Annotated in this window: 48 protein-coding genes; 19 read left to right on the top strand and 29 right to left on the bottom strand. The window is 72.5% G+C overall.

All coding sequences use genetic code 11. The features are described from left to right. Positions 1 to 1077 (top strand): diacylglycerol/lipid kinase family protein (locus EDM22_RS11245; protein WP_245989333.1); only part of this gene is annotated, 1077 nt, incomplete at its 5' end. After that, positions 1074 to 2783, top strand: coding sequence for a long-chain-fatty-acid--CoA ligase (locus tag EDM22_RS11240; RefSeq protein WP_122937139.1), 1710 nt, complete (start codon positions 1074 to 1076; stop codon positions 2781 to 2783). The genes EDM22_RS11245 and EDM22_RS11240, both read left to right, overlap by 4 nt. A gap of 447 nt (positions 2784 to 3230) precedes the next feature. Here the strand turns inward: EDM22_RS11240 and EDM22_RS11235 are convergent, their stop codons facing one another. The 5 genes from EDM22_RS11235 to EDM22_RS11215 form a co-directional block, all read right to left on the bottom strand. After that, entirely contained in the window at positions 3231 to 4424 is a 1194-nt protein-coding gene (locus EDM22_RS11235) for a UDP-N-acetylmuramate dehydrogenase (protein WP_122937138.1), read from the bottom strand. 1 nt (position 4425) lies between these two features. Next, positions 4426 to 4857: a MaoC family dehydratase gene (locus EDM22_RS11230; protein ID WP_122937137.1), complete on the bottom strand. Its 432-nt coding sequence runs from the start codon at positions 4855 to 4857 to the stop codon at positions 4426 to 4428. Beyond that, positions 4857 to 5303 (bottom strand): FAS1-like dehydratase domain-containing protein, encoded by a 447-nt coding sequence (locus EDM22_RS11225; protein WP_122937136.1) that lies wholly within the window; start codon positions 5301 to 5303, stop codon positions 4857 to 4859. Before EDM22_RS11225 ends, EDM22_RS11230 begins: the two co-directional genes overlap by 1 nt. A 113-nt stretch (positions 5304 to 5416) precedes the next feature. After that, entirely contained in the window at positions 5417 to 6049 is a 633-nt protein-coding gene (locus tag EDM22_RS11220; RefSeq protein ID WP_122937135.1) for a DUF937 domain-containing protein, read from the bottom strand. Between the two features lie 133 nt (positions 6050 to 6182). Then, positions 6183 to 6557, bottom strand: coding sequence for a hypothetical protein (locus EDM22_RS11215; protein WP_122937134.1), 375 nt, complete (start codon positions 6555 to 6557; stop codon positions 6183 to 6185). Positions 6558 to 6657: 100 nt separating this feature from the next. Between EDM22_RS11215 and EDM22_RS11210 the strand changes: the two genes are divergently transcribed. Continuing rightward, positions 6658 to 7584, top strand: a complete 927-nt coding sequence (locus tag EDM22_RS11210; protein ID WP_122937133.1) for an alpha/beta fold hydrolase — start codon at positions 6658 to 6660, stop codon at positions 7582 to 7584. Beyond that, positions 7577 to 8164: a TetR-like C-terminal domain-containing protein gene (locus EDM22_RS11205; RefSeq protein ID WP_122937132.1), complete on the top strand. Its 588-nt coding sequence runs from the start codon at positions 7577 to 7579 to the stop codon at positions 8162 to 8164. The genes EDM22_RS11210 and EDM22_RS11205 overlap by 8 nt, the downstream gene beginning before the upstream one ends. A 120-nt stretch (positions 8165 to 8284) precedes the next feature. On the opposite strand, the gene EDM22_RS11200 is transcribed toward EDM22_RS11205, so the two are convergent. The 9 genes from EDM22_RS11200 to gabT all read right to left on the bottom strand — a co-directional run bounded on the left by EDM22_RS11200 (position 8285) and on the right by gabT (position 21031). Next, positions 8285 to 9922, bottom strand: a complete 1638-nt coding sequence (locus tag EDM22_RS11200) for an amidohydrolase (RefSeq protein ID WP_245989332.1) — start codon at positions 9920 to 9922, stop codon at positions 8285 to 8287. Continuing rightward, on the bottom strand, positions 9919 to 11454 hold the full coding sequence (locus EDM22_RS11195; RefSeq protein WP_122937131.1) for an APC family permease: 1536 nt from the start codon (positions 11452 to 11454) through the stop codon (positions 9919 to 9921). The genes EDM22_RS11200 and EDM22_RS11195 overlap by 4 nt, the downstream gene beginning before the upstream one ends. Positions 11455 to 11637: 183 nt before the next feature. Further along, the gene (locus EDM22_RS11190) at positions 11638 to 12663 is read right to left on the bottom strand and encodes a LacI family DNA-binding transcriptional regulator (RefSeq protein WP_122937130.1); all 1026 of its coding nucleotides are present in this window, start codon (positions 12661 to 12663) and stop codon (positions 11638 to 11640) included. A 150-nt stretch (positions 12664 to 12813) separates the two neighbouring features. Then, the gene (locus tag EDM22_RS11185) at positions 12814 to 14361 is read right to left on the bottom strand and encodes an APC family permease (protein ID WP_122937129.1); all 1548 of its coding nucleotides are present in this window, start codon (positions 14359 to 14361) and stop codon (positions 12814 to 12816) included. Beyond that, complete coding sequence (locus EDM22_RS11180; RefSeq protein WP_122937128.1) at positions 14358 to 15245, bottom strand: universal stress protein; 888 nt, start codon at positions 15243 to 15245, stop codon at positions 14358 to 14360. Before EDM22_RS11180 ends, EDM22_RS11185 begins: the two co-directional genes overlap by 4 nt. Next, entirely contained in the window at positions 15242 to 16624 is a 1383-nt protein-coding gene (locus EDM22_RS11175) for a flavin monoamine oxidase family protein (protein ID WP_122937127.1), read from the bottom strand. Before EDM22_RS11175 ends, EDM22_RS11180 begins: the two co-directional genes overlap by 4 nt. A gap of 199 nt (positions 16625 to 16823) precedes the next feature. Further along, on the bottom strand, positions 16824 to 18293 hold the full coding sequence (locus tag EDM22_RS11170; RefSeq protein WP_122937126.1) for an NAD-dependent succinate-semialdehyde dehydrogenase: 1470 nt from the start codon (positions 18291 to 18293) through the stop codon (positions 16824 to 16826). Between the two features lie 39 nt (positions 18294 to 18332). After that, the gene (locus EDM22_RS11165; RefSeq protein WP_245989331.1) at positions 18333 to 19676 is read right to left on the bottom strand and encodes a Glu/Leu/Phe/Val family dehydrogenase; all 1344 of its coding nucleotides are present in this window, start codon (positions 19674 to 19676) and stop codon (positions 18333 to 18335) included. Beyond that, positions 19673 to 21031 (bottom strand): 4-aminobutyrate--2-oxoglutarate transaminase, encoded by a 1359-nt coding sequence (gene gabT / locus EDM22_RS11160; RefSeq protein WP_122937125.1) that lies wholly within the window; start codon positions 21029 to 21031, stop codon positions 19673 to 19675. Before gabT ends, EDM22_RS11165 begins: the two co-directional genes overlap by 4 nt. 336 nt (positions 21032 to 21367) lie before the next feature. Between gabT and EDM22_RS11155 the strand changes: the two genes are divergently transcribed. From EDM22_RS11155 to EDM22_RS11145, 3 genes are all read left to right on the top strand, one after another. Then, on the top strand, positions 21368 to 22921 hold the full coding sequence (locus EDM22_RS11155; protein WP_122937124.1) for a PucR family transcriptional regulator: 1554 nt from the start codon (positions 21368 to 21370) through the stop codon (positions 22919 to 22921). A 225-nt stretch (positions 22922 to 23146) separates the two neighbouring features. Further along, on the top strand, positions 23147 to 23335 hold the full coding sequence (locus EDM22_RS11150) for a DUF1918 domain-containing protein (RefSeq protein WP_122937123.1): 189 nt from the start codon (positions 23147 to 23149) through the stop codon (positions 23333 to 23335). A gap of 95 nt (positions 23336 to 23430) precedes the next feature. Continuing rightward, on the top strand, positions 23431 to 24204 hold the full coding sequence (locus EDM22_RS11145; RefSeq protein ID WP_122937148.1) for an SGNH/GDSL hydrolase family protein: 774 nt from the start codon (positions 23431 to 23433) through the stop codon (positions 24202 to 24204). A gap of 61 nt (positions 24205 to 24265) precedes the next feature. On the opposite strand, the gene EDM22_RS11140 is transcribed toward EDM22_RS11145, so the two are convergent. The 4 genes from EDM22_RS11140 to EDM22_RS11125 all read right to left on the bottom strand — a co-directional run bounded on the left by EDM22_RS11140 (position 24266) and on the right by EDM22_RS11125 (position 28123). Further along, positions 24266 to 24862 (bottom strand): dihydrofolate reductase family protein, encoded by a 597-nt coding sequence (locus EDM22_RS11140; protein ID WP_122937122.1) that lies wholly within the window; start codon positions 24860 to 24862, stop codon positions 24266 to 24268. Positions 24863 to 24893: 31 nt separating this feature from the next. Then, a complete protein-coding gene (locus tag EDM22_RS11135) occupies positions 24894 to 25388 on the bottom strand; it encodes an FBP domain-containing protein (protein WP_342768521.1) in 495 nt (164 codons plus the stop codon). 47 nt (positions 25389 to 25435) lie between these two features. Then, the gene (locus EDM22_RS11130; protein WP_212591940.1) at positions 25436 to 26854 is read right to left on the bottom strand and encodes an aminotransferase class V-fold PLP-dependent enzyme; all 1419 of its coding nucleotides are present in this window, start codon (positions 26852 to 26854) and stop codon (positions 25436 to 25438) included. A 162-nt stretch (positions 26855 to 27016) separates the two neighbouring features. Then, positions 27017 to 28123: a fatty acid desaturase family protein gene (locus EDM22_RS11125; RefSeq protein ID WP_122937121.1), complete on the bottom strand. Its 1107-nt coding sequence runs from the start codon at positions 28121 to 28123 to the stop codon at positions 27017 to 27019. Between the two features lie 395 nt (positions 28124 to 28518). Between EDM22_RS11125 and EDM22_RS11120 the strand changes: the two genes are divergently transcribed. After that, positions 28519 to 30138, top strand: coding sequence for a stealth family protein (locus EDM22_RS11120; RefSeq protein ID WP_245989334.1), 1620 nt, complete (start codon positions 28519 to 28521; stop codon positions 30136 to 30138). Here the strand turns inward: EDM22_RS11120 and EDM22_RS11115 are convergent, their stop codons facing one another. Further along, on the bottom strand, positions 30139 to 30366 hold the full coding sequence (locus EDM22_RS11115) for a hypothetical protein (RefSeq protein WP_122937120.1): 228 nt from the start codon (positions 30364 to 30366) through the stop codon (positions 30139 to 30141). Beyond that, entirely contained in the window at positions 30363 to 30692 is a 330-nt protein-coding gene (locus tag EDM22_RS11110) for a DUF7882 family protein (protein ID WP_122937119.1), read from the bottom strand. The genes EDM22_RS11115 and EDM22_RS11110 overlap by 4 nt, the downstream gene beginning before the upstream one ends. Positions 30693 to 30960: 268 nt before the next feature. On the opposite strand from EDM22_RS11110, the gene EDM22_RS11105 reads away from it, so the two are divergent. Further along, positions 30961 to 31299, top strand: coding sequence for a hypothetical protein (locus EDM22_RS11105; protein ID WP_122937118.1), 339 nt, complete (start codon positions 30961 to 30963; stop codon positions 31297 to 31299). A gap of 181 nt (positions 31300 to 31480) precedes the next feature. Here the strand turns inward: EDM22_RS11105 and EDM22_RS11100 are convergent, their stop codons facing one another. Continuing rightward, the gene (locus EDM22_RS11100) at positions 31481 to 32425 is read right to left on the bottom strand and encodes a phosphodiesterase (RefSeq protein WP_122937117.1); all 945 of its coding nucleotides are present in this window, start codon (positions 32423 to 32425) and stop codon (positions 31481 to 31483) included. Between the two features lie 186 nt (positions 32426 to 32611). After that, positions 32612 to 33202 (bottom strand): hypothetical protein, encoded by a 591-nt coding sequence (locus EDM22_RS19850; RefSeq protein WP_122937116.1) that lies wholly within the window; start codon positions 33200 to 33202, stop codon positions 32612 to 32614. A gap of 241 nt (positions 33203 to 33443) precedes the next feature. On the opposite strand from EDM22_RS19850, the gene EDM22_RS11090 reads away from it, so the two are divergent. The 3 genes from EDM22_RS11090 (at position 33444) to EDM22_RS11080 (ending at position 35272) form a co-directional block, all read left to right on the top strand. Then, a complete protein-coding gene (locus EDM22_RS11090; protein WP_122937115.1) occupies positions 33444 to 33653 on the top strand; it encodes a three-helix bundle dimerization domain-containing protein in 210 nt (69 codons plus the stop codon). A gap of 96 nt (positions 33654 to 33749) precedes the next feature. Then, complete coding sequence (locus EDM22_RS11085) at positions 33750 to 34346, top strand: GIY-YIG nuclease family protein (RefSeq protein ID WP_245989330.1); 597 nt, start codon at positions 33750 to 33752, stop codon at positions 34344 to 34346. A 116-nt stretch (positions 34347 to 34462) separates the two neighbouring features. Beyond that, positions 34463 to 35272 carry a hypothetical protein gene (locus EDM22_RS11080; RefSeq protein WP_122937114.1) on the top strand — a complete coding sequence of 270 codons (810 nt, stop codon included), beginning with the start codon at positions 34463 to 34465 and terminating at the stop codon, positions 35270 to 35272. Between the two features lie 17 nt (positions 35273 to 35289). Here the strand turns inward: EDM22_RS11080 and EDM22_RS11075 are convergent, their stop codons facing one another. Further along, positions 35290 to 37104 (bottom strand): DEAD/DEAH box helicase, encoded by a 1815-nt coding sequence (locus tag EDM22_RS11075; RefSeq protein WP_122937113.1) that lies wholly within the window; start codon positions 37102 to 37104, stop codon positions 35290 to 35292. A gap of 148 nt (positions 37105 to 37252) precedes the next feature. Between EDM22_RS11075 and EDM22_RS11070 the strand changes: the two genes are divergently transcribed. Then, positions 37253 to 37540: a Fe-S cluster assembly protein HesB gene (locus EDM22_RS11070; RefSeq protein WP_122937112.1), complete on the top strand. Its 288-nt coding sequence runs from the start codon at positions 37253 to 37255 to the stop codon at positions 37538 to 37540. A 408-nt stretch (positions 37541 to 37948) separates the two neighbouring features. Here EDM22_RS11070 and ppsA read toward each other — a convergent pair whose 3' ends face one another. Both ppsA and EDM22_RS11060 read right to left on the bottom strand, forming a co-directional pair. After that, positions 37949 to 40378: a phosphoenolpyruvate synthase gene (gene ppsA / locus EDM22_RS11065; protein ID WP_122937111.1), complete on the bottom strand. Its 2430-nt coding sequence runs from the start codon at positions 40376 to 40378 to the stop codon at positions 37949 to 37951. 204 nt (positions 40379 to 40582) lie between these two features. Beyond that, positions 40583 to 41521 carry an aldo/keto reductase gene (locus EDM22_RS11060; protein ID WP_122937110.1) on the bottom strand — a complete coding sequence of 313 codons (939 nt, stop codon included), beginning with the start codon at positions 41519 to 41521 and terminating at the stop codon, positions 40583 to 40585. Between the two features lie 106 nt (positions 41522 to 41627). Between EDM22_RS11060 and EDM22_RS11055 the strand changes: the two genes are divergently transcribed. Further along, on the top strand, positions 41628 to 41837 hold the full coding sequence (locus EDM22_RS11055; protein WP_122937109.1) for an SCO4848 family membrane protein: 210 nt from the start codon (positions 41628 to 41630) through the stop codon (positions 41835 to 41837). Between the two features lie 53 nt (positions 41838 to 41890). Further along, positions 41891 to 42214 (top strand): Dabb family protein, encoded by a 324-nt coding sequence (locus EDM22_RS11050; protein WP_170964096.1) that lies wholly within the window; start codon positions 41891 to 41893, stop codon positions 42212 to 42214. Positions 42215 to 42256: 42 nt separating this feature from the next. Here the strand turns inward: EDM22_RS11050 and EDM22_RS11045 are convergent, their stop codons facing one another. After that, positions 42257 to 43270 carry a zinc-dependent alcohol dehydrogenase gene (locus tag EDM22_RS11045; RefSeq protein ID WP_170964095.1) on the bottom strand — a complete coding sequence of 338 codons (1014 nt, stop codon included), beginning with the start codon at positions 43268 to 43270 and terminating at the stop codon, positions 42257 to 42259. 5 nt (positions 43271 to 43275) lie between these two features. Beyond that, positions 43276 to 44160: an SMP-30/gluconolactonase/LRE family protein gene (locus EDM22_RS11040; protein WP_122937108.1), complete on the bottom strand. Its 885-nt coding sequence runs from the start codon at positions 44158 to 44160 to the stop codon at positions 43276 to 43278. 47 nt (positions 44161 to 44207) lie between these two features. Between EDM22_RS11040 and EDM22_RS11035 the strand changes: the two genes are divergently transcribed. Continuing rightward, the gene (locus EDM22_RS11035) at positions 44208 to 45923 is read left to right on the top strand and encodes an IlvD/Edd family dehydratase (protein ID WP_122937107.1); all 1716 of its coding nucleotides are present in this window, start codon (positions 44208 to 44210) and stop codon (positions 45921 to 45923) included. A 46-nt stretch (positions 45924 to 45969) separates the two neighbouring features. Here EDM22_RS11035 and msuE read toward each other — a convergent pair whose 3' ends face one another. Both msuE and EDM22_RS11025 read right to left on the bottom strand, forming a co-directional pair. Next, complete coding sequence (msuE, locus tag EDM22_RS11030; RefSeq protein WP_122937106.1) at positions 45970 to 46563, bottom strand: FMN reductase; 594 nt, start codon at positions 46561 to 46563, stop codon at positions 45970 to 45972. 119 nt (positions 46564 to 46682) lie between these two features. After that, the gene (locus EDM22_RS11025) at positions 46683 to 48017 is read right to left on the bottom strand and encodes a M20/M25/M40 family metallo-hydrolase (protein ID WP_122937105.1); all 1335 of its coding nucleotides are present in this window, start codon (positions 48015 to 48017) and stop codon (positions 46683 to 46685) included. Positions 48018 to 48207: 190 nt separating this feature from the next. On the opposite strand from EDM22_RS11025, the gene EDM22_RS11020 reads away from it, so the two are divergent. From EDM22_RS11020 to EDM22_RS11010, 3 genes are all read left to right on the top strand, one after another. Then, positions 48208 to 49398: an LLM class flavin-dependent oxidoreductase gene (locus EDM22_RS11020; RefSeq protein WP_122937141.1), complete on the top strand. Its 1191-nt coding sequence runs from the start codon at positions 48208 to 48210 to the stop codon at positions 49396 to 49398. After that, positions 49395 to 50765: an NtaA/DmoA family FMN-dependent monooxygenase gene (locus tag EDM22_RS11015; protein ID WP_122937104.1), complete on the top strand. Its 1371-nt coding sequence runs from the start codon at positions 49395 to 49397 to the stop codon at positions 50763 to 50765. The genes EDM22_RS11020 and EDM22_RS11015 overlap by 4 nt, the downstream gene beginning before the upstream one ends. Further along, on the top strand, positions 50755 to 51261 hold a 507-nt coding region (locus EDM22_RS11010; RefSeq protein WP_245989329.1), incomplete at its 3' end, for an LLM class flavin-dependent oxidoreductase. The genes EDM22_RS11015 and EDM22_RS11010, both read left to right, overlap by 11 nt.

Here is a 51261-nt window from a genome sequence, read left to right as displayed (position 1 = left end):
GGCGCGGTCGTGGCGCGCCCCCGGCCGGGCCCGCCCCCGCCGCCCGCGCCGCCCGGCGTGGATCGCGCGCTGCCAGCGTCGCCCGACGGCGAGGGCGTGTTCGTCGTCGTGAATCGCTCGTCGGGCACGAGCGTCGTGCGCTCCGATCCCGCCGCGGTGCTCGCCGAACGGCTTCCGCTCGCGGAGCTGCACGAGCTCGCCGAGGGTGAGGACCCCGGTGCCGTCGTGCGGGCCGCGCTCGACCGCGAGGATCCGCCCCGCATCGTCGGCGCGTGCGGCGGTGACGGATCCGTCGCGGCCGTCGCCCATGAGGCCCGGCGCGCGGGCGTGCCGATGCTCGTCGTGCCCGGCGGCACGTTCAACCACTTCGCACGCACGGCGGGCGCGGCATCCGTCGACCTGGCGATCGATGCGCTGCAACGCGGCGAGGGCGTGCGGGCGGATGTCGCGGAGCTCGCCTTCGGCCGGCAGGCGCCGATCACCGTGCTCAACACCGCCTCCGTCGGCGTCTACCCGGACTTCGTGGCCGTCCGGGAGCAGCTCGAGGAGCGGGTGACCAACAAGTGGCTCGCCGCGACCCTCGCCGCCTCCCGCGTGCTGCGCCGTTCCGACCCCGTGACCGTCGTGCTCGACGGGCGGCGCGCCACGGTCTGGACGCTGTTCGTCGGCGTCGGCCGCAACGACCCGGGAACGCCCGCGCCGCTGCAGCGGCAGAGCATCGACGACGGCGTGCTCGACGTGCGCGTGCTGCACGCCGGATCGCGCAGCCGCGTGGCCGCCTCGCTCGCGTTCGGCCGGCGCACCGCCGGGGTGTTCCGCGCCCTCCGGCTCCTGCCCGAACGCGTCGAGTCGTTCACCGCGCACGAGCTCGACGTGCTCGTGCGACCGCGCGGCGGACAGCCCCCGGGGTTCGCGCACGACGGCGAGGTCGCGCTCGACGCGCCCGCCGAGGCATCCGCCGACCTCGCGAGCCCCGGCTACCGCACCACCATCCGCATCGTGCCGGGGGCGCTCGACGTCTACCGCCCGGCCACCGCACCCGCGACGACGGCGTCGCAGACGAGGGGGAACCCGTGAATCCGTATGAGCACCGGCCCTGGCTCGCCCACTACGCCGAGGGCGTGCCGGCCGACATCGACGAGCCGACGCAGACGCTCGTCGACCTGATCGACGACTCGGTGCGCCGCTTCGCGAAGCGCCCCGCGCTCGAGTTCTTCGGCGCCGAGACGAGCTATCGCGGCCTCGGCGAGCAGATCGCGCGAGCTGCGGAGGGGCTGCGGAAGCTCGGGGTGCGGGCGGGCGACCGGGTCGCGCTCATCCTGCCGAACTGCCCGCAGCACGTGGCGGCGTTCTACGCGGTGCTGCGGCTCGGAGCGATCGTCGTCGAGCACAACCCGCTGTACACCCCGCCCGAGCTGCGCCACCAGTTCGAGGACCACGGCGCGACGGTGGCGATCACGTGGGACGCCGTGGCCGACACCATCGCCGACTTCCCCCGCGACATCCGCCCGAAGCACATCGTCGCCGTCGACCTGACCCGGGCACTGCCGTTGCTGAAGCGCCTCGCGCTGCGCCTGCCGATCCCGAAGGCACGGGAGTCGCGCGCGGCGCTCACGACCCCGCCCCGCGCCCGCGGCGTGCTCGACTGGGAGCGTGTCGCCGGCGGACGGGCGCTGTCGAAGCGGCATCCGCGTCCCACGCTCGACGACACCGCGCTGCTGCAGTACACGAGCGGCACCACCGGCATCCCGAAGGGCGCCATCCTGAGCCACCGCAACCTGCGCGCGAACGCCATGCAGGGGCAGGCCTGGGTGCCCGGGCTGCGCGAGGGCGACGAGGTGTTCTACGGCGTGCTGCCGCTCTTCCACGCGTACGGGATGACGCTCTGCCTCACCTTCGCGATGAGCATGGGGGCGCGGCTCGTGCTGTTCCCCAAGTTCGACGTCGAACTCGTGCTGGCCGCCGCCAAGCACACGCCGCCGACGTTCCTGCCCGCAGTGCCGCCGATCTACGACGCCCTCTCGCGGGCGGCCGAGCGGCGCGGCGCCGTCGGCCTGCTGTCGCAGGTCCGCTTCGCGATCTCCGGGGCGATGAGCCTGCCGGTCGCGACGGTCGACCGGTGGGAGTCGACGACGGGCGGCCTGCTCGTCGAGGGCTACGGCATGACGGAGTCCTCACCGGTGGCCGTCGGCAACCCGATGGGACCGACCCGGCGACCGGGGACGGTGGGCGTGCCGTTCCCGAGCACGGAGATCCGCGTTGTCGACCCCGCGAATCCCGACGAGGACCGGCCGGCCGGCGAGGAGGGCGAGCTGCTCATCCGCGGGCCGCAGGTATTCCAGGGCTACTGGCACCGGCCCTCCGAGACCACCGACACGCTGCTGCCGGGCGGCTGGCTGCGCACGGGCGACATCGTGCGCGTCTCCGACGACGGCTTCGTCACGATCGTCGACCGGGTGAAGGAGCTCATCATCACGGGCGGCTTCAACGTGTCGCCCTCGGAGGTCGAGGGCGTGCTGTTGCGGCATCCCGACGTTCGCGGCGCCGCCGTCGTCGGCCTCCCGCGTTCGTCGGGCGGCGAGGATGTCGCGGCCGCCGTCGAGCTGCGCGAGGGCGCCGCGTTCGACGCGGCCGCGCTGCGCGAGTTCTGCCGCAAGAGCCTCACGCCCTACAAGGTGCCCAAGCAGGTCGTGCAGGTCGACGAGCTGCCGCGCTCGCTCATCGGCAAGGTGCTGCGGCGCCAGGTGCGCGACCAGCTGCTCGCGGAACGCGCGGCCGGCTGAGCAGGGGGGCCGCCCGCGCGCCCCCGCTGCTTCGCGTCCGCGAGCTCCCGCTCCTTCCCGCCCGCCCATCTCGCTCCCGCCTCGCGCCCCCGCCGTGCTTCCGCCGCGGGAGTGAGTTTCCGTGCTGGAGTGCCACGCACGGTCTACTCCAAGCACGCATACCTCACTCCTACGCGAAGTGGTCGGCGCCGGCGCGACGAGAGTGCAGCAGCGGAATGCGCAGTGACCTCGCGGTCGCTCGAGGTCCCTCCATCCCGCGGGAGTGAAGTTTCCGTGCTGGAGTGCCGAGCGCGGCGTACTCCAGCACGCAAACCTCACTCCCGCGCGAGGTGGTCGGCGCGGGAGGGGCGCAGCGCGGCGCGGGAGGGGGCGGGAGCGCGGCGCGGGAGGGGCGGGGAGCGGCGCGGAAGGGGCGGGGAGCGGCCCCGAAGGGGCGGGCGTCCCGCGCTACAGCTCGATGCCCACGAGCACGGGCTCGGGGTGCAGCACGATGCCGAACTCGGACTGCACGCGACTGCGGACGAATCGGGCGAGCTGGGCGATCTCCTCGGCGGTCGCGCCGCCGCGGTTCGTGAGCGCGAGCGTGTGCTTCGTGGAGATGCCGGCGCGCGAGCCGGGCAGCGCGAATCCGCGGCGCACCCCCGAGTGCTCGATGAGCCACGCGGCCGAGAGCTTCACGAGCGGCTCGGCGGGCGCAGCATCCGTCGACGACTGCGCCTGCTCGAGCGAGGCCTGGTGCGCGAGGAACGCGTCGAGCGGCGACTCGCTCGCGAGCGTCGCGAGGGGCGTGACCTCGTCGGGCTCGTCGGGCTCGACGTACCAGCGCGGCGCATCGGCCGGCAGGGTGCGCGCGACCCGCTCGGTGACGATCGGGTTCGTGAAGAACGATCCGGCGCTCACCGAGTCGGGGTCGGCGGGGTCGAGCACCATGCCCTTGCCCGCCCGCAGGGCGAGCACGGCCTCGCGCACCGCGGCCACCGGCACGCGGTCGCCGAGCTGCACGCCGAGGGCGTCGGCGAGCTGGCGGTAGGCGATGGGCGTGCCGAGCGCCTCGCCGAGCACGGCGCGCTCGGCCGCGGTGTCGTGCAGCACGAGGTCGACCGAGACCACGACGCCGCGGAGGCCCTGCTTCAGCACCGAGGTGCGGTAGCCGAGCTCGAGTTCCTCGGCGGTCATGACGTGCGGCTCGTCGTCGCCCTCGGCGAGGAACTCGATGCCGACGAGCGCGGCCGCGAGCTCCTGCCCGTAGGCGCCGATGTTCTGCACGGGCGACGCGCCCACCGAGCCGGGGATGCCCGAAAGCGCCTCGAGTCCCGCGTAGCCGTGCTCGACGGTCCACGCGACGAGGTCGTCCCAGTTCTCGCCGGCCTGCACGCGCAGCCGGACGACGGCGTCGGCCGCATCGGCCGGCGCCGGCAGCACCTCGATGCCCTTCGTCGCCACCCGGATCACGGTGCCGTCGAACCCCTCCTCGCCGACGAGCAGGTTCGATCCGCCGCCGACGACCATCCAGCGCCCGCCCTCGTGCTGCGCCTCGGTGACGAGTTCGACGAGGTCGCGCTGGGTGGTGGCCGTGACGAGGTGCGCGATGGGTCCGCCGACCTGCAGCGTGGTGAGGTCCGAGAAGCGTGCGTCGGTCATGTCAGCGGAGCACCACGCGCACCTGCGCCTTGCCGAGCACCGTCGCGCCCTCGAACGAGACCGTCAGGTCGATGCGGGCGGCGCCGGCCTCGGCGTCGAGCTGGCCGACCTTGGCCGACACGGTGAGCTCGGCGCCCGACTCGGGGTCGACCACGACCGGCCGCGTGAACCGCACCTGGTAGTCCACGACGCGGGCGGGGTCGCCGGCCCAGTCGACGACGGGCTGCACCGCGAGGCCCATGGTGAGCATGCCGTGCGCGAGCACGCCCGGCAGGCCGACGGATGCCGCGACGTCGTCGCGGTAGTGGATGGGGTTGAAGTCGCCCGACGCACCGGCGTAGCGCACGAGCGAGTCGCGGGTGAGCGCGAACGTGCGCTCGGCGACGACGTCGCCGACGGCGAGCGCGTCGAAGTCTGGGGTGGCGGCGGGCATCACTCGTCTCCTCGCACGACGAGGGTGGAGATCGCCGTGACGACGTGCTCCCCCGTGGCATCCGCGATCGCGGACTCGGCGGTGACCATCGAGTGCGCCCCGAGGGTCTTCACGCTCGACACCGTGAGGGTGGCGACGAGCTCGTCGCCGGCGACGATGGGCCGCGAGAAGGTGAAGCGCTGGTCGCCGTGCACGACCCGCGTGAAGTCGATGCCGGCGTCGGGCTCGGCGAGCAGCTGCGCGAGCGTGGACTCCTGGACGACGACGGCGAAGGTGGGCGGCGCGACGACGTCGGCGTGGCCCGCGGCGCGCGCGGCGTCGACGTCGTGGTTGATGGGGTTGGTCGCGAACACGGCGCGAGCGAACTCGCGCACCTTCTCACGGCCGACGAGGTAGGGCGGGGTGGGCGGGAAGACGCGACCCTGCAGCTCCGGATTCACTGGCACCGTGCAAGTCTACGCAGGGGCACGCGCGGGCTCGGGGCCGGTCGGCGCTGCTCCGGGGCAGCGGGCGCTCGCAGGGGCGGGTGCCGTGGCATCCGCCCCGTCGCACCCGGAGGTCAGCGCTTGCCGCCGCCCAGGAGTCCGCCGAGCAGGTCGCCGAGGCCGCCGCCCGAACCGCCGTTGCCACCGCTGCCGCTGCCGCCGAGGAGCCCGCCCAACAGGTCGCCGATGCCGCCGCCCGCGGCGCCGCTGCCGCCACCGCCCAGCAGTCCCCCGAGCAGGTCGCCGATGCCGCCGCCCGAGCCCTCCGAGCCGCTCGAGGCATCGGCCTGCGGCGCGGACTTCGCCTGCCCCTTCGCGAACTGGCCCGCGAGGAAGCTCAGCACGATCGGCGCGAGGATCGGCAGCAGCTTCGCGATGAGGCCCGTGTCGGCCTTGCCCTGCGAGCCGAGGGTCTGCACGACCCGGTCGGTGTTGGCGCCGAAGACGTTGTGCACGATCTTGTCGCCGTCGTCGGCGTCGACCTCGTCGAGGTTCACGCCGCCCGCGAAGAGCGACGGCGGATGCTGCTGCACGGCCCGCTCGAGGGATGCGGCGCCGGCCGGGTCCTGCGCGTTGGCGCCCATGCCGCCGAGGAGCGCCGGCAGCGCCTCGTCGACCGCCTGCCGGGCGGTGGCCTCGTCGACGCCGAGCCTGCCGGCGAGGTCCGAGATCGGGATGTTGGCGATGATGTCGTCGTACGCGGCCATGCGGCTCCCCCTTCGCGTGCCCGCCGTCGGGCACCCGGTCTCACGCTAACGGGCGGCGGGCGGCGCCGGAAGGCGCATCGAGGGGCTTCCCAGCGGACCTGGCGGACGGGCGGGGCGCGGGCGCGGCGGCGGGTCAGCCCAGGAAGATCGCCACGAGCAGCACGAGGTAGATGAGCACGAAGATCGTGGGCGCAACGAACTTCACGACCTGCATCCAGAACGCGGATGCCGCGACGCGGCGCCCGAGCGCCGTGACCGGCGGCAGCGCCCGCAGGTCTTCGACCACGGCGAGCCCCTCGTCGGCGGCGCTGATCTGCGCGACGGCGCCGAGCACGCCCGAGGCGAGCAGGATGCCGGCGGCGGCGAGCTTCGTGGCGAGCGCCGCCTGTCCGAGGCCGAGCATGAGGAACCAGACCGTGAGCGCCAGCAGGAACGTGGGTGCGAGCTGCGCCGCGATGATGTGCCAGCGGCTCGCGCGCCAGGCGGCGATGAGGTCGTGCTCGGTCATGTGCGCCTCCCGGTGCGTGCTGGGGCCACGCTATCGCGCGGCTGCGACATCCGTCAGCCGGGTCTTGCACAATCTGGCTAATGCTATTAGCCTGTGGGCTATGGACATCAACTCAGCCGCCACGGTGCAGCACCTCGCCCGCCCGGACGGCAGCATCTCGTACACCGTCGTGGGCGAGGGCCCGCTCGTCGTCGCCGTGCCCGGCATGGGCGACCTGCGCGGCTCGCTGCGCGAACTCGTCGGCCCGCTCGTGGCGGCCGGCTACCGCATCGCCGTCACCGACCTGCGTGGCCACGGCGACTCGACCACCGGCTTCTCCGAGCACGGCGACGAGGCCACCGCAGGCGACCTGCTCGCCCTCGTGCGCGAACTCGGCGGCGGCCCGGCCGTGCTCATCGGCAACTCCATGGGCGCCGGCGCGGGCGTCATCGCCGCCGCCGAGGCACCCCGCGAGGTCGCCGGGCTGGTCGGGCTCGGGCCGTTCCTGCGCAACCCGCCCGCGCCCGCCGCGATGCGCGCCGTGATGCCGCTGCTCTACCGCGTCGTGCTCGCACGGCCGTGGGGCGCGCGCTTCTGGCGCGGGTACTACGCCTCGCTCAATCGCGGGCGCCGCGCGCCGTGGCTCGACGAGCACCTCGCCGCGCTGTACGCCTCGTTCCGCGACCCCGCCCGGCTGCGCCAGTTCCGCCGGCTCACGGTCGTGCTCACGCACGAGCCCGCCGAGCGCCGCATCGACGACGTCGAGGCGCCCATGCTCCAGGTGTACGGCGCCCTCGACCCCGACTACGACGTGGCGGTCGAATCCGGGTGGGCACGCGAGCACGGCGCGCAGGTGCTCGTCGTCGACGACGCGGGCCACTACCCGCACGCCCAGCGCCCCGACGTCACGGTGCCCGCCGTGCTCGAGTTCCTCGCCGGGCTGCGCGACCCCGCGGCATCCGGCGGGTGGCGGATGCCGCAGCAGCACGCCCAGGGCTCGGCGGCGAAGGGCTCGGCCGCCGACGGAGCGGGGCACGCCGGTGCCTAGGGCGGGGCTCAGCCGCGACGCGGTGGTCGACGCCGCGCTCGCCGTCGCCGACGCGGCCGGACCCTCCGGGTTCGACACCCTCACCCTCGCTGCGGTCGCCGCACGCACGGGCGTCGCGGTGCCGAGCCTCTACAAGCACGTCGGGGGCCTCGACGACCTGCGCCGGGGCGTGGCCCTCGTGTCGGTGCGCGCGCTCACGCGACGGATCGCGGGCGAGGCGATGGGGCGCTCGGGGCCCGACGCGGTGCGGGCCGTGGCCCGCGGCATCCGCTCGTACGCCACCGAGCACCCCGCGCTGTACGCCGCCGCGCAGCACGCCGCCGACCCGCAGGACCCCGCCGACGCCGAGCTCGGTGCCGCCGGGGCGGAGGCGGTCGCCGCGATCGCGACCGTGCTGCGCGGGTTCGGGGTGCCCGAAGAACGCACCGTCGACGCGGTGCGCATGCTCCGCGCGTGCGTGCACGGCTTCATCGCGCTCGAGCAGGGCGGCGGGTTCGGCCTGCCCGACTCGCTCGACGAGAGCTTCGAGGTGGTCGTCGCGACCGCGGTCCTGGGGATCGAGCGGCTCGCCACGGCCTGAGACGCGCGGCAGCCTGAGACGCGCGACGGCCTGAGACGCGCGACGGCCTGAGACGCGGGCGCGACGCCCTCGGGCCGAGCCGGGGCGCGACGCCGCCGACCGGCGCCGCGCCCTCGACGGTCAGCCCCGCGGCGCCAGCACGTCGGCCGGGTCCACGACGACTGCGCCGTCGACCACCGTCAGCAGCACCGGCGACGTCGCGAACGCGTCGGGATCGGTCGTGAGCGGGTCGTCGGCGAACACGGTGAGGTCGGCGGGCATGCCCACCTCGATCGTGCCGCCCTGCTCGCCGACCGACCGCCACCACTCGCTCGTGTGGCCCTCGAGGGCCGCGGCCCGGGAGAGGGCCTGCGACGGTTGCACCGGCTCGAGGTCGGGACGCCCCGCGGGGCGGCGCAGCGTCGCGGACGCGAGCGTGGCGCGCGGGTCGTACGGGGCGATCGGCCAGTCGGAGCCGAGCGCGACGATCACGCCGCGCGCCCGCAGGTCGCCGATGCGCCAGGCGCGATCCGCCCGCTCGTCGCCGAGGCGCTGCGACCAGTTGTCGGTGTGGTCGGCGCGGCTGTAGAGGGTGCAGTGGGTCGGCTGCATGCTCGCGGCCACTCCCGCACGCACCATGAGCTCGAGCACGTGATCGGGCAGCGTCTCGATGTGCTCGATGCGGTGCACCGTGCCGTTGGGCGCCTGCGCGGCGAGGGTCTCGGCGACGAAGCCGATGCCCCGGTCGCCGATCGCGTGGGTGGTCGTCGGGATGCCGCGGCCGTGGAAGAACGCGACCGCCTCGGCGTACTGCGCCTCGTCGAGCCAGAGCGACTCGGTCGACTCCCCGCGGGTGTCGGGCTCGTAGAGCCACGCGGTGCCGTTGTCGATCGTGCCGTCGATCATGAGCTTGATGCCCGTGACGTGCCAGCGGCGGCCGGCCCGGCCCTGCAGCGCCGCGAAGCGCTCGAGGTCGCCTTCGGCGAACCCGGGCATGACCCACGGCGAGATGCGCAGCCGGATCGGCAGCTCGCCCCGCCGCTCGAGCTCCTCGAGGAGCTCGAAGGAGTCGGGCGCCGAGAGATCGAGCATCTGGCCCGAGGTGATCCCGACCTCGGCCATGCCGCGGAACACAGCCCCGAGCGCCTCGACGCGCTCCTCGAAGGTCTGCTCGGGCAGGTGCGGCCAGACGAGGGACTGGGCGCTGATCTCGAGGAGCAGGCCGGTGGGACGTCCGTCGGGGTCGACCGCCACCGACGAGGCATCGGCGAAGGTCTCGTCGCCGGTGACACCCGCGATGCCGATCGCCTCGCGGGAGGCGAGCGCCGAGTGACCGTCGAACATGGTCACATAGGCCGGTCGCCCGTCGCCGATGCCGTCGAAGAGCGCGAACGACGGCTCGGCCGCGCCGAAGACGATGGGGTCGAGGCCCCAACCGAAGATCCAGGGCTCGTCGGTCTCGCCGACCCACGCTGCGAGCGCCGCACGTACGGCGTCCCACTCGCGGATGCCGGAGAGGTCGACGCCGCGGGTCATCTGCAGGCCCATGATGGGGTGGATGTGGGCATCCACGATGCCCGCCGTGACCGTGCCGCCCGCGACGTCGACGACTCGGTCGGCGGCATCCGCCCACGCATCGGCCGCGTCGGCGGCGCCCACCGCGACGATGACGCCGTCGCGCATCGCGATGAAGCCGGGCTCGGCGGGCACGCGGCCGGCGAGCACGTCGGGGGTGATGACCGCGCCCGCGCGGACGACGAGTTCGGTGCGCTCGCTCACGCGGCCACCTCCTCGCTGCCGGAGCCGCCGCCGATCCGCGCGTACACGTCGGGGCGGGTGCGCCGCCACACCAGGGCGAGCACGACGCCGACGGCGAACGTGACCGGGGTGATGCCGATCAGGATCGCGTTGATCACGGGGCCCGCTGCGGTGAGCAGGTCGTAGGAGGCGCACAGGATGCAGAGCACGCCCGTCTGCAGCAGGCCGGCGACGATCGCCGCGGGCAGTACGTACCACCGGCGTTCCAGGTGCCGGTGCTTCACGAAGTAGACGACCACGGCGAGGCACGTGAGGATCTGGAGCACGATGATGCCGATCACGCCGGGGCTGTTCACCCACAACAGGAGCTGCAGGTAGGGGTCGAGTCCGAGCACCGCGAAGATGCCGACGACGACCACGGCGAGCACGGTCTGCAGCACGCCGGATGCCACGGGCGATCCGGTCTTCGGGTCGGTGCGGTGCAGGGCCTTCGGGAGCACGCCGTCACGGGCGAGCGAGAAGGTGTAGCGGTTGATCGCGTTGTGGAACGCGAGCTGCGAGGCGTACACGCTCGTGATGATCAGCAGGTACATGACGAGCTCCGCCCAGGCGCCGAGGTAGTGGCCCGCCTCGGCGAACACGAGCCCCGCCGTGTTCTCGGCCGCGGCCTGCACCGCATCGGATTCGCCGAGGCCGATGATGAGCGCCCAGACGATGAATCCGTAGAAGACCGCCATGAAGATCACGGAGATGTAGGTCGCCCGCGGGATCGTGCGGTCGGCGTCGCGCGCCTCCTCGCGGTACAGGGCCGTCGACTCGAAGCCCATGAAGGCGGCGAAGCCGACGCCGAGGATCGCGAACATGCCGGGGTTGAGGAGGTTGGCCGGGTCGAACGAGCCGAACGTGATGCCCGCGGCCCCGCCCTGGGCGAGGATGACGACCGCGAGCACGACGAGGATCAGCGCCTCGAGCGTGAGCAGCACGCCGAGCACCTTGGCGCCGACGTCGATGCCGCGCCAGGCGACGAGGAACACCGCGGCGATGCCCACGAACGCGATCGCCCACCACGGCACGTCGATGCCGAACTCGTTCGCGAGCAGGGCCTGCCCTTGTGCGCCCATGAGGCCGTAGAGGCCGATCTGCAGCGCGTTGTAGGAGACGAGGGCGACGAGCGAGGACCCGAGGCCGACGGCCTTGCCGAGGGCCGCGGTGATGTAGGTGTAGAACCCGCCGAGCGAGCGCACGTGGCGGGTGAGCGCCATGAACGCGATCGCGAAGATGCCCAGGATGATGCCGGCGACCGTGTAGGCCAGCGGAGCCGAGACGCCGCCGACGAGGATGGCCAGCGGTGCGACGCCGGCGATGATCGTGAGCGGGGCCGCCGCCGAGATCACCATGAAGACGATGCCGCCGGTGCCGAGCGCGTTGCGGCGCAGGCCCGCCGGGGCCGGCGCGCGTCCGGGCTGCACGCCTCCCGGCTGCCCGCCGCCGGGCTGCGCGCCTCCGGGCTCAGCACTCACGGGTTCGTTCGGCTCCCTGTCGATGAGGGTCATTGCTCGGCTCCTTTGCTCGAGACGTCACGGTCGATCCGGACGGCTCGGGGGTTGCGGTCAGGAGCCATGGTCGGCGCGGGACGTTTCGAGCGCGTCACGAGAATCGATCGATTTCGTGAAGTTAATCGATTGTGCACCATGGATTCCGCTTGCACAACCGATTATGCACCGCGAATTCCGCAGTCATTCCTCCGTTTCAGTTCGGATCCCGGCCGTCGATGCGCGCACGACGAGCGAGATCGGCACCTCGACCGCCGATCCGCGACGTTCGACGCGCCCCTCGAGGGCATCGGCGAGCAGGTCCATCGTCTGCCGCCCCATCTGCCGCGCCCCCAGGTCGAGCGAGGTGACCGGCGGATCGGTGACGGCGAGGGCGTCGCTGTCGACGTAGCTGGCCACGAGCACGTCGCGACCCACGACCAGCCCGGCCGCCCGGATCGCCTCGACCGCGATGAGCGCCATGCCCTCGGGCGCGGAGACGATCGAGTCGGGCCGGTCGTCGCGCGCCAGCAGCTCCTGGAAGGAACTGCGCACGCGGTCCATCGTGGTGTCGAACCAGCCCAGCACGCGCTGCTCCGAGACCCCCTTCTCGGCGCACCAGGCGGCATACCCCTCGGCCATCTCGCGACCCCACGCCATCGAGGGATCGGGGAGCATGCACGCCGGGCGCCGGGCCCCCCGCTCCCACAGGTGGTCGAGCAGCATGCGCATCCCGGCGACGTGATCGCCGTACGCCGTCGCCCACGGCGCGGGGAGGCCCGCCGGCACGTGCTCCCCGCTCACCACCGGACGGCGGCCCGTGAGGAGCCGCTCCACCACGGGGTCCCCGTCGACGGGATCCACCACGATGAAGCCGTCGAGTTGCTCGGTGATCGCCGACCGGCCCCGGAACGCCGTGGGCATGAGCGTGACGAGCAGGTCGGACTCCGCCGCCCGCTCGACGGCCCCGAAGGCGACATCCATGTAGTAGCGGAAGCTCAGGGTGTGATCGGGCACGTACAGCCCCACCGCGCCCGAGCGGGCGGTGCGGAGGTTTCGCGCAGTGACGTTCACGACGTAGCCGAGGTCGCGCGCGGCGTCCTCGATGCGCTGCCGGGTCTCGGCCGAGAACCGGCCCTTGCCGCGAAGGGAGAGCGAGGCGGTGGCCCGTGAGACCCCCGCCGCGTCCGCGACGTCCTGCAGGGTGACGGCGGGGGTCGGTGAGTCCACGCCGTCAGTCTAGACAGCGGCCCGCGTGCGCCCGCCGCGCTGCATCCGCCCGCACTTCCGCACGCCGCCGGCCCCGCGGCATCCGCCCGAATGCGAAACCGCCCCGCTCGTGTCGAAGCGGGGCGGTTCCGGCCTGTGCGGCGGGCGCGACTACTCGGCGGACGCGCGCGAGAGCATCTCGCCGCGGAAGAACGCCGGCCGCCTGATCGCCTGCCAGATCATGATCGCCACGCCCGTGAGCAGCACGACCATGCCGAGCACGAACACGAGGCCCAGCCCGAAGACGTGCGACCCGCTGCCGTACTCGGGGTCCATGCTGTCGATGAGCGTCGTGAAGAACAGCACGCCGAGGATCACGCCGCCGACGAGCGGCGACAGCAGGGTGAACACGAAGTTCCGCACCGAACGGAACCACACCCTGCGGAAGAACCACACGGCCGCGAACGCCGTGATGCCGTAGTAGAAGCAGATCATCATGCCGAGCGCGGTGATGGTGTCCCAGAGCACGTTCTCGCTCACGAAGCGCATGACCGCGTAGAAGACGGATGCCACGACGGCCGACACGATCGTCGCGTACCCGGGCGTGAAGAACCGTGGGCTGACCCGCGCGAACTGCTCGGGCAGCGCGCCGTAGTGGCCCATCGCGAGCAGCGTGCGCGCGGGCGACACGAACGTGGACTGCAGCGAGGACGCCGAGCTCGTGAGCACCGCGATCGACACGAGCACCGCGAGCGGCCCGAGGATGGGGCCGGCGAGGTGGAAGAACACGTTGTCCTGGATGTCGGGGTTGCCCAGCCCGAACTCGCCGCCGCCCACGCCCGCGTAGGCGATGAGCGAGACCGCGATGAGCAGGTAGAGCACCACGATGACGACGACCGTGATCGTGGCAGCCCGGCCGGGGGTCTTCTCGGAGCCGCGGGTCTCCTCGTTCATCGTGAGCGTGACGTCCCAGCCCCAGAAGATGAAGATCGACAGCGACAGGCCGGCGGCGAACGACGAGAACGACTCGACCGCGAAGGGGTTGAACCACGAGAGGTCGATCGCGGTGGCGTCGAAGGCGTTGCCGTTCGCGACCTCGACGAGCGCGGCGATCGAGAAGAGCAGCAGCACGGCGACCTGGAAGCCCACGAGCCAGTACTGCAGCTTCTGCGTCGTCTTCATGTCGCGGTACGAGATCAGCGTCGCGCCGAGCATGAACAGGAGGCACACGACGACGTTCACGAACGGGTTCGCGGCGATGTCGGCGATCTCGGGATTCCCCGCGAGCTGCGAGATGAGCAGGAACAGGAAGTCGACGGCGATGCCGGCGAGGTTCGAGAGCACGAGGATCGTCGCCGCGACGAGCCCCCAGCCCGCCATCCACCCGATCCACGGGCCGAACGCGCGCGTGGCCCACGTGAACGACGTGCCCGAGTCGGGCATGCGCTTGTTGAGCTCGCGGTAGCCGAACGCGACGAGCAGCATCGGGATGAACCCGACGAGGATGATCGCCGGCACCTGCACGCCGACCGCCGAGACGGTCGGGCCGAGCGCCGCGGTGAGCGTGTACGCCGGGGCGATGCACGAGATGCCGATGACGATCGCGCCGATGAGGCCGACCGAACCCGCCGAGAGGCCCTTGCGCGACAGGCCGCCCTCGGGCGCGTCGACGGCCGCAGTCGCCTCGGTCAGCGGTGCGTTGGACTGGGGTCGTGTCATTTCGAAGCCGTTCCGTGGGTGGTGCGGGGCACCACGATCATGGGCACCGGGAGCTCGCGCAGCATCTTCGCCGCGGTCGAGCCGAGGAACAGGCGCCTCGGGGCCGCGAGGCGGCTCGAGCCGACGAGCACGAGCTCGCCCCGGTGCCAGTCGAGGGCCTGCACGGCGTCCTCGATGGTCGAGCCGGTCGCGGTCTCGACGGATGCCTCGACGCCCTCGGGCAGCGCCCGGTGCGCCTCCGCGAGCACGGACTCCGCGTGGGTCGCGCTCGTGAGCTCGGCGAGGTGCTCGTCGAGGCCCGCGGGCAGGTCGATGGGCACGAGCGACACGAGGCGCAGCGGCGCGTGCGTCACACGAGCGAGCAGCGTGGCCGCCTCGAGCTGCACGTCGGCGCCGGGCCGGGTGCCGACGCACGCGGTGATGCGCGTCACGCCCTGGCTCGCCGGGATCTCGCGGGAGCCCGCGGGAGCGAGCGCGACGGGCACGTCGGAGGAGTGCAGGAGCTCGTTCGCGACCGAGCCCACGCGCGGACGGCGGGGCAGGCCTCCCCCGGCGGCGCCCACCACGATGAGCTGCGAGTCGAACTCGTGCGCGGCGTCGATGAGCCCCTCGGCGTAGGACTCCGCGTACCGGATGTGCAGCTTCGATGCGACATCCGCGCCGAGGTGGGTGGATGCCTCGGTGAGCCACTCGCGCGACTGCTCGCGCAGGTACCGGATGTACCCGGAGTCGACCGGCACGCGGCTGTTGTGCGCCTCGGAGGGCAGCACCATGACGACCTCGAGGGCGCCCTCGGCCGCGGTCGCGATGCGGTTCGCGAGCGCGAGCGCATCGGCGCCGGCCTCGTTGGCGGTGTAGCCGACGACGATCCGGAGCTCGCTCATCGTGCGCCCGCCCGCGCGCCCTCCAGGATCTGCGCGGCGACCTCCCGGCCCATGCGCACGGCGCCGTCGACGTGCTGGTAGCCCTTGCCCGCCATGTCGCTGCACGCGAAGTGGATCGGCCCGACGGGCGTGCGCAGGTCGGCGCCGTAGCGGGCGAGGCCGCCCATGTCGAAGCTCGCGGCGTAAGCGCCGCGCGTCCACTCCTCGGAGCCCCAGTCGCTCTCGTAGTAGACGACCGGGTGCTTGGCCTGCTCGCCGTAGTAGTGCGACATCGACTCGAGGATGCGCGCCTTGCGCTCCTCCGCCGGGAGCTGGAAGACGCCGTCGGCGGCCTCGTCGGCGACGAAGCCCACGAGGGTGCCCCGCGGGTCGTCGAAGTTGGTGTTGTCGTAGGCCTCGTGCACGAGCTCGTAGGGGCTGAACGCCGTGCCCGAGAGTCCGAGGTCGCGCCAGAAGGGGGTCTCGTACACGGCGTGCACCTTGATGACGAGGCCCATCGAGAGGTGCTGGTGCAGCTGGTGCTGGCGGCGCGGCAGCGGCGGCTCGTACGAGATGCGGCTGAAGAGCACGGGCGGCATCGCGAGGATCACCTCGGACGCGTGCACCTCGAGCTCCTCGGTGACGGCGACGACGCCCTCGGCCGGCTGCTCCGGGTTCCAGCGCAGGGTGCGCACGGGCTGGCCGAGGCGCACGACCTCGTCGCCCAGCCGCTCGGCGAGGCGCAGCGGCACCTGTTGGAGGCCGCCGACGACGCGCCGGTCGAGGATGAAGTCGGCGTCGACGAGGTTCGAGAACGATCCGGCGGATGCCGCCATGAGCAGCGCCTGCAGCGCCGAGAACGCGTGGGCGGGCTTGGTGAGCATGGCGCCCGCGATGAACATGCCGATGTTCTCGCGCGCCTCCTCGTCGTCGGTCTGGGTCTCGAGCCAGCGGGCGAACGAGGTCTCGTCGAGGTCCTTCGCGTCGGGGTGCTCCCACGGACGCTCGGGGTCGATCTCGGCGACGAGCGCGTCGAGCTTCTCGATGAGGGTGACGATCTCCTGCTCCGTCGCGGGCGGCACGGGGAAGATCTCGCCCTCGAAGGTGCGGCGGGTGCCGTCGGGGGCGAGGTAGACGTTCACGCCCTCGCGGTAGCGCGGGTAGGTCTCGAGGCCGAGCTCGTCGAGGGTCTCGATGAGCGCGTCCTGGTCGGGCGAGACCCACTGGCCGCCGATCTCGAGCATGGCGCCGTCGATCTCGTCGGTCCAGAGGCGGCCGCCGACGCGGTCGCGGGCCTCGAGCACGACGACCGTGCGGCCGGCCTTCACGAGTTCGGTCGCGGCGGTCAGGCCGGCTGCGCCGGCGCCGACGATGACGACGTCCGTGTCGATGCGTTGCATGGTTCTGCTTCCTTCGTGTCCGGGCGCGCGGATGTCGCCAGTCGAGCCGGCCGGGGCCGTTTCGAGATGATGTCGCCGGTCGAGCCGGCCGGGGCCGCTTCGAGATGATGTCGCCGGTCGAGTAGGCCGCAGGCCGTATCGAGACCAGTGGTGACGGGGTCTCGATACGCGGCCTCGCCGCTACTCGACCGGCGGCGCGTCAACTCAGGGGAATGAGCGTGTACTTGGTGTCGAGGAACTCGTGGATGCCCTCGAAGCCGCCCTCGCGGCCGATGCCCGACTGCTTGACCCCGCCGAAGGGCGCGGCCGCGTTCGAGACGAGGCCCGTGTTGAGGCCCATCATGCCGGTGTCGAGGCGGTCGATCATGCGGTGGCCGCGGGCGAGGTCCTGCGTGAACACGTAGGAGATGAGGCCGTACTCGGTGGCGTTCGCGAGTCGCACCGCCTCGTCCTCGTCGGCGAACGTCGTGATGCCGAGCACCGGGCCGAAGATCTCCTCGCGCAGCAGGCGCGCGTCGGCGCCGACGTCGCCGAGCACGGTCGGGGCGTAGAACGAGCCCGCGCCGTCGATCGGCGCACCGCCCGCGAGCACCTTCGCGCCCTTGGCGACGGCGTCCTTGACGAGCTCGTCGGTCGAGGCGACCGCGTCGTCGTCGATCAAGGGGCCGATGTTCACGCCGTCCTCGGTGCCGCGGCCGACGCGCATCGCCGCGACGCGCTCGGTGACGCGCTTGGCGAACTCCGGCGCGACCGACTCGTGCACGATGAAGCGGTTCGCCGCCGTGCAGGCTTGGCCGATGTTGCGGAACTTCGCCACGATCGCACCCTCGACCGCCTTGTCCAGGTCGGCGTCCTCGAAGACGACGAACGGCGCGTTGCCGCCGAGCTCCATCGAGGTGCGCAGGATGCCCTGCGCCGACTGCTCGATGAGCTTGCGGCCGACCTCGGTCGAGCCCGTGAACGAGAGCTTGCGCAGCCGCGGGTCGGCGATGATGGGGCCCGAGACCTTCGAGGAACTCGTCGTCGTCACGACGTTGACGACGCCCTTCGGCAGGCCGACCTCCTCGAGCAGCTGCACGAAGGCGATCGTCGTGAGCGGCGTGAGAGCGGCGGGCTTCACCACGACGGTGCAGCCCGCGGCGAGCGCCGGCGCGATCTTGCGGGTCGCCATCGCGAGGGGGAAGTTCCACGGGGTGATGAAGTACGACGGCCCGACGGGGCGCTGGGCGACCACGATGCGGCCGGTGCCCTCGGGGTTGAGCCCGTAGCGGCCCGTGATGCGCACGGCCTCCTCGCTGAACCACCGCAGGAACTCGCCGCCGTAGACGACCTCGCCGCGAGCCTCGGCGAGCGGCTTGCCCATCTCGAGGGTCATGAGGAGGGCGAAGTCCTCCTTGCGCTCCATGAGGAGGTCGAACGCACGGCGCAGGATCTCCCCGCGCTCGCGCGGTGCGGTCGCCGCCCACGCGTCCTGCGCGGCCACGGCCGCGTCGAGGGCGCGCATGCCGTCCGCCGGCGAGGCGTCGGCGATCTCCTTGATGACCTCGCCGGTCGACGGGTCCTGGACCGCGAAGGTCTTCCCGCCTTCGGCCGGCACCCACTCGCCGCCGATGAAGAGGCCGTCGGCGACGCGCTCGATGAGGGTGGACTCCTGCTGGATGGTCGTCATGTTCCGTTCCGTTCTCGTGTGTTCGCGGGGATCGCCGGATCAGGGGTAGAGGCCACGGAGGCGGTGGGCCTCCGCCACGCGCTCGACGGCGAGGGCGGTGGCGGCAGTGCGGAGCGAGAGGTCGCGGGCCTCGGCGTAGCCGAGGACGTGGCGCCACGCGTTCAGCATCCGCTCCTCCAGTCTGCTCTCGACCTCGTCGGCACGCCACCAGTACGCCTGGTTGGCCTGCACCCATTCGAAGTACGAGACGATGACTCCGCCCGCGTTCGCGAGGATGTCGGGCACGACGAGCACGCCGCGCTCGCGCAGGATGCGGTCGGCCGTCGGGGTCGTGGGGCCGTTGGCGCCCTCGACGATGACCTTCGCGAGCACGTCGGCCGCGTTGCCCTCGTGCAGCACGCCCTCGACGGCGGCGGGCACGAGCAGGTCGACGTCCTGCGTGAGCAGGTCGGCGCCGTCGAGCGCGTCGGCGCCCGGGAATCCGACGACCGATCCGGTCTCGCGCACGTGGTCGGTGAGCGCCTCGATGTCGAGGCCGCCGGTGTTGAGCACGGCTCCGTACTGGTCGCTCACCGCGGTGACGCGCACGCCGGCCTCGGCGAGGAACCGCGCGGCATCCGCACCCACCTTGCCGAAGCCCTGCACGGCGGCCGTCGACCGCGCCGGCTCGAAGCCCGCGTGGCGGAGCGCGGCGAGCGCGATGTGGGTCACGCCCCGGCTCGTGGCCGAGGCGCGACCCAGCGATCCGCCGAGCGCGATGGGCTTGCCCGTGACGATGCCGGGCACCGTGTAGCCCGAGTTCACCGAGTAGGTGTCCATCATCCAGGCCATCGTCTGCTCGTCGGTGCCGATGTCGGGCGCGGGGATGTCGCGCTCCGGGCCGATGATCGGCAGGATCTCGCTCGTGTAGCGGCGGGTCACGCGCTCGAGCTCGGCCATGGAGTGCTGGCGCGGGTCGATCGCGACGCCGCCCTTCGCGCCGCCGTACGGCACGTCGAGCAGGGCGCACTTCCAGGTCATCCACATCGCCAGGGCGCGCACCTCGTCGAGGTTCACGTTCGGCGCGTAGCGCAGGCCGCCCTTGGCGGGTCCGCGCGAGAAGTTGTGCTGCACGCGGTAGCCGAGGTAGAGGCGGCTCTCGCCGTTGTCCATGCGCAGCGGCACGGCAACGCTGAGCTCGCGGCGCGGGGTCGCGAGCATCTGGTGCAGCCCGTCGGTGTAGCCGAGGAGCTCCACGGCCTCGGCGAGCTGCACGCGCGCGTCGGCGAGCGGCGTCGGTTCCGCGGGTCGAGGAGCAGCCGACGGCCGCGTCTCGAGACCGTGCGGGGCGGATGCCGCGGCATCCGCCAGGGGCGACGTCGTCGGCGCCATCAGGGGGTTCATGCCTGCTTCAGTCCTTCTGCGATGACTCCGAGGCCCTCGATGAGGAGCTCGTCGGAGATGGTGAGGGGCGGCAGGAATCGGATGACGTTGCCGTAGGTGCCGCACGTGAGCACGAGCACGCCGTGCTGCGCCGCGTAGGCGGCGAGCTTGCCCGTGAGGGCGGCGTCGGGGGCGCCGGTGGCGGGGTCGACGAGCTCGATCGCGACCATCGCGCCGCGGCCGCGCACGTCGCCGATGCGGGCATCGGCGGTGCGCAGCGCGTTGAGGCGGCCGATGAGCACGGTGCCGATCTCGCGGGCGCGCTCGATGAGGCCGTCCTCCCGGTAGGACTCGATCGCGGCGAGCGCGGCGGCGCAGGCGATCGGGCTGCCCGCGTAGGTGCCGCCGAGGCCGCCGGCCATGGCGGAGTCCATGATCTCGGCGCGGCCGGTGACCGCCGAGAGCGGCAAGCCGCCCGCGATGCCCTTCGCCGTGACGATGACGTCGGGCACGATGCCCTCGTGCTCGCTCGCGAACCAGGCGCCGGTGCGGCCGAAGCCGGTCTGCACCTCGTCGGCGATGAACACGACGTCGTTCTCGTTCGCCCACTTCACGAGCGCGGGCAGGAACCCGGGGGCGGGCACGATGAAGCCGCCCTCGCCCTGGATGGGCTCGATGATGATCGCGGCGAGGTTCTCGGCGCCGACCTGCTTCTCGATCTGCAGGATGGCGCGGGCCGCGGCCTCGGCGCCCGACAGCCCCCCGTCGCGGAAGGGGTAGCTGAGCGGAGCGCGGTAGACCTCGGGGGCGAACGGGCCGAAGCCGCTCTTGTAGGGGATGTTCTTGGCCGTGAGGCCCATCGTGAGGTTCGTGCGACCGTGGTAGGCGTGGTCGAACGCGACGACGGCCTGCTTCTTCGTGTAGTGGCGCGCGATCTTCACGGCGTTCTCGACGGCCTCGGCGCCCGAGTTGAAGAGGGCCGAGCGCTTGGCGTGGTCGCCGGGGGTGAGCTCGTTGAGCTTCTCGGCGACCGAGACGTAGCCGTCGTACGGCGCCACGGTGAAGCACGTGTGCGTGAAGGCGTTGAGCTGCGCGGTGACGGCCTCGACGACGCGGGGGTTCGAGTTGCCGACGCCCGTGACGGCGATGCCCGAGCCGAGGTCGATGATCGAGTTGCCGTCGGCGTCGACGATGACGCCGCCGCCGGCCGCGACGACCGAGACGGGGATCGTGGTGCCGACGCCCGCGGCGACGGCCTCGGCCTTGCGGGCCATGAGCTCCTGCGAGCGCGGGCCGGGGATGCTGGTGACGAGGCGGCGCTCCTGCGGCAGGGCGGGTCCGCCGACGGTGGTGGCCGTGGGTGCGACGAGGGTCATGGGGTGCTCCGATGCGAGATGACGACGGTGGCGTTGCTCGGCCATGGTAGGCAGGGCCCAGCGGATGCCGCTCCGCCCGCGTGTACACTCGGAGGCACCTGTCTCGACGTCGCGTACAACACTCGCCGATCGAGCAGCCCGCCAGCACGCCACCGCCGATCGAGTAGGCCCGCCAGGGCCGTATCGAGATCCCCGGGTCTCGATACGCTCCTTCGTCGCTACTCGACCGACGCACACCGCCGATCGAGTAGGCCCGCGAGGGCCGTATCGAGATCCCGGGTCTCGATACGCTCCTTCGTCGCTACTCGACCGACGCACACCGCCGAGGAGGCACCCATGAAGCCGACCGTGCAGACCCTCCTCGATCGCGGCGACCTCGCCCTCACGCTGCTGACCCCGGCCGGCGCACTGCCCCACGGCGCGCTCGACGCGACCGTGCAGTGGGCGCACAGCTCCGACCTCGTCGACCCGTCCCCGTTCCTCGAGGCGGGGAACGTGCTGCTCACGACGGGCACCCAGTTCGGCGCCGACTCCGGGGTCGACGACCCCGCCGGGTTCGACGCGTACGTCGCCCGGCTGCGCGCCAGCGGCGTCGCGGCGCTCGGCTTCGGCACCGAGGTGGTGCGCGAGGGCACGCCCGACGCGCTCGTGGCCGCGTGCACCGCCCACGGCCTGCCGCTGTTCGAGGTGCCGTACCGGGTGCCGTTCATCCGCGTGGTGCGCACGATCGCCGACCTCAACGCCGCCGATGCGAACGCCCGCCAGGCGTGGGCGCTCGCCGCGCAGCGCGCCATCTCGCTCGCGGCGCTGCGCCCCGACGGACTCGGCGCCACGCTCGCCGAGCTCTCCCACCGCCTGGGCGCGTGGGTCGGCCTCATCGACGCCGCGGGCACCCTCGATCGCGAATCGCCCGTGGGCGGCCTCGGCCAGCCGGCGCTCGGCGAGGTCGTCGGCGAAGCGCGGTCGATGCTGCGCCGCGGCCAGCGCGCCGGCCGTTCGCTCGAGGCGGGTGCGTCGGTGGGGCGTCCGCAGCGGATGACGCTGCAGACGCTCGGCGGCGGCGGGGCGCTGCGCGGTGTGCTCGCCATCGGCGACTCCCCCGAGCTCGACGCCGCCGGGCGCGAGGTCGTCACCTCGGTGATCGCGCTCGCGGGACTCGCGCTCGAGCAGAACCGCGACCTCGACCGCGCGCGCGGTCACCTGCGGGCGGGCCTGCTGCGCTCGATCATCGCGGGCGACCTCGACCTGGCCGAACGTGTCTCCGCGGAGATGTGGGGGCCGCTGCCGGCGTCGCCCGTGCGCGTGGCGATCGCCGACCTGCCGCCCGAGCACGTCGACCGGCTCGCCGAGTTCCTCGAGCTGCGCGTCGACGAGCGCGGCGGGCACCTCTTCTTCGGCCGCGACGGCGAGACCCTCGTGGTCATCCTCGAGGACGCCGACACCGGCATCGCCGAGGAGCTCGCGAACGAGTTCGACGTTCCGGTCGGGGTGTCGGATGCTGCATCCGTCGACGCTGTGGCCGACGCGCACGAGCAGGCGTTGCGGGCGCTCGAGCGCGCCCGCGAGACCGGACCGGGCGTCGCGTGGTTCGACGACATCAGCCGCCAGGGGGTGCTCGCGTTCCTCGCCCGCACCGACGCGCGTGCCGTCGCCCGGGCGACCCTCGCGCCGCTCACCGAGTACGACACGGCCAACGGCACGACGCTGCTCGAGACGACGCGGGTGTGGCTCGAGCACGGCGGCCAGTTCGACGCGACCGCCCAGCAGCTCGGCGTGCACCGCCACACCGTGCGCAGTCGCATCGCGCTCGCGGAGCGCCTGCTCGGCCGCGACCTCTCGGGGTTCCACGCGCGGGCCGACCTGTGGGCGGCGCTCCTCGCCGTCGGCTGACGCGGACCCGGGCCCTTCCCCGCCCGCCCCGGCCGCCGCTCGGCCCCCTCCCCGGCCGCCTCGCCGCCCCACTCCCGGCACCCGTGTCGCGAGAACATGGGCGATCGGGCCTCCGGCCACGAGAACAGGCCCCACCGGCCTGTTCCCCCCGTCGCATCCTGTTCTCGGCACCCTTCCCCGCCGCGGACGCCGGGCGTACGCTGGAACGAGAGCGAGGGAGCAGCGATGCAGGCAGCAGTCGGCGAGCGTCTGGTCATCCACAGCAAGGCGGTCGGCACGCCCGATCGGCACGGCGAGGTCCTCGAGGTGCGGGGTTCCGACGGCGGTCCGCCGTACCTCGTGCGGTTCGACGACGGGCACGAGACGCTGCTCTACCCGGGCGCCGACTGCGAGCTCGAGAACGCTGCGCACTGACCGCGCACCGGTCGTCGTGACGGGGGCGGCACCGTCCGCGGCATCCGCATGCCGGCACGGCGATCGAGCGGATGCCGCACGCTAGCGTGGAGCACATGTTCCACTCGTACGTCGCGATCGGCGACAGCTTCACCGAGGGCGTCGGCGACGAGCTGCCCGACGGCACCGTGCGCGGCTGGGCGGACTTCGTCGCCCTCGGCCTCGCGAAGCACGCGGCCCCCGAGGAGGTGCGCTACGCCAACCTGGCGATCCGCGGCCGCAAGCTCGGGCCCATCGTCGACGAGCAGCTCGAGGCGGCCATCGCGCTGCGGCCCGAGGTCATCAGCTTCAACGGGGGCGGCAACGACATGCTGCGTCCGCGGATGCCCGAGGAGTCGGTGGCCGCACGATTCCGGCAGGCGGTCGAGCGCATCCGCGAGGAGGGCATCCACGTGCTCATGCTGAGCGGCGCGAACCCGACCGAGCACCTGCCGCTCGGCAGGGTGTTCGATGCCCGCGGCGTGCGGCTCACCGCTGCGCTCCAGGACCTCGCCGCGATGGACGGGGTGACGTTCGTCGACAACTTCTCGGATCGCGGGCTGCGCGACATCCGCTACTGGTCGTCCGACAAGCTGCACCTCAACCCGCTCGGCCACGCCCGCGTCGCGTCGAACGTGCTCACGGCGCTCGGCGTGCCGGTGCCGTCGGAGTGGGGTGTCGCGGAGGTCGCGGCCGCGCCGGCCGGCCAGAAGAGCCGCAACACCGCCGCGTACTACCGCGAGTACGTGCTGCCCTGGATCGGGCGCCGGCTCACCGGCCGCTCGTCGGGCGACGGCCGCACCGCGAAGCGCGCGACGCTCGAGCCGGTCGCGATCGACGCGGCGAGCTGACGAGTCGGGGGCGCGGCGGGCGGACCACGTCCGGCCTCCTTCGCGTCTCCGCTCGGACCGGTCACCGGCGCACGGGATAGCGCAGGTGCAGCACACGGCTGCCCTGGATCACCACGTCGGGATCCTCCAGCAGGTGCTGCGCGTCGACCGACCCGAAGTAGCGCTTGCCGGCTCCGAACACGACGGGCACGACGTCCATCCGCACCTCGTCGACGAGGCCCGCGGCGAGCACCTGGCCGCCGACGTCGCCGGCGGCGACCTCGACGATGCGGTCACCCGCGAGCTCCTGCGCCCTCGCCACGGCGGCCTCGACGCCGTCGACGAAGTGGAACGGCGCCTCGGGGTCCCAGCCCTCGGGGTCCCAGCCCTCGGGCTCCGGCCGGTGGGTCACGACGACCACGTGGTCGATCCCGCTCGGAGGAGTCCCGTCCCAGCCGTCGGTCATGTCGAAGACGTGCCGGCCGGCGATGGTCACCCCGATCTCGTCCCAGTACGGCCGGATGTAGTCGTAGGACGGCCGGGACACCGTCAACACGCCGCTCTCGTCCAACGGCACGTCTCCGCTGGTCAGCCAGTCGAACAGCGGCCCGGGCTGGTCGTCCTCGTCGGCGATGAAGCCGTCCACCGACACCGAGCCGTACATGACCACCTTGCCCACGGGACGCTCCTTCGCGTTGGGTTGCCTGCTGTCAGCCCAGTACGCCCTCGACGAACGCGCGGGTGCGGCGGGCGAGGCCGTCGATGCGGGCCGAGGTGTGCGATCCGCTGCGCACCTCGGCGGGGGCGAGCGGGGCGGGAAGACGCACGTTCTCCTGGCACGAGAGGTCGCTGCAGAGGTACGTGCCGACCGAGTTCCCGTTGCGGCCCGCCTCGCCCGCGCGCCGCGCGGAGAACATCGTGACCTGGTTCGCCGGCTGGTGCGTGTGGCAGAGGTTGCAGACGGCGGCGCGGTGTCGCGACGACGGGGGGTCGGCCGCGCGCAGCACGATGCCGACGGGCTCGTCGTCGATCAGGGTCACGAGGTAGCCGCGGTGGCGCACCGTGCGGTCGCGCCAGGCGAGCGCGTCGACGTGCTCCCAGTCGACGAGCAGGTACTCGAGCGGCAGTTCCAGCTGGTCGAGCTCCGCATCGGTCGCGTTGACGAACGACTCGCGCAGCTCCTCCTCGCTGAGTGGACGCATCATTCGACCCCCTTCCGACCCGAACCAGTGTAAGTCGGGTCGCGCGCGGGTCAGGCGAACGAGGGCCGCGGCCGGTCGTCGACCCGCGGGCACCAGCCGCCCGGAGTGCGGTCGTAGTCGTGCGCAGGGCCGTCGGCGACGAGGCGGGCGAGTGCGTCGAGGAAGCGGTCGACGTCGTCGGCCGAGGAGCCGGCGCCGAGGCTCGCGCGCAGGCCGTTCGCGCGGGTCGCGACGCGGTCGAAGAAGGGGTGCGCGCAGAAGCGTCCGGCGCGCACCGAGATGCCGTGCTCCGCGGCGAGCGCCGCCGCGACGAGGCCCACCGAGCCGCGCTCGAGCTCGAGGGTCGCGATGCCGAGCCGGTCGTCGGCGTCGTCGAAGCCGCGGATGACGCGCACGCCCCGCTGCGCCGCGAGGCCGTCGTGCAGGCGCGCGGTGAGCGCCTCCTCGTGTTCGCGGCGGGCCCGCTCGCCGAGTCGCTCGAGCTCGGCGAGGGCGCGCGCGAGTGCCGCGATGCCGAGCACGTTGGGCGTGCCCGCCTCGTGCCGCTCCGGGCCGGACTTCCAGTCGACGGCGTCGAGTCGCACGGCGTCGACGGCGCCGCCGCCCGCGAGGTGCGCAGGGGCCCGGTCGAGCCAGTCGGCGCGTCCCACGAGCGCGCCGGCGCCGAACGGCGCGTACGCCTTGTGTCCCGAGAACGCGAGGTAGTCGATGCCGGATGCCGCGAGGTCGACGCGCCGGTGCGGCAGGAGCTGCGCGGCATCCACCGCCAGCCGGGCGCCGTGCGCGTGGGCCAGCTCGGCGATCCGCGAGAGCGGCAGCACCTCGCCGGTGACGTTCGACGCGCCCGTGACCGAGACGAGCGCCGCGGGACATCGGCGGAGCTCGTCGTCGAGGGCGTCGAGGGTCTCGGCGATCGTGGTCCGGGCGACGACGACGCGGCGCCCGCGGCGCTCCCACGGCAGCAGGTTCGCGTGGTGCTCGATGTCGAGCACCACGGTGTCGCCGGGCACCGCCGACGCGAGCAGGTTGAGGGCGTCGGTCGTGTTGCGCGTGAACACCACGACGTCGTCGAGGCGGGCGCCCACGTGGCGGGCCACGGCGATGCGCGCGTCGTCGACGAGCGCGGTCGCGAGCTGCGACGGGTACCCCGTGCCGCGGTGCACGCTCGAGTAGTACGGCAGCACCCGCGCGACGTGCGCCGTGACCGCGTCGAAGGCCGGGGCGGATGCCGCGACGTCGAGGTTCACGTGACGCACGAACGCGCCGCCGAGCACCGGCACCTCGAGTCCGGCGTCGGAGAGGGCCGCGAGCGGGCCCGGGCCGGGAGCGGGCGACGACGGCGACGGGGCCGGGGTGGGCGCGGGCACGGATGCCGCGACCTCGGCGGCGAGCGCAGCGGCATCCGTCGAGCGCACCATCGGACGCGCCCCGTCGCGGGTCGCTTCCGTGCGCTCGTCGATGCCGATCATGTCGCTGCCTCTCGTCGTGTGGATCGACGCTACGGAGCGCGGCACCCGCCCTCAACCGATCGGCGCCGCATGGAGTCACGCTGCGTCACAGAGCGCAACACGGAAGGGCCCGGCAGGGCTGGGGGCCCCTGCCGAGTCCGGTTTCCGGGCTGCCCGCGCGGCTCAGATGCTCGCGCGCTGCACCAGCATCGGACACTCGAACGGATCGCGCTCGCCGAGTCCGACCCGGTTGATGTAGCGCAGCACGATCCCGTACGACTGCGTGAGCGAGGTCTGCGTGTACGGCACGTCGTGGTCGCGGCAGTACTCGGCGATGATCGGCGCGGCGCGGCGCAGGTGGGGTCGCGGCATCGACGGGAACAGGTGGTGCTCGATCTGGTAGTTGAGGCCGCCCATGAGCACGTCGATGAAGCGGCTGCCGCGGATGTCGCGGCTCATGAGCACCTGGCGGCGCAGGAAGTCGAGCCGCATCCCCTTCGGCACGAGCGGCATGCCCTTGTGGTTCGGGGCGAACGACATCCCCATGTAGAAGCCGAACAGGCCGAGCTGGATCGCGAGGAACACCGCCGCCCTGCCGGGCGAGAGCACGAGGAACACGAGCGCGACGAAGCCGAGGAGGCGCACGGCGAGCGCCGCGATCTCCGCCGGACGATGGGCGAGGGGCTCCCTCGCGAACACCCGGTGCACGCTCGAGGCGTGCAGGGAGAGTCCCTCGAACAGGAGGATCGGGAAGAAGAAGGCGCCCTGGTGCGCCATCATCCAGCGCAGGATCGGGTTGCGGTGCCGGGTCGCCTGGTCGGGGGTGACGGCGACGACCGGCAGGTCGATGTCGGGGTCGACGCCGATCTGGTTGGGGTTCGCGTGGTGCCGGGTGTGCTTGTGCTGCCACCACCCGTAGCTCATGCCCACGAACCCGCCGAGCACGAGGCTCGTCCAGTCGTTCCACTTGCCCGAGCGGAAGATCTGCCGGTGCGCGGCGTCGTGGCCGAGGAACGCCGTCTGCGTGAACAGCACGGCGAATCCGACGGCGGTGAACATCTGCCACCACGTGTCGCCGATCCAGATGAAGAGGGCGACGGATGCCGCGAACACCACGGGCACGGCGATGAGCTTGGTCCAGTAGTAGCCGTATCGTCGCCGCATGAGCCCGGCGTCCTTGACGCGGCGGGCGAGCTCGGTGAACTCGCTCGAGCCGACGACGGCGGTCGAGACGGACCGCTCGGCTCCGGTCTTCGTCCTCGGACCGGTGCGCATGATCTCGCTGGACATGACGACCTTCTCTCGAGGTCGCCGCAGGCGGGGTCCGGGCACGCGGTCGATGGATTCTGGTGATCCCAGCGTACGCCGCCACCGCTGGGAGTCGAAGATTCCTCGCGGAATTCACAGCAGTCGTCCACAAGCCCCTTCGGTCCTGCCCCTGCCGAAGTACGATTGGGGTGCAGCGTGCGCCGAGCGGCGCACGCTCTGCAGTCTCAGCGCACGGCCCCACCCACGCCCACGACGCGCACCCCACGATCCCAGACCCAGGAGCATCCCGCCGAGTGACGACGAGCGAGCACGACGACCGCATCCCGCACGACCCGACGACCCAGCACCGCACCCAGCCCGGCGAGGCGTTCCGCCGCCGCGCACCCCGATCGGAGCCGGGGCTCCGGCTCAGCGACGTGCCCGAGCTCGTGCTCGTGTCGTCGCAGGCGCCCCACGCCCGGTTCACGCGCGACGACCTCGTCATGCGCAAGGGGCAGTGGGCGCTGCAGAACGGGCACGTCACCCCGCGCGAGTCGATGGTCGAAGACCTGCTGGCCGTGGCATCCGCCCTCGACGACGCCGGCATCGACCTGCTGCTCGTGCGCCGCGACGACGACCGCCCCGTGATCGCCGTCGACCGTGCGCAGCGCAAGGCGGTCACCGCCGCCCTCGCCGCCGCCTTCGCGAACGAGCCGTTCTACGCCGCCACCCTCGTGCCCGAGAAGGCGGCGGATGCCGCGCACGTGCTCGTCGCCGACGGCACCCTGTCGGCGCACCGCAAGCCCGAGGCGGTCTCGATCTACCGCCCGCGCGTCGAACCCGTCGGGCGCCTGCGCTACGGGGCCGAGTCCGCCGTGCAGCTGGAGTTCTGGAGCTTCGGCGACGACGTCATCCAGGCCCCCCTCGAGAACGCGCTCATGCGGCGCACCCTGCCCCGCGCCGAGGCGATCGACGACATCGTGCACCTGCACGGCCGCGACTGGCCGACGCTCGAGCACATGTGGGCGCCGCTCGCGAGCGACATCGACTTCGAGATCGACATGGTCTTCTCGTGGGTCGACGGCTCGAGCGACGAGTTCATCCGCGAGCGGGCCAAGCGAATGCAGAGCTACGTCGTGGGCGAGGGCGACGACTCCGAGGCCCGGTACCGCCAGATCGACGAGCTCAAGTACGCGCTGCGCTCGGTGTACATGTTCGCGCCCTGGGTGCGTCGCATCTTCATCGCGACCGACTCGCCCGCGCCCAAGTGGCTCGCGAAGCACCCCAAGGTCAGCATCGTGCCGAGCGAGGCGATGTTCGCCGACCCGTCGGTGCTGCCGACGCACAACTCGCACGCGGTCGAGAGCCAGCTGCACCACATCGACGGGCTCGCCGAGCACTTCCTCTACTCGAACGACGACATGTTCTTCGGCCGGCCACTCAGCCCGTCGCTGTTCTTCTCCCCCGGCGGCATCACCAAGTTCGTCGAGGCGTCCACGCGCATCGGGCTGGGCGACACGCATCCGGGCCGCTCGGGCTTCGAGAACGCCGCGCGCGTGAACCGCGCCCTGCTGCGCGAGCGGTACGGCAAGGTCACCACTCGCCACCTCGAGCACTGCGCAGCCCCGCTCCGCAAGAGCGTGCTGGCCGACCTCGAGGCGACCTTCCCCGAGGAGTTCGCGCGCACGGCGGCGAGCCGCTTCCGCTCGGCCACCGACATCTCGGTCACGAACTCGCTGTACCACTACTACGCGCTGCTCACCGGCAGGGCGGTCGTGCAGACCGACGCGACGGTGAAGTACGTCGAGACCACACTCAAGCGTGCGCTGCCCGCGATGCAGCGGCTCCTCAAGCGGCGCGACGTCGACATGTTCTGCCTCAACGACGGCAGCTTCCCCGAGATCTCGGTGGAGCAGCGCACCGCGGCGGTCATCGACTTCCTCGAGCGCTACTTCCCCTTCCCTGCTCCGTGGGAGAAGTCCGAGGCGGATGCCGCGGGTCACGGTCAGGTGGCGGGCGCGGCGAGTGCCGACGCGGCATCCGACCTCACGGCCTGATCAGTCGTGCGATTCCTCGTCGGGCGGCTCCGCCACGGGCAGGAGCGCGATCGGCGTGCCCGGCGAAACGTAGAGCCGGGCAGGACCCACGCTCCCCTCGCCCGCGTTGACGAGCAGCCAGCCGCCGCCCGCGCCGAGGTACTCGTCGATCTCGCGCTGCACGTCGTCGATGTCCCGGGCGCCGATGCTGTACCAGTCGCCCCCGTAGCCCACGTCGATGCGCTTCACGAGAGGTGCTCCTCGGCGCCGTCCTCGCCCGGTCCCGGCTCGGGCACGATGTGCAGGCCCGCGGCCGAGTTCGCGGTGATCGTGAGCGCCTCCACCCACGCGCGATTGATCGTGGGGGGTCGGCTCCCGTAGAACTTGTAGACCATCGTCGCGCGCGGGTGGATCCAGATCGTGGTGCGCCCGTCGCCGATGCTCGGATCGTCGCGCCAGGAGAAGTGGAACGACTCGCCGCGGCGCAGCTTCGCCCCGATCACCAGTTGCAGGTGGGCGAGCAGCCGATCCTCGAAGTCGACCTTCACGGTCGAGTCGTACGAGAACTTGCCCATCTCGGCTCCCCTCGTCGGCGATGGGGCCGGATGGTCTCGGCCGCATTCCATCGCGTCGATGCCGTCGTCCGACCAGTCTTGCGGCATCGACCGGCGTGCGCGTGGGGTGGAGGTCTCGGCGGCGGGCGTCTACAATTCCGGTCCGGGCGGGGCGCCGCTCCGATCCCGGCGCCGCGACGGCTGCCGCATCGGCATGGCATTGTCACGTCGGCGAGCGCCGCGTGCAAGCCCCTGTGCCCGGGCGCCGATCCACGGCAGCATTCCAAGCATGCGACGCCTCTATTACGCCGGTGGCGACATCCTCGTCGAGGATGCCGTCTGCAAGGCGCTGCTCCGGTTCGCCCGCGCCCTCGCCGAGAACAGCACGTCCGACGTCGTGTCGGTGCCGGTGCGCTCGGAGGCCGGTGCCACGACGAACGCCCACCTGCTGCTCGGCCCGGCGAGCCAGCTGTTCTCCGTGCCGGTCGCCGAGGCGGCCGAGTTGCCGCCCGACACCGAGCTCGTCCGCGACCTCGAGGATCGCACGGCCCGGCTCCGGCCGAGCACGCCCGCCTGGCCCGACGAGATGACGGATGTCACCGACCTCGACCTCGACGCGCAGTGGTGACCGTCGCGCCGCCGATCGAGGAGCGAGCACAGCCGGATCACCCGCCGATCGAGTAGCGAGCGCAGCGAGCGTATCGAGATCCCGCTTCAGATCTCGATACGCGCTCCGCGCTACTCGATCGGCGGTTCGCGCAACCCGCCGATCGAGTGCGAGCGCAGCGAGCGTATCGAGATTCCGCTGGTCAGCCCGCGAGCACCGTGATGGGCATCGTCATCGGCGGCTCCGGCGCGACCGTCGGCGTCGCGGCATCAGCGATGCTGATGCCGTCGGCCGTGAGCCGTCGCCGGGTCTCGTCGGCGTCGATCCAGTCGAGCGACGGGAACGCGCCGAGCGGCACGACGGAGTGCAGCACCGTCGACGGGTAGACGTGCACGAGGTTGAACGCCCGCGCTCCGTCGCGGCCGCGCGTGCCGCCGACGGGCACGTTGAGGTCCTGCGTGTAGCAGCTCGCCGACGCGACCGACACGGGGATGCCGGCGAAGGTGGCGGTCGACGAGTAGTGCAGGTGCCCCGCGATGATCGAGCGGATGTCGGTGCCCTCGACGACCTCGGCGAGCGACGACTGGTCGCGCAGCTCCACCGCCGCGGCGAGGTCGAGCACGCTCGGCACCGGCGGGTGGTGCAGGGCGAGGATCGACCCGTGCGGCGCCGGGATCGCGAGTTCTTCGGCCAGCCAGTCGAGCTGCTCTCCGGCGATCGCGCCGTGGTGGTGCCCCGGTACCGTGGTGTCGAGGGTGATGACGCGCAGGCCGTTCACGTCGTCGACGCGGTCGACGGGCCGGTACCCGCCGAAGGTGTCGCCGAGCAGTCCGCGCCGGAACGCGTCGCGGTCGTCGTGGTTGCCCATGACCCAGATGACCTGGGCGCCGAGGCGCTCGGCGGCCGGGTCGACGATCGCCCGGATGTGCGCGTACGCGTCGGACTCGCCCTTGTCGGCCAGGTCGCCCGTGAAGACGATGGCCTCGGGCCGGCCGCCGGACGCCTCGAACTCGTCGAACAACTGGCGCAGGTGCTGGTCGGCGGCCACGCGGTCGTACAACTTGCCGCCGCCCGCGAGGAGGTGCGTGTCGCTGATGTGAAGCAGGAAGTGATCCGGCCGAGGATACTCGGCCGTCCGGGTGTTCACGGTGACTCCGTCTCGTCGCGTTCGCCCAACGGGTGGTGGGCACCGACATTAGCGCACCACGCTGACCCGAACGCCGGATGAATGCGGAGTGTGACGAAGCTGAACGTCGGCGGATGTCGCGGCGCGACGCCGGATCCCGGAGCCCGTGTCACCCGTTTCGGCGCGGCGGTCCGCCGCCCGCACCGGTCAGCCCTTGGGCTTGTCGGGACGGTTGGTCGCGCCGGGGGCGGTGTCGCGCCGCGCCTCCTCGGTGGGAGTGGGCGTCGGATCGGGCGAGGTCGGCGAGGCCGTCTCGGTGGGGACGAGGGGATCGGCCGGCACGGCCGTCGGGGTCGGAGTGGGGGTCGGAGTCGGCTTGGGCGTGCGCAGCCCCGTCACGGGCGAGGTCGTCGGCACGGGAGCCTCCTGCGGCACGGCCTCGCCCTCGGTTCCCCACTGCCCCGCCTCGTCGACCGACGTCGGCGCAGCCTGCTGGATGAGGGCGACCGCGCCACCGAGTGCAAGCGCCGAGACGAGCGATGCGCCGCCGATGAACACGGCGATCCGGTTGCGCGAGATCCACGGCATGACCGGCCCGGCGCGGAACCTCTCGATGCGCGGGGCGAGGGCCGCGGCCACGGCGGCCACGAGCGCGGCGAACGCCGCAGTGGCCTTCGCGAGGACTGCGGCGGCTCGGGACGAGAGCCCGGTGAGGCTCGCGCCGATCGGCGACGGCGGTGCCGCATGACGGCCGCGCGGTCGCGTCGTCGGCTCGAGCTGCTCGTCGTCGCGTTCCACCGAGCCCTCCCTCCGGACGCCGCACTCCACCGTGGCCCCTGAACGAGGGTCCCTGATCGAGGATAGGCGGACTCGGCGTTCGCCGCATTTCGCGCGTCATGGCTTGTCCCCCACGCGCGGGCATGCTAAACCAGCGGCGCAACTCCGTCGTTCGCTCGGGTATCCGGAGCGGATCGTCGCGATCGGCGCTCGGGACCTCCGACAGGTGCCGTCTCGCAGTCGGTTGTGCGACACTCTGCACATGACGGCCGAGATCGATGATGCCGAGATCCGCAGGCAGGTCGCCGAGAACCTGCAGTCGAAGTTCCCCCACGCGTCGACCGACGAGATCGACCTGATCGTGGGCGAGGAGTTCGCGACGCTGGCCTCCAGCCCCGTGCGCGACTACATCGGGGTGCTCACCGAGCGGGCCGCGAAGCGGCGATTGCGCGACGCGGCCGCGTCGGCCTGACCGGTCTCCGCGCTCGCGCGCTCCCTGCGAGCATGCCCGTCGGCAGCCCGGCGGTCCACCCGGCTCACGGTCGGTGGCTCCGCGTAGCCTGCGAACATGACCCGGGCGAGGCACGAGGGCGCGGCGACGGATGCGGCGCGCTGCACCGCCGTCGATGCATCCGGCGCGGGCTGCGCCTGCCCCGCCCAGCCCGGCGCCCCGCTCCGGCTGTGCACGACCCACCTGCTCGTGGCGCACGACTGGGTCGCCGCCGACGTCGGCATCACCGACGTGCTGCCCGGCGCGTGCCTCGTCTGCGGCTCGCGCCTTGGGGTGCGCTACCCCTCGGGCTGGCTGTGCGCCGTCTGCGAATGGCGGCTCGGCGACGTGCCCGACTTCGAGCTCGCGCCGCCCCGGGTCGACGTCGTGTACTACGTGCGATACCGCGACCGGGTGAAGATCGGCACCTCCGGCAACCCGCGCATGCGGCTCACGGCGATCCCGCACGATGAGGTGCTCGCGTTCGAGCGAGGCGGGCGACCGCTCGAGCAGCGTCGTCATGCCCAGTTCGCCGACGCACGCATGGAGGCGACGGAGTGGTTCCACCTACAGGACGCGCTCCTCGCGCACATCCGCGAGGTGGCCGCCGGGGTCGACGACCCGTGGCACCGCTACGACCGGTGGGTCAGCGCCGAGCTCGCGCGCCACGCCTGACCGGGCCGGCACCGTGGACCCGCACCGGTCCGCGGGTGTACGATCGGCTCCCTCCGGGCGCGCGGCACACGTCGCGCGACTCCATGATCCAGGGTTCGGAACAAGAGGCGCTGGCGATGACCACGACCACCCAGGAGTTCAACGCGCACTCGACGTGGATCATCGTGTCCACGGTGGCCGTCACCGCAGCCGTCGGATTCGTCTGCAGCCAGGTCTCGATGCCGGAGTACCTCACGGCGGCGGTGAGCGGCGGGGCCGCGCTCATCCCCGGCTCCATCGCGTACTCCCGCTGGAAGGCTGCGAGGGGAGCCACCGCCGATCTCCGCGCGCTCGGCCGGGGTCGACTCGAACGACCGGTCGCGATCGTCATCACGTTGACCGCAGTCGTCCTCCTCCTCGTGGAGTCGGTCATCGGGTTCCTGTTCGGAACGGCCGTCGACCTCGCGGTCGGCATGATCGGGGCAACCCCGGAGGAGGCGTGGCTCGCGGCTGCCGTCGTGACGCTCTTCCTCGCCGCGCCCGCGTTCGTCGCCTCGTCGTTCTTCATCGCGCGTCGCGCCGCGCACTACGTCTGGCCGACTCCGTTCCGATGGCTCGCCCTCGCCGTGGCCGGGTACCTCGTCATGCGGATCGTGGTGAGCTTCGCGTACATCTACGGAACGGGCGTGGCAGCGCAGTTCGACCTCGTGGCGTCCATGCTGGGCCTCATCGCGGTCGCCCTGCTCGTGCTGCTGACGACGTGGCTCGGATGCCTCGCCGCCCGCCGTTCGCATTCGCGGTTCGTGGCGGGGCGGCTGTTCCAGAAGCTGCCCCCGGATGAGCAGGCGACGGTGCTGTCACTGCTCGGCGATGTGGTCGACCCCCGGCCGGCGATCGCCTCGGACGACGTCCGAGGGGAGCCGACCGGGGAGGACCGCACGCACTGAGGGCGGCCGCGTTCAGCTCAGCCCTTGTGGCGCGGCTTGCGGTACGGCCGGTCGTCGTCGCGCGCAGGACGGCGGTCGTCGTCGCGGGGCGGCCGGCGGTCGTCATCGCGGCGCCGCTTGGGGCCACCGGTGTCGCGGCGCAGCTCGATGAGCCGGCCCGAGATGCGCGTGCCGGCGAGCTTGTCGAACACCTCGTCGGGCAGGTCGGCGGGCAGCTCGATGAGCGAGAACTCCGGCCGGATCTGGATCGCGCCGAAGTCGTCGCGCTGCAGTCCGCCCTCGTTCGCGAGCGCGCCGACGATCTGGCGGGGCTCGACGCGGTGGCGCTTGCCCACGGCGATGCGGTACGACGCCATCGGCTGCGTCCCGGGACGCGGACGGCGCTCGGGGCGCTCCCCGCGCTCGCGTCGGTCGCCGCGCTCGCGTCCGTCGCGCTCCTCGCGCTCGCGGTCGCGACGCGGACGCTCGGGCTCCGGCTCGAGCAGCAGCGGCGACTCGCCCTGCGCCACGACGGCGAGGGCGGCGGCGACATCCGCCTCGGGCACGTCGTTGTGACGCACGTAGTGGGCGATGATGTCGCGGAATCCGTCGATGCGCTCCGTCTGCGAGAGCGCCTCGGTGATGCGGTCGTCGAAGCGCGCGAGGCGGGTGACGTTCACGTCCTCCACGGTGGGCAGGTGCATCTGCGTGAGCGGCTGGCGGGTGGCCTTCTCGATCTGGCCGAGCAGGTACCGCTCGCGCGGCGTGACGAAGCTGATCGCGTCGCCCGAGCGTCCGGCGCGGCCCGTGCGGCCGATGCGGTGCACGTAGGACTCGGTGTCGGTGGGGATGTCGAAGTTCACCACGTGGCTGATGCGGTCGACGTCGAGGCCGCGCGCCGCGACATCCGTGGCCACCAGGATGTCGAGCTTGCCCGACTTGAGCTGGTTGACCGTGCGCTCGCGCTGCACCTGGGCGATGTCGCCGTTGATGGCGGCGGCGGAGTAGCCACGGGCCCGGAGCTTCTCGGCGAGCTCCTCGGTGACGTTCTTCGTGCGGACGAAGATGATCATGCCCTCGAAGTTCTCGACCTCGAGGATGCGGGTGAGCGCATCCACCTTCTGCTGGAACGACACCATGAGGTAGCGCTGGGTCGTGTTGACTGAGGTCGTCGTCTTGTTCTTGACGGTGATCTCTTCGGGGTCGCGCAGGTACTGCTTCGAGATGCGGCGGATCGTCGAGGGCATCGTCGCCGAGAAGAGCGCGACCTGCTTGTCTTCGGGGGTGTCGGCCAGGATCGTCTCGACGTCCTCGGCGAAGCCCATCTTGAGCATCTCGTCGGCCTCGTCGAGCACGAGGTACTTGAGCTCCGAGAGGTCGAGCGTGCCCTTGTCGAGGTGGTCCATGATGCGGCCCGGCGTGCCGACCACGATGTGCACGCCGCGGCGCAGCGCCGAGAGCTGCACGCCGTAGCCCTGGCCGCCGTAGACGGGCAGGATGTGCACGCCGCGCAGGTGCGCCGCATAGCGCTCGAACGCCTCGCACACCTGCAGGGCGAGCTCGCGGGTCGGCGCGAGCACGAGGGCCTGCGGGGTCTTCTGCGACACGTCGAGGCGCGCGAGGATGGGCAGCGCGAACGCGGCCGTCTTGCCGGTGCCCGTCTGCGCGAGGCCCACGACGTCGCGGCCCGCGAGCAGCGGCGGGATGGTGGCGGCCTGGATGGCCGAGGGGGTCTCATAGCCCACGTCGTCGAGCGCCTTGAGCACCGCGCCGTCGAGTCCGAGGTCGGAGAAGGTCGTCTGGGCGGGCTCCTCGGGAACCGCTGCCTCGACCTGGGTTTCGTCGGAAGTCACGCTTCAGGGTAGTCCGTGCGGCTGGGAGGAGCCCGGCGCGCCGCCCGCGGGCGCGGGAGGATGCCGCATCCGCTCGCCGATCGCAAGGGGTCGCGAGTGGCGTGGCGATCCGGCATCGTTGCCGGTTCGCGATCGCAAGGAGGAACACATGCTGACACTCACCGACATCGCAAGCACGGTCGTCAAGGAGATCGTCTCGCGCAGCGACGCCCCCGAGGGCGCCGGACTGCGGATCGAGGCCGAGAACACCGATGCGACGCAGTTCAACGTCGCGATCGCACCGATGCCCGAAGAGCACGACGCCGTCATCGAGCAGGGCGGCGCCCGCGTCTACCTGGGCGAGGCGGCCGCGAAGTCGCTCGACGACAAGACCCTCGACGCCCGCGTGGACGAGGACGGGCGCGTCACCTTCGACGTGCTGCCGCAGCACCTCTGACGGGAGCACACCGTCGCGTGCCCTCCGATGGGGAACACGGAGGGCACGCGACCGGGGGATCCGCCGACCGAGGAGCGCGGAGCGCGGATCGAGATCCCGGGTCGAGCGGGTCTCGATACGGCCTTCGGCCCACTCGACCGGCGGTGTCGTCGATCGAGTAGCGCGGAGCGCGGATCGAGATCCCGGGTCGAGCGGGTCTCGATACGGCCTTCGGCCCACTCGACCGGCGGTGTCGTCGATCGAGTAGCGCGGAGCGCGTATCGAGATCCCGGGTCGAGCGGGTCTCGATACGGCCTTCGGCCCACTCGACCGGCGGTGTCGTCGATCGAGTAGCGCGGAGCGCGTATCGAGATCCCGGGTCGAGCGGGTCTCGATACGGCCTTCGGCCTACTCGACCGGCGGAGGCCCTCAGTACGCGGCGTACTCGTGATCGCGGCGGCTCGACCGCGCCGGCAGCCGCAGGTCGACCTTCCCGAGCCGCTGCCACGTGTCGACGACGGTGTCGGGGTTGAGCGAGATCGACGAGATTCCCTGCGCCATCAGCCACTCCGCGAAGTCGGGGTGGTCGCTCGGCCCTTGGCCGCAGATGCCGACGTACTTGCCGCGGCGCACGCACGCCTCGATCGCCATGCTGAGCAGCTTGAGCACCGCGGGATCCCGCTCGTCGAACGCGCCGGCCATGACCGCAGAGTCGCGGTCCACCCCGAGGGTGAGCTGCGTGAGGTCGTTCGATCCGATCGAGAACCCGTCGAAGTGGTCGAGGAACTCGTCGGCGAGCAGGGCGTTGCTCGGCACCTCGCACATCATCACGACGTGCAGCTCGTTCTCGCCGCGCACGAGGCCGTTCTCGGCGAGCGCGTCGATGACCCCGCTCGCCTCGCCCACGGTGCGCACGAAGGGGATCATGATCTTGACGTTCGTGAGGCCCATCCCGTCGCGCACGAACTTGAGCGCCTCGCACTCGAGGTCGAAGCACTCCCGGAACTCCTCGGACACGTAGCGCGAGGCGCCGCGGAAGCCGATCATCGGGTTCTCCTCGGTCGGCTCGTAGCGTTCGCCGCCGATGAGGTTGGCGTACTCGTTGGACTTGAAGTCCGACATCCGCACGATCACGGGGTTCGGCCAGAACGCTGCGGCGAGCGTGGAGACGCCCTCGACGATGCGCTGCACGAAGAACTCGCGCGAGTTCGCGTAGGGCGCGATGCGCTCGCGGATCACCTTGGCCACCGCCGGGTCCTGGTCGTCGAGCTCGAGCAGCGCCTTGGGGTGGATGCCGATCTGCCGGTTGATGATGAACTCGAGCCGCGCGAGCCCGACACCGTCGTTGGGCGTCGCCGCGAAGGTGAACGCCTGGTCGGGAGTGCCGACGTTCATCATCACGGAGGTCGGCACCTCGGGCATCTCGCCCTGCTCGCTGAGCTCGACCGAGTAGTCGAGGATCCCCTCGTAGACGTAGCCGGTCTCGCCCTCCCCGCACGAGACGGTGACCTGCTGGCCGTCGACGAGCGTCGTCGTGCCGTCGCCCGTGCCGACGACGGCGGGAACGCCGAGTTCGCGGGCGATGATCGCGGCGTGGCACGTGCGTCCGCCGCGGTTCGTCACGATCGCCGACGCCCGCTTCATGATGGGCTCCCAGTCGGGATCCGTCATGTCGGCCACGAGCACGTCGCCCGGCTCGAACTCGTGCATGTCCTCGATCGACTCGAGCACCCGCACCGTGCCGGCGCCGATCTTGTGGCCGATCGCGCGGCCTTCGACGACCACGTGGCCGCGCGCGGGCAGCGTGAACCGCTCGGTCGTCCCGTTGCGACGGGTGATCACCGTCTCGGGCCGGGCCTGCACGATGTAGAGCAGTCCGTCGAGGCCGTCCTTCGCCCACTCGATGTCCATGGGGCGCCCGTAGTGCCGCTCGATGGCCACCGCGTGGCGGGCGAGCTCCGCGATCTCGGCATCCGTGAGGCTGAACCGCCGGGCGTCGCGCGGCGCGACGGGAACGAACTCGACCGTGCGACCGACATCCGTCGAACTCGTGTAGATCATCTTCGTGGCCTTCTCGCCGGCCGTGCGCTTGAGGATCGCGGGGCGGCCCGCCGCGAGCGCGGGCTTGTACACGACGAACTCGTCGGGGTTCACCGCGCCCTGCACCACGCCCTCGCCGAGCCCGTACGCCGAGGTGATGAGCACGGCGTCGGAGAAGCCCGACTCGGTGTCGAGGGTGAACATCACACCGGATGCCGCGAGGTCGCTGCGCACCATCCGCTGCACGCCGACCGACAGCGCCACGTCGAGGTGCGCGTAGCCGTGGTGCACGCGGTACGAGATCGCGCGGTCGTTGTAGAGCGAGGCGAACACCTCGTGCACGGCGTGCAGCACCTGGTCGATGCCGCGGATGTTGAGGAAGGTCTCCTGCTGTCCGGCGAAGGACGCGTCGGGCAGGTCCTCGGCGGTCGCGCTCGAGCGGATGGCCCACGAGACGGGCTCCGCCGCGTCCTCGCCCACGGTCAGGGTCGCGTAGGCGGAGCGGATCTCGGCCTCGAGGTCGGCGGGCAGCGGGGTGCCGATGATGTCGGCGCGGATGGCGCGGCCGGCCCGTGCGAGCGCGAGCGTGTCGGTGTCGTCGAGGCTGAGGAGGGTCGCGGCGATGCGGTCCTCGAGCCCCGTGGTGGCGAGGAACGAGCGGAACGCGCCGGCCGTGGTCGCGAACCCCTCGGGCACGCGCACCCCCGCCGCGCCGAGGTTGTGGATGAGTTCGCCGAGCGAGGCGTTCTTGCCGCCCACGCGAGCGACGTCGTCGAGGCGCAGGTCCTTGAGCCAGAGGATGTTCTCGGTGGAGGTCATGGTGGTGGTCTCCCGTTCACGAAGCGGTGGCTGCCGACGAGTGCCGGTACTTCGATGGTGAGGGAGGCTCGGGAGCGGACTCCTCCGAATCGAGGTTCAAGAAACGCTGATCTTAACGAATTCTGCGCAATCGACGAGATCTTCGATGCATGCCCATCACAAACACACTGATTGTTTCGTCGGTGTTTCGGGGCGCGCGGCGCGTCAGGTCCAAGCTCGAGCGCTGCGGGCCGCCCAGTAGGCGACCGGGTCCTCGGCGAGGGCGGCGAGGGCCGCGGCATCCGTCGACGGGGCCCGCGAAGCGAGGTTGGAGTCGAGTTGGGCGGGCGTGACCGCACCCGAGAGCACGACGTCGCACCACGGCCGCGCACGGGCCGCGCCGAACGCGACGGCGTCGAGCGACTGCCCGTCGGCGGCGGCGAGCGCCGCGGCATCCGCCTCGTCACCCGCCGGGGTGAGTCGCCCGTTCGCCACCGCCTCCTTGACGACGACGAACCAGCCGGCGTCGTGGGCGCGCGCGAGCGCCGGCCCGGCCGAGGGCTCGAGGAGGTTCCAGGTCGCCTGCACGGCGCTGAACGGCGAGTCGAGCAGCTCGCGTGCCGCGTCGAGCGCGACGGCTTGGTTCGGCCCGCTCGTCGAGACGCCCACCCTGACGCCGGATGCCGCGAGCTCGCGCAGCCGGTCGAGCAGGGCCGCATCGGCGAGCGCCGGGCTGTCGGGCGTGAGCGAGTGCACGAGGTAGAGGTCGGGCGGGCCGCCGAGCGCCGCGAGCGTCTCGGGCCACTGCCGCTCGAACATGCCGAGACTGTGCTCCTTGCGCTCGTGCACCTCGGCGTCCATGCGCCAGTCGCCCACGTAGGCGTAGCCCCACTTCGACTCGATCGTGAGATGCGCGCGGCGGTCGGGGTGCGCAGCGAGCCACGACCCGAGGAACTCCTCGGCCCGTCCGTACGACCGCGCCGCATCGATGAAGCGGATGCCGCGGGCCCACGCCGCGTCGAGCATGGCGTGCGCGCGGTCCCGCATCGTGGCCACGTCGCGGTCGCCGCCGAGGTCGCCGGCACGTCCGACGGTGATGTACGCGGGCCGGCCGAGGGCGGCCAGGCCGAGGCCGAGCGGGGCGAGGTCGGGGCGGGCGTCCACGAGGTGCGAGCCTACCCGCGCTCCCCCTCCGTGCGCCCGTCAGGGTCGCGTGGCGGAGGCCGTCGCCCTCGGCTCACCCGCAGGAGCGGCGGCGTACGATCGCCCGGTGACCTTCGCCGCCGTGCTGCTCTTCGCCAACGCCGTCTTCAACGCCGTCGCCTGGCCGCGCTTCTACCCCCGCATCGCCGCCGACCCGCGGGCCCGCGACGCCGAGGGCCGCCGCACCCGCTTCTACACGGTGCACGTGGTGCTCATCTCGATCGCGCTCGCGCTCGCGGCGGCCTCGGCCATCGCCGGAGTCGTCATCCTGCTCTGAGCGCGGGCGCGCTGATCCGGGCGCCGATCGACCGGCGGGTGCAGGATCGACGTGTGACCGAACCAACTCCACCCGAACGGCCCGTCGTGCACGTGGTGCTCACGCGGTGGAAGCCCGATGCGCCCGCCGATGCGCTGGAGTCCATGCGGGCGCGCACCCGGCGGTTCCCGGTCACCGTGCCGGGCGTGCTCGGGGTCGTCGAGGGGCCCAGCTCGAGTCCCGAGGGCCTCGAGGCGGGGTACACGTGGGCGCTCGTCGTGACGTTCCGGGATGCCCGCGCTCGCGACGCGTACCTGACGCATCCGGCGCACCTCCCCGTCGCCGAGGTCATCGGCGAGTTCGCCGAACGGCTCGTGGTCTTCGACCTCGACGGCTGACACGCCACACGCCACGTCCGGGTCGCGGGCACCGCGCCCGGGTCAGCCCCTCGGGTCGACGTGCAGCTTGGGGCCCCGGCCGGCGCCCTCGGGCCGTTCGCCGGCGAGGATCGCCCCGACGCCGTCGAGCCCCACCGTCGCCGCGACGAGCGGGCGCGGGTCGACGGCGCCGGACGCGTAGAGCTCGATCGTGCCCGCGAGGCCAGGCGAGGCGCTGAGGATGCCGACCGCGGTGACGTCCTTGAGCGCGAGGGTGCGGGTGTCGATGCGGCTCGGGCTGCCCGCGAGCCCGACGTAGACGACGCGCCTCGCCGGCTCGACGAGGTCGAGCGCCGTCGCGGGCAGGTTCGGCGCGTTCGAGGCGTCGATGACGGCGTCCCACGGCAACTCGGGCAGGTCGGCCTCGGTCCAGACACCGTCGAATCCGAGCGTGCGGGCGAACTCGACCGAGCGTGGCGAGCGGCCCATCAGGTGCACCTCGGCGCCGAACGATCGGGCGATCATGCCCACGAGCAGTCCGATCGTGCCGGGGCCCAGGACGAGGGCGCGATCGCCGCGCGAGAGCTGCGCCGCCCTGGCCGCCCGCAGCGCGTTGCCGCCGGGCTCCACGAGGGCGCCGAGCGTGTCGTCGACCGAGTCGGGCAGGGCGTGCAGCGCGGTCACGGGCATCGCCAGCTGCTCGGCGAGGGCACCCGGGAATCCGCCGCGGATGCCGACCTCGGTGCGGAACTCGCAGACGTGCTGGTCTCCTCGCAGGCAGCGCCGGCACGCCCCGCAGCCGAGCATGGTGTCGCCCGTGACGCGGCGACCGATCCAGGCGGGGTCCACGCCGTCGCCCACGGCCGCGACGGTGCCCATCCATTCGTGGCCGAGCCGCATCGGGAACCGCGCGTGGCCCTCGTGCAGGTACTGCATCTCGCCGGTGTAGAACTCCACGTCGGTGCCGCAGACCCCCACGCGAGCGACGTCGATGACGACGGAGCCGGGGGCGGCGACGGGCGCGGCGACCTCCTGCACCTCGACCTCGCGTGGCCCGGTCAGCACGAAGGCGCGCATGGCCGCTATTCCGACCACGCGGTGGTGGGCGCTCCGGTCACGCCCACGTCGGCGAGGAACAGCCGACCGGCATCCGGATGCCGCAGCATCCCGTCCTCGTCGAGATCGCGCGACGCGGTGGTGATGAGCAGCCGGTCGAGCCCGTCGCCGACGAACGCGACGCTCGAGACGTGCGGCGCGGGAACGCGCACCGTATCGCTCGGCTCGCCCGCGGGCGTGAACGAGCGGACCTCGCCCTCGCCCCAGATCGCGACCCAGAGGAAGCCACGCGAGTCGACGCAGATGCCGTCGGGGAATCCCTGCTCGATGTGCAGGTGCCGCCGCCGGGGCCCGGTCGCACCGGACTCGGGGTCGTAGTCGCGCACCCAGATGACGCCCGGCACGGTGTCGGTGGAGTACAGGAGCCGGCCGTCGGGCGACCACGCGAGGCCGTTCGACAGGGTCAGGTCGGAGTCGAGCACCGTGAGCGAGCCGTCGTGCTCGAGGCGGTAGAGGAACTCCTGCCCGGTGCGGTCGTCGAGCGCGAGGGTGCCGACGAGGAATCGCCCGGCCGGATCGCATCCCCCGTCGTTCGAGCGGCTCGCCACGCCGGGCGCGACGAGGATGGGCCCGTCGCGGCGCACGCCGTCGGGCCCGACGATGACGAGGCGATCGTGCGCGGCGACGAGCAGGCTCCCCCGGTCACCCGGCACGGCGGCGCCGACGCGTCCGTCGAAGTCGAGCTGCCGCGTTTGCTCGACGATCCCGTCGACGATCCGGCCGATGTGCACGGAGCCCCGCTCGACGTCGATCCAGAGCACCTCGGATGTCTCCGGCATCCACACCGGCCCCTCTGCGAGCACGTGGCGGGAGCGCGAAGCGGGTCGTGCCGTGAAGATCTTGGCGTCCATATCCTCCCGACGCTATACATTCGCTTCAACGAACGGAAGAGAACCCCGTGACCGAGCAACGCAGCTCCCAGTGGTACGCCGGCGGCGACCGCAACGCCTACATCCACCGGGCGTGGATGCGGCGCGGCCTGCCCGACGACGCCTTCGACGGTCGGCCGCACATCGCGATAGCCAACACCGCCTCCGACCTCACGCCCTGCAACGCCCACCTCGACACGGTGATGGAGAGCGTGAAGGCGGGCGTCTTCGCAGCGGGCGGCATCCCCCTCAACCTGCCCGTCGTCTCGCTCGGCGAAACGCAGGTGCGCCCCACCGCGATGCTCTGGCGCAACATGGCCGCGATGGCGACCGAGGAGATGCTGCGTGCGAACCCCATCGACGGCGTGGTGCTGCTCGGCGGATGCGACAAGACGATTCCGGCGCTGCTCATGGCCGCGGCATCCGTCGACCTGCCCGCCATCGTCGTGCCCGGGGGGCCGATGAAGACGGGCACCTTCCGGGGCGTGCCCCTCGGCTGCGGCACCGACGTGTGGCGGCTCAGCGAGGAGGTGCGAGCGGGCACGTTGAGCGAGGCGGCGTTCCTGCAGAGCGAGTCGTCGATGATCAGCAGCGCCGGGCACTGCAACACGATGGGCACCGCCTCGACGATGGCGCTCGTCGCCGAGGCGCTCGGCACCGTCATCCCGGGTCTCGCGGGCACGCCCGCCGTCGATGCCCGGCTGCTCGAGTACTCGCACGAGACCGGTCGGCTGATCGTCGACCTCGTGGCGCAGCAGCGCCGGCCGAGCACGTTCCTCACGGCGGGCTCGTTCCGCAATGCGATCGTGGCCCTGGCCGCGATCGGCGGCTCGACGAACGCGGTCGTGCACCTGCTCGCGATCGCCGGCCGGCTCGGCATCGACCTGACCCTCGACGACTTCGACGCCATCGGCGCGGGCGTTCCGCTGCTCGTGAACCTGCAGCCCGCGGGCCGCTTCCTCATGGACGACTTCCACCGCGCGGGCGGCCTGCTCTCGGTGCTGCGCGAGGTGCGGGACCTGCTCGATCCGACCGCGCTCACCGTCACGGGCCGGCCGCTCGTGGACCACCTCGACGACGCGCGCATCTGGGACCCCGAGGTGATCACGGCGCGCGAAACCCCCCTGATTCCGGATGCCGGCATCGCGGTGCTGCGGGGCAACCTCGCGCCCGGCGGGGCGATCATCAAGCCCGCCGCGGCATCCCCACACCTGCTGCAGCACCGCGGGCGCGCCGTGGTGTTCGACTCGATCGAGGACCTGCACGCCCGCATCGACGACCCCGACCTCGAGGTCGACGCCGACTCGGTGCTCGTGCTGCGCGGCTGCGGACCGAAGGGGTACCCGGGAATGCCCGAGGTCGCCAACCTTCCGCTGCCGAAGAAACTGCTCGAGCAGGGCGTGCGCGACATGGTGCGCGTCTGCGACGGCCGCATGAGCGGCACCGCGTACGGCACCGTCGTGCTGCACGTCACCCCCGAAGCCGCCGCGGGCGGCGCGCTCGCGCTCGTCGAGGACGGCGACTGGATCGTCCTCGACGTCCCCGGCCGCCGGCTGACCCTCGACCTCGAGCAGGAGGAGCTCAACCGGCGGGCCCCGAACCAGGCCACCCTCGACGGCTTCGCGAAGCCGGAGCGCGGCTGGGAACGCCTCTACGTCGACCACGTGCTGGGCGCCGACACGGGCGCCGACCTGGACTTCCTGCGCGGATCGGGCGGCGACCGGGTGTCGCGGGACTCGCACTAGCGGCGCGTTCGGCTCGGCGCGCCGGCTCTCGTTGCGGGCGGTGCGCCTACCAGGTCGCGACGTAGTCGGAGACGGGCAGCACGGTGCTGCGCACGACCGGGAGGCCCCGTCCGATGGCCTGATCGATGCGCTCGCTCAGCGCCGTCGAGTCGATGCGGTAGTCGACGAAGTCGGTGTCGCTCGCGTACACGCCGATGGGCAGCGTGATGGCCTGGAAGAAGGAGAAGAGGGGGCGGAACTGGTGCTCGATGATGAGCGCGTGGCGGTCGCTGCCGCCCGTGGCCGCGAGCAGCACCGGCTTGTCGATGAGCGCGTACTGGCCCACGAAGTCGAAGACGTGCTTGAAGAGGCCGGTGAACGACGCGCGGTAGACGGGGCTCGCGACGATCAGCAGCGTCGCCGACTCGATCCGGCGCAGCGCCTCCTCCGCCGCGGGGCCGAGCTCGCCGCGGCTGAGCGCACCCGAGAACTCGCGTCCGACCTCCGAGAGCTCGATGAGGTGCGTCTCGACCTCGAGGTCGGCGCTCGCGCCCGAGCGGAGCGCGGTGGCGAACCCGTCGAGGATCGCACGCGCGAGGACGGTGGTCTTCGACGGCGAGTGCAGGCTTCCGGAGACGGCGACGATGGAGATGACTGGCATGGTGCGACGCTAACCCGCACCTCGCGCGGCGCGTATCGCCGCGGACGCGGACGGTAAGAGTGCGACACAGGCCTTCACACTGCGTACCCGGATGACACCGACGCCGCGCTCGACCCCCGTCATGCGTCGCGAAGAAGTCGTTCCGTGACGCGCGCGGAGAAGTACAGGCTGTCGACGGGGATGTGCTCATCGGCCGTGTGGAACTGCGCGAAGACGTCGAATCCGTCGGGCACGCGCAGCGGCACGAAGCCGTAGCCGGCGATGCCGAGACGGGCGAGGTGCTTGTTGTCGGTGCTCGCCGGCAGCAGGTAGGGCACGACGACCGCGCCCGGGTCCTCGGCCTCGGTCGCCAGCTGCAGCACGTCGAGGAGCGGCGAGTCGAGCGGTGCGGCGATCGGCGGGATCCACCGGCCGATCTCGATCTCGACGTCGTCGCCGACGACGCGCCGGAGGTCGTCGCGGAACGTGTCCTCGTGGCCGGGGAGCACGCGCAGGTCGAGGGCGGCGGTCGCCGTCGCCGGGATGACGTTCGTCTTGGAGCCGGCGGCGAGCACGGTCGGCGAGGCGGTGTCGCGAAGCGTCGCGCCGACGATGCCGCCGACGAAGCCGAGGTCGTCGAGCTGGGCCTCGAGCGCGGCATCCGTGAATTCGATGCCCCGCGCTGCGCCGAAGCCCGCGAGGAACGCATCGAGGGCGGGAGTGCGCGTGACCGGGAAGCTGTGGTCGCCGACGGCGGTGACCGCGCGTGCGAGACGCACGACCGCGTTGTCGGTGGTCGGCCGCGACCCGTGCCCGGGGCGTCCGCGCGCGCGCAGCTGCGCCCAGGCGACCCCCTTCTCCGCGATCGCGGCGAGGTAGGCGCGCCGGCCGGGCACGAGCGGCACCGAGAACCCGCCGACCTCGCTGAGCGCCTCGGTCGCGCCGACGAACAGCTCGGGGTGCTGTTCGACGAGCCAGCGGGCGCCCCAGACGCCACCCGCCTCCTCGTCGGCGAAGAAGGCGAAGACGAGGTCGCGACCGGGCACCACCCCCTCGCGTCGGAAGGCCCGTGCGACGGCGAGGACCACGCCGGCGAAGTTCTTCATGTCGACCGCGCCGCGGCCGTACAGGATGCCGTTCTCGATCTCGGCCTCGAAGGGCGGATGCGTCCAGTCCTGGCCCTCGACCGGCACGACGTCGAGGTGCGCGTGCACCACGAGCGCGCCGCGCGTCGGGTCCGCGCCGTGGAGGCGTGCGACGACGCTCCCCCGGCCGGGCGTCGATTCGAGCAGGGTGGTCTCGTACCCGACCTCCTCGAGTGCGGCCTGCACGTAGCGTGCGGCCCGGGTCTCGCCGTCGCCGATCGTCGCCGGGTCGCCGGTGTTCACGCTCTCGATGCGGATGAGGTCGCGGATGAATCGCAGCGCCTCCGCCTCGAGGCGGGAGCCCGGCGGCGGGATGTCGTTCACTGCCATGTCGATCAGTCTCGTCCACGCTGCGCCGGGTCGCGTCGCGTGACGCCAGGTGAACGGATGTTGCGAATGCGACGACGGATGACGGCGCGAACCCGCGCCCGACCTCCCCCGTATGAAGGCATGTTGCGTTTGCGGCACCCCGTGACGACCGGCGTTGCAGGCGCCTCCGGCCGGGCGGAGAGTGGCCGACATGACACGACGAACGACCATCGCGGTGGCGCTGGACGGGGCCGGCTGGCACCCGGCCGCCTGGCGCGATCCCTCGGCACGCCCCGCCGACCTCTTCACGCCCGGTTACTGGAGCGAGCTCGCTCGCATCGCCGAACGCGCGGGCGTCGACTTCCTCACGATCGAGGACGCCCTCGGGCTGCAGTCGTCGGTCTTCGCCGGCTCCGACGAGCGCACCGATCAGGTGCGCGGCCGCCTCGACGCGCTCCTCATCGCGTCGCTCATCGCTCCCGTGACGGACCGCATCGGCCTCGTGCCCACCGTCACGACCACGCACACCGAGCCCTTCCACGTGGCGACCGGCCTGCAGACGCTCGATTTCGCGAGCCGCGGCCGCGCGGGCTGGCGCGTGCAGGTCTCGGGGGCGCCGCACGAGGCCCGCCACTTCGGCCGCCGCACCTTCCCGCCGTTCGACCTCGACGCCGCCCGGCGCGAGGACTCCGCGTTCGTGCGCGAGCTGTTCGACGAGGCCCGCGACGCCGTCGAGGTCGTGCGACGCCTCTGGGACAGCTGGGAGGACGACGCGATCATCCGGGATGCCGCGACCGCCCGCTTCGTCGACCGCGAGAAGCTGCACCACATCGACTTCGAGGGCGAGCACTTCTCCGTGAAGGGGCCGTCGATCACGCCCCGATCGCCGCAGGGGCAGCTGCTCGTCACCGCGCTCGCACACCAGGCGATTCCCTACGAGCTCGCGGCCACGAGCGCCGACCTCGTCTTCGTCACGCCGCACGACGACGCGCAGGCGAGCTCGATCCTCCAGGAGGTGCGCGACGCCGAGTCCCGCGTCGGTCGTCGGGGCCGACCCCTGTCGGTGCTCGCCGACCTCGTCGTGGTGCTCGAGTCGACGCCGGCGCTCGCGACCGCCGCGCTCGAGCGGCTCGACGCGTGGAACGGCGCGCCCGCGGCATCCGACGCCCTGATCGTCGCCGGAACGCCCGAGCAGTTGGTCGAGCGCATCGCCGCGTTGACGGCGCTCGGCTACGACGGCGTGCGGCTGCGGCCGGCGCGACTCACGCGCGACCTCGAGCAGCTCGCCGAGTGGGTGCTGCCCGCATTCGAGCGAGCGGATGCCGCCGGCACGACCCTGCGGGAGCGGCTCGGCTTCGAGCGACCCGCCAGCCGCTACGCCGCCGAGGAGGTCGCAGCATGAGCACGACACGCCGCCAGGTGCACCTGGCCGCCCACTTCCCCGGCGTCAACAACACCACGATCTGGAGCGACCCGCTGCACCGGAGCCAGATCGACTTCGGCGCCTTCGAGCACTTCGCGCGCACGGCGGAGCGGGGACGGTTCGACTACCTGTTCCTCGCCGAGGGCCTGCGCCTGCGCGAGCACAAGGGACTCATCCACGACCTCGACGTCGTGGGCCGCCCGAACACGCTCGCGGTGCTCACGGCGCTCGCGGCCGTGACGCAGCACATCGGCCTCGTGGGCACGCTGAGCTCGACGTTCAACGAGCCGTACGAGCTGGCCCGCCAACTCGCCACGCTCGACCACCTCTCGAACGGACGCGCCGGCTGGAACGTCGTCACGAGCTCGGACGCGTTCCATGGCGCGAACTTCCGCCGGGGCGGCTATCTCGACCACGCCGACCGGTACACGCGGGCGGCCGAGTTCGTGAGCCTCGCCAAGGAGCTCTGGGGCAGCTGGGCCGCCGACGCCGTGGTGGCCGACCGCTCGTCGGGCCGGTTCCTCGCCGACGACGCCATCGCCACGTTCGCGCACCGCGGCGCGCAGTTCGACGTGGCGGGGCGCTTCAACGTGCCGCGCAGCCCGCAGGGCTCCCCCGTGATCGTGCAGGCCGGCGACTCGGGCGACGGGCGCGACTTCGCCGCCCGGCACGCGGAGGTGATCTTCTCGCGGCACAGCGTGTTCGAGGAGGCGCAGCAGTTCTACCGGGACGTGAAGGGCCGGCTCGCGGGCCGCGGCCGGAGCGAGGACTCCCTGAAGATCCTGCCTGCGGTGACCTTCGCGCTCGGCGACACCGAGGCCGAGGCGGCCGAGCGGGCCCGCGAGGACTCGCTCGCCCAGGTCGGGCCGAAGACGGCCATCACGGTGCTCGAGCAGGTGTGGGGCGTCGACCTCTCCGACCGCGATGCCGACGGTCCGCTGCCCGAGTTCGATCCCGACCCCGAGGCGTCGATCACCAAGGGGTGGGCGCCGCGCTACCCGAACGCCGTGCAGATCGCGCAGGCGTGGCGGGCGCAGGCGGAGGCCGAGGGCCTCAGCATCCGCGAGCTCGTCATCAGGGTCGCCGGGCGCCAGTCGTTCGTCGGCACGCCGGGACAGGTCGCCGCCGAGATCGACCGCTACGTGCAGGAGCGCGCGAGCGACGGCTTCGTCATCGTGGGCACGACCTCGCCGCACGGGCTCGACGAGTTCGTCGACCGGGTGATCCCCGAGCTGCAGGAGCGCGGGGTGTTCCGCACCGAGTACGAGGAGGGCGCGACCCTGCGCCGCACGCTCGGACTGCCGGAACCCACCGAGGTCGTGGCGGAGGTGCGTCGTGTCGGCTGAGCTCGTGTCCACGGAGTCGGCGCAGCCGGCCGGCGGCGGCACGCCGACCGCCCCTGCCGTCCGCGCCGCCCGACGGGTGCCGCTCGCGGTGCTCGACCTCGTGCCCATCGCCGCGGGCTCGACCGCAGGCGAGGCGCTGCGAAACTCGATCGACCTCGCGCGCCGCGCCGAGGAGCTCGGGTACGCCAGGTACTGGCTCGCCGAGCACCACCTCAATCCCGGGGTCGCGGGCTCGGCCCCGCACACGTTCGTCGGCATCCTCGCGGCGTCGACCGAACGGATCCGCGTCGGCACCGCCGCGACGATCCTCGGCAACTACGGGCCGCTCCAGGTCGCCGAGGCGCTCGGCACCGTGGCCGCGCTGTATCCCGACCGGGTCGACCTCGGGCTCGGTCGCTCGGGCTTCCCCCCGCCGCCCGCGGCGGGCGAAGCGCCTGCCGCACGCACCGCCACGCCCGACGCGCCGACGCCGGCCGACGCCGACGCCGGCGCCCCG

It is taken from the genome of Agromyces tardus, from assembly GCF_003710805.1.
GTDB lineage: Bacteria > Actinomycetota > Actinomycetes > Actinomycetales > Microbacteriaceae > Agromyces > Agromyces tardus.
The sequence above is the reverse complement of the archived record's forward strand: the minus strand, read 5'-3'. Positions and strand labels throughout refer to the sequence as shown.

Excerpts from the sequence above, each read along its gene's own strand:
- EDM22_RS11180 (WP_122937128.1), bottom strand. The coding sequence starts at position 15,245 with ATGAGCGAGCTCCGGATCGTCGTCGGCTACACCGCCAACGAGGCCGGC.
- EDM22_RS11210 (WP_122937133.1), top strand. The coding sequence starts at position 6,658 with ATGGACATCAACTCAGCCGCCACGGTGCAGCACCTCGCCCGCCCGGAC.
- EDM22_RS11185 (WP_122937129.1), bottom strand. The coding sequence starts at position 14,361 with ATGACACGACCCCAGTCCAACGCACCGCTGACCGAGGCGACTGCGGCC.
- EDM22_RS11020 (WP_122937141.1), top strand. The coding sequence starts at position 48,208 with ATGACACGACGAACGACCATCGCGGTGGCGCTGGACGGGGCCGGCTGG.
- EDM22_RS11165 (WP_245989331.1), bottom strand. The coding sequence starts at position 19,676 with ATGAACCCCCTGATGGCGCCGACGACGTCGCCCCTGGCGGATGCCGCG.
- EDM22_RS11230 (WP_122937137.1), bottom strand. The coding sequence starts at position 4,857 with ATGCCCGCCGCCACCCCAGACTTCGACGCGCTCGCCGTCGGCGACGTC.
- EDM22_RS11080 (WP_122937114.1), top strand. The coding sequence starts at position 34,463 with ATGACCACGACCACCCAGGAGTTCAACGCGCACTCGACGTGGATCATC.
- EDM22_RS11215 (WP_122937134.1), bottom strand. The coding sequence starts at position 6,557 with ATGACCGAGCACGACCTCATCGCCGCCTGGCGCGCGAGCCGCTGGCAC.
- msuE (WP_122937106.1), bottom strand. The coding sequence starts at position 46,563 with ATGCCAGTCATCTCCATCGTCGCCGTCTCCGGAAGCCTGCACTCGCCG.
- EDM22_RS11105 (WP_122937118.1), top strand. The coding sequence starts at position 30,961 with ATGCGACGCCTCTATTACGCCGGTGGCGACATCCTCGTCGAGGATGCC.
- EDM22_RS11235 (WP_122937138.1), bottom strand. The coding sequence starts at position 4,424 with ATGACCGACGCACGCTTCTCGGACCTCACCACGCTGCAGGTCGGCGGA.
- EDM22_RS11025 (WP_122937105.1), bottom strand. The coding sequence starts at position 48,017 with ATGGCAGTGAACGACATCCCGCCGCCGGGCTCCCGCCTCGAGGCGGAG.
- EDM22_RS11015 (WP_122937104.1), top strand. The coding sequence starts at position 49,395 with ATGAGCACGACACGCCGCCAGGTGCACCTGGCCGCCCACTTCCCCGGC.
- EDM22_RS11090 (WP_122937115.1), top strand. The coding sequence starts at position 33,444 with ATGACGGCCGAGATCGATGATGCCGAGATCCGCAGGCAGGTCGCCGAG.
- EDM22_RS11130 (WP_212591940.1), bottom strand. The coding sequence starts at position 26,854 with ATGATCGGCATCGACGAGCGCACGGAAGCGACCCGCGACGGGGCGCGT.
- EDM22_RS11195 (WP_122937131.1), bottom strand. The coding sequence starts at position 11,454 with ATGACCCTCATCGACAGGGAGCCGAACGAACCCGTGAGTGCTGAGCCC.
- EDM22_RS11135 (WP_342768521.1), bottom strand. The coding sequence starts at position 25,388 with ATGATGCGTCCACTCAGCGAGGAGGAGCTGCGCGAGTCGTTCGTCAAC.
- EDM22_RS11040 (WP_122937108.1), bottom strand. The coding sequence starts at position 44,160 with ATGGACGCCAAGATCTTCACGGCACGACCCGCTTCGCGCTCCCGCCAC.
- ppsA (WP_122937111.1), bottom strand. The coding sequence starts at position 40,378 with ATGACCTCCACCGAGAACATCCTCTGGCTCAAGGACCTGCGCCTCGAC.
- EDM22_RS11110 (WP_122937119.1), bottom strand. The coding sequence starts at position 30,692 with ATGGGCAAGTTCTCGTACGACTCGACCGTGAAGGTCGACTTCGAGGAT.
- EDM22_RS11145 (WP_122937148.1), top strand. The coding sequence starts at position 23,431 with ATGTTCCACTCGTACGTCGCGATCGGCGACAGCTTCACCGAGGGCGTC.
- EDM22_RS11150 (WP_122937123.1), top strand. The coding sequence starts at position 23,147 with ATGCAGGCAGCAGTCGGCGAGCGTCTGGTCATCCACAGCAAGGCGGTC.
- EDM22_RS11155 (WP_122937124.1), top strand. The coding sequence starts at position 21,368 with ATGAAGCCGACCGTGCAGACCCTCCTCGATCGCGGCGACCTCGCCCTC.
- gabT (WP_122937125.1), bottom strand. The coding sequence starts at position 21,031 with ATGACCCTCGTCGCACCCACGGCCACCACCGTCGGCGGACCCGCCCTG.
- EDM22_RS11220 (WP_122937135.1), bottom strand. The coding sequence starts at position 6,049 with ATGGCCGCGTACGACGACATCATCGCCAACATCCCGATCTCGGACCTC.
- EDM22_RS11070 (WP_122937112.1), top strand. The coding sequence starts at position 37,253 with ATGCTGACACTCACCGACATCGCAAGCACGGTCGTCAAGGAGATCGTC.
- EDM22_RS11085 (WP_245989330.1), top strand. The coding sequence starts at position 33,750 with ATGACCCGGGCGAGGCACGAGGGCGCGGCGACGGATGCGGCGCGCTGC.
- EDM22_RS11125 (WP_122937121.1), bottom strand. The coding sequence starts at position 28,123 with ATGTCCAGCGAGATCATGCGCACCGGTCCGAGGACGAAGACCGGAGCC.
- EDM22_RS11170 (WP_122937126.1), bottom strand. The coding sequence starts at position 18,293 with ATGACGACCATCCAGCAGGAGTCCACCCTCATCGAGCGCGTCGCCGAC.
- EDM22_RS11175 (WP_122937127.1), bottom strand. The coding sequence starts at position 16,624 with ATGCAACGCATCGACACGGACGTCGTCATCGTCGGCGCCGGCGCAGCC.
- EDM22_RS11045 (WP_170964095.1), bottom strand. The coding sequence starts at position 43,270 with ATGCGCGCCTTCGTGCTGACCGGGCCACGCGAGGTCGAGGTGCAGGAG.